The following is a 57,671-nucleotide window of genomic DNA, read 5'->3' as shown; positions in this document are numbered from 1 at the left end:
ACAGCACTATTTTTATTTAGAGCTGCAAACTCTTCATCTAGCGATTTTTCTTTCTTGTAGATTTCACCACTCGCCTCTGCTTCAGCTTCTAATTGAAGAGCTTTTTCTTCCATACGGCTTAAGCCTGCCTTTGCAGTATTGGCATCGAATCCAGACATTGCTTGATTAATACTCTTTTGTGCTTTCGCAACATTTACACGTGCTACAAGTGTTTCACGTTTATTTTTTAGTTCTGTTAATTGCTTACGCATTTCTTCTAACTTCGCACGTAAGTTATCAGCAGCTGCTTTATTTTGCTCATAGCTTACTTTATATTCATTCATCTTTTGCTCTGCATTTTGCTTTTCTTCTAAAGCACGGCGCGCAAGATCGATATTGTTTGCTTGAACAGCCATATGCGCTTGTTCTTCACGTTTCTTTACAAGTGCTTCTTGCTCTTCAAACAATAATTTAAACTTTTTCTCAAGTGCAATTTGAGCCGCTACGCTTTTCTCAGCTTCTTGTACATCCGCTTGCATATGGAGACGTGAAGGGTGAAGAAAAATCTGTAGGTGTACTGAAATTTGATAAGGACCCTAGCAAAGAATTACCTGAAAAAAATGGAGTAGAAGCATCACAACTTGTTAAAATTAAAAAGTAATTCAGAAAAAAGCTTTGCGAATTTCGCAAAGCTTTTTTCACTACTTATTAACGACATGCTCTCTATCAGGACTACAACTATTTGACTGACATGACTTATTTAGCGAACATGCTGCACATTTTCCTTTTTTACTTCTCTTCACAAAATTGAATAATGTATATCCTGCATAACCAAAAATGATAGCTCCAATTACAATATTGACCATCATTATGATACATCTCCTTCTAGAATCCAAGCATGGATCCGACTTGGTATATAACGAGCGTTAATACATAAGCAATAATAAGCGGGTAAACAACAGAGAAAATTGTCCATTTTACAGACCCTGTTTCACGGCGAATCACAGCTACTGTTGCTAAACATGGGACGTATAATAAAATAAAGAACATGAACGCATATGCTGATAATGCAGTATAGTGTGCTCCCATTACATTTCCTAATACATCTTCTTTCACCGCATAAATAATGGCTATTGTTGAAACAACAACTTCTTTCGCTAAAAATCCTGTTAATAATGACGCTGCTGCTTGCCATGTTCCAAAACCGAGCGGTGCTAAGATTGGTGCAATAAAGCCACCAATCATCGCTAAGAAACTTTCTCCCATATCAACGCCAAATCCAGATGGACCAGCATAGTTTAATAACCAAATCACCACCGAACCACCAAAGATAAATGTACCAGCTTTACGTACGAAACCTTTTCCTTTTTCCCACGTACTCAGCCACAATGTTTTTACTTGTGGTACACGATAAGGCGGAAGCTCAATCACAAAAATAGACTTTTCTTCTTTTAACACTGTAAGAGACATTACCTTTGTAACTAATAGTGCAAGTACAATACCGACAATGTATAAAGAGAACACAACAGTCGCCTGACTATGTGGGAAAAAGACTCCCGCAAATAATGCATATACAGGTAAACGTGCTGAACACGACATAAATGGAGTTACTAAAACAGTAAGTAATCTTTCTTTTTCCTGCTCAATCGTTCTCGCTGCCATAATACCTGGAACATTACAACCGAAACCGATAATCATTGGAATAAACGCCTTCCCGTTTAAGCCAAAGAACTCCATAATACGGTCCATAACAACCGCAATTCGTGCCATATATCCTGAGTCTTCTAATAACGAAATAAAGAAGAACAGCGCAAAAATTTGCGGAACGAATACTAATACAGCTCCGACACCAGCAATAATCCCTTCCGTAATAAGAGCCTGAATAAATTCAGATGCCCCGATATTTACAAGACCCGCTGTGACCCAATCCGTAAACTGTCCACCAAGAAATTCATCAAGCATATCTGATAAAGGCGTCCCAATCCACGTAAACGTAACCTGAAAAATAAAAAACATAACTGCTAAAAAGATTGGAAGTCCCAATATCTTATGTGTAATTAACTGATCGATTTTTTCTGAAAAAGGAATCTTTCCTTCCTTTTCATAATGAATGACATTTGTTTTTAACTTTTCAATATACGCTGCACGTGTCCTATAAATATGTTGTTCCAGCGTTACATCAAGTTCTGCCTCTAATGCTGATCGAATCGCTATAAGTTTTTCATAAACAGGCAATTTCTTTACTTCTTGCTCTACTACTTCATTGTTACTAAAAAATTGAAGTGCAAGCCATCTTGGATGTTCATAATTTTCACTAGTTAGAAGATCCATAAGATCTGTAATTCCTGCATCTACTTGTTTTCCATAAGAAAGAATGAAAGGTTTTTCCTTCTCCTTCTCCTTCTCACTCTCATGAAGAGTAGCAAGTAGTTCCTCACAACCTTTACCACTTCTCGCAACAACAGGAACGACTGTTACTCCTAATATTTCTGATAATCTTTCTACGTTGATAACGATTCCGCGCTGCTTCGCAACATCAATCATATTTAAACCGATAGAAACTGGCTTACCAAATTCTAATAACTGCAATGTTAAATGCATATTGCGCTCAAATTGAGAAGAATCCACAATATTTAACATATGCTGAAATTCTTCTGTTAATAGAAACTTTGTAACGACACCTTCATCACGAGAAACAGGATTTAAATCATATACACCTGGCAAATCAATTAGCGTTCCTTGCTTATCTTTTAATTTACCAACCTTCTTTTCTACCGTTACTCCGCTCCAGTTCCCTACATATTCATAGGAACCAGTTAGCGCATTAAACAATGATGTTTTCCCTGTATTTGGATTCCCTAGCAATGCAACCTTATTCACGCTAATTCCACCTTTATCATTTTCGCGTCACAATGACGAATACTAATTAACTGTCCACGGCACTCTAATGTACATGGGCCATTGAACATTGCCTTTTGTTTTATACGAAGCTCGCATCCTTCTGATAGGCCAAATGCAGATAGACGTCTTTTCAATAATTGATCCAGTGCCTGTAAATTTTTCACTCGTACTTTTTGACCTATACTTATCTCAACTAAACTCATAATCTTCCTCCTCAAAAGAGAATGATAATTATTTTCAAAAAAAATTATATCATATTCTTTTTATCTGGTACTATAGCTCTTTCCTCCCTATTTATTAACTTTTTGAGACAATTGTATGTAAATACACCCATCCATTTGTCATTCTCATCCATTTCGCTTACAATGAACTTAACAAATAAAGAATCTCGTTATCACAGGGGGAGCCTCGTTGCTGAGAGGGAACACTTCGTTCCGACCCTTAGAACCTGTTAGTTAATGCTAACATAGGAATTGTGTGAACGTCGAAATACATATACCTCATTATTTTCTACTTACGTATTTCATATCTCCCTTTGGTAATCATTCTTTTTTGTGCAACTTTGGATTTAGGGGGGAATGACAACATGCGTAACACCAATTTACAAGCGATGATTGAATCTGCAATCCTTGCAGCCTTCGCCTTGATCATCGACATTTTACCACTATCGATCAAACTTCCAACAGGCGGTTCTATCTCATTTGCTATGATTCCTATTTTTATTATCGCTTACCGCTGGGGATTTAAAACGGCTTTCTTCGGAGGCTTAATTTGGGGACTACTACAAATCGTAGTCGGCGATGCTTATATTTTAACGCCTGTGCAAGCGTTTATTGAGTACTTCGTTGCATTTGCTTTTGTCGGCTTTGCTGGTTTATTTTATCAACCTATTCAGCAATCAATGGCAAATAATCAAGGTAAGAGAACAATGGTCTATATTGTTGTTGCTACACTCATTGGTAGCTTTGCACGCTATTTCTGTCACTTTATTGCCGGTGTTATCTTTTTTGGAAAATACGCACCGCCGGGACAGTCAGCTGCTCTTTATTCATTAATCGTGAACGGTAGTACAATGCTTGCTTCTTTCGCGTTATGTACAGTGTTACTACTTCTTTTATTTACAACTTCACCACGCTTATTTAAAAGTATTGGTGCACATAATATGAATTCAAAAAATAAGAGCGCCTAAATGGCGCTCTTATTTTGTATAAATTAGGATTTAATCTTTATCAAAATGTCTATAAGAACGTAATCCATCTAGAAAGGACTGAAAATTTTCCGCCAAGACAGTAATGATAGGATCTTGATAATTCTCTATATTGACATGAATAACTCTCGGTTCTCCATTCTTTCCACACCTACTATAATCTAGCATAACCGCATCGTGGCCAGCTGTTGGAGATTCACCAATCAAAATCCCAATGGATGGATATTCAAACTCTTCCATCTTTATATGGCATTTGAGAAGAAGGTACTTGAGAATTCGCAGTTGTTTCAGTCAAACTCCCTTTTGATTCTATCTTCTTAAAATGCTTTATCTCTTCTATCGTTAAATCTTGCGCGGAACTTTCCCCTTATAATAATAAGCCCCCATAAGAATGCCAATTATCTTCAAGAAAGCAAAATTTCCTATACACACCTCTCTATTTACGGGATAAAAAAAACATTGTAGATTCCCTCTACAATGCTTTTTTTAATGTCTCAGTATCTACATGTTACTTTCTTGTGATTTCAGAGTAGGAGAGTCCGAAGCAATAACTATTTGTCTCGACTCAGTTTTCTTTAAGTGATTAGTGACGTTACACTTACGACGTTGAACAACCCATGACTTTATAGGGTTTGTAAAAATGACTCTTCGCTCTTCATTAGGGGTCTCTTCTTTAAACTTACAACTTTCGCTCCATTTACACCATTTCATTGTAAACTTAGAAGAAGAATGATCTTGTTCTCGATCAAACAAATACGAAAAACTCATATCTCCAGCTAACGTAACTGTGTTAGTAGCCGATAATAAAGCAATGGTTGCCCAACGTCTCTCCATTCCCTTCTACTCCTTTTTCACATATAGTGCCTAAAGCTTACTTTACCTAAAATGTGCTTGCCTTTTACCTTACATATATAAGTTTATCCAAAACACTAGCATTCAACTATCGATTTATCTTACAATTCACCTTACATTTTTGTAAGAAACGAAAAAACCTTCATTTTATAAATGAAGGTTTTAAGTCATTTCTTATCTATATATTCTTTCATATCTTCTAATCCCGTTTCATACAACTGCAACAACATTCCATGAGAGATAGCACCAAGGACTAACGTCATTCCAATAAGTGAAACTCGAATAATTGGAATATCAATTATATAAGACAACATACCAAGAACGATTGTTAATAGCAGCGCTTTTATAAATGTAATACTTGTGTACTGTTTCTTTTTCATGATTATCACCCGTCATGGAAGCGTTTTCTCGATATGACTATTATATCATATCATCAGATCTTTTAGTGGGTATTTTTGTAAAAAGACTTTCCTTTTTGAAAACAAAAACGGCCTCTGAAACAAATCAGACTCTTCTTTATTCACTCCCTTTTATATAACAAAACCTCTACTATCTAAATATGCTGGACGAAAAATAATACTCTATACTCGTTCTCTCCTTTTATTCTCACTTGGCATGGGGCAGGGAGAGGATCTGACCGCTTCTATGCATGGCCGGATGCTCTCTCCCACCTAAAAAGAAAGATTTTATTTCATTTTTTTAATTTGTATTTATATATTATGTTTATACCCGTTCACTACTTTCGACATACAAAATAAAAGAATCATATAAAAAACAACTGGAATCATAATAATTCTTGGCTCTAACATTAATTCTCCATAGTAATAACTAATTACATTTGCCCAGTCATTTAAGTATGGAAAATATCTACTAAATTGATCATGAGCTTGCCCGGAAACAATTTTCGTTCCCCCTAAAAATAATTTAAAAAGGGCAAGATGTAACATAATTAATAATACTTGGACCATCTGCTCTCCAATTTGAAATATAATTTGTGGTTTCAATACTTTCATAATATGAGTTCGAAACACGTGCCATCTGCTTCCTCCTAATAGAAAAGAACTCTTTACATATTCTTTGTTCCAAAGTTGCTGAACTTCTTTATGAAAAAATCGTGTCATGCCTGGCACTGCTACAAAAACGAATACAAGAAATTGTATACATAGTACTTCTATATTTGTGACAATAGGTTTCGTTCGTAGCTCATAAATGATAAATGGTGTAAGAAATAAAATACAAAATAAAGTTTGCGGAAAAAATTGCAAACTAACAGTAACACGTTGTAAGAAAGAAAATCCCCACTTATCATTACGAATGAACAAGCTCATCAATAAAGAAAGGGTTACTCTAGCAAGTGCCACACAAAATGCAATTAAAATTGTATACTTAGCTCCATCTATTATTTTATAAAATAAATCTTCTCCTTCTCGATCCGTCCCAAACCAGTGTGTACGGGAGTTTGAAAAAGGGGCCGCTTCAACGATTTCTCCCTTTTCATTGTATCGATATTCCACTGCCTTAGGCTCCTTCTGAAAATATGGGAGTGCAATACTCATTATTAATAATAAAATAATCGGGAATAAGAAGTACTTATAACGCTGGTTACGCATACAACTTCCTCCTTAACCAATTCAATCCTACTATTACTCCATACATAGGAACTATAAATAACAGTAACAAATAAACGATAACCGCTGGCTCTTGACCACTAATCAAAATTGAAAACAAACCTTTTATATGAAACATGTATTCAAAAACGAATAAGCTTGTTATTAATGCTAGTAATATGGATTCAATATGATTCACAACTGAAGCTACGATATTACTAACAATATGCTTACATAAAATATACAGACTACTAAAACCTTTCGCTTTCACAAACATAACATAATCTTTTTTCTGTTCCTCACCTATAAGTAGCATTTGGAATTGAAATAAAGAGATTGTAGGTATAATAGCTAAAATGAGAATTGGTAATACAACAGATGAATTGTGCATTGTAGAAAATGGATGTAATGGTAAAACCCCGGTATACCTATATATACTTACCATTAAAAGTTGAAGAAAAAAAATCAGGAAGATATCTGGAATTATTTTAAGAAAAAATACAACTTCTTCTATCACTCTCTGTACACGCCGCGGTAAAATCGCCGTAATGATACTACATAAAAAAGACGAACAAATAGAAACTATGAGCGCTCCAAATATAAGCACGAGTGAATATGCATATGGCTTAAATATAAGCGGAAACAAAGGAAATTCTCTTTCTTGCATCTTAAATATTTGCACATTGTTTGAAACAGTCGCTACTTGTGTAGCCATTTTCAGCTTTAATTCTTCTGGGTGTATCAACGCAGAGATAACATGTATACATTGTGTAAAAAAATGCTCTATATGTATCCCGATTTTCTTTCCATCTATAAATAACATCGGAAGACTTACAATCACTACAAATAGCATAATCATAATAAATAACTGAAGAATTATTGAGATTATATTTTTTAACATTCCATTCTCCTCTCAATTTCTCTAGCATAAACGGATCATGAAAACTTCAAATCGAACTTTCACTTTCACTTTATTTTATTCTTACTTTCCTAACATAGCCCTTCATTAAATATGTATTTCTTCTTTTTGACTTTTCCCTCTCAATCCTTTACAGTCGAAATGTTCATAAGTTTTACACCATAGGAGGATCATAATGAAAATTGAAATAAAAGATACTTTAATCTCTGAAGAAGTATTACAAGCAAAAGTAAAAGAACTTGCACTGCAAATCGAGCGTGATTTTGAAGGAGAAGAAATCATTGTTATCGCTGTATTAAAAGGTTCTTTCGTCTTTGCTGCCGATTTAATTCGTCACATTAAAAATGAAGTAACAATCGACTTTATCTCTGCATCTAGCTATGGTAACCAAACTGAAACAACTGGAAAAGTAAAATTACTAAAAGATATCGATGTAAACATCACTGGTAAAAATGTAATTGTCGTAGAAGATATTATCGATTCTGGCTTAACACTTCACTTCTTAAAAGACCACTTCTTTATGCATAAGCCAAAAGCTTTAAAATTCTGTACATTACTTGATAAACCAGAGCGTCGTAAAGTTGACTTGAAAGCAGAATACGTAGGCTTCCAAATTCCAGATGAGTTTATCGTTGGCTATGGTATTGATTGCGCAGAAAAATATCGTAACTTACCATACATCGCTTCGGTTGTAACAGAGAAATAAAACCACATATAACTTCCATCAAATTCTGATGGGAGTTTATTCATATCATCCACTACTAGTAAAAAGCAAAGGGAGAGATTAGAATGATACAGACCAAATTTGAAAAAGTTCTTCTCATCATAAATTCTAAAGCAGGACAAGGCGATTTACATACAAACTTATCCAAAATCGTTCCGCCGCTTGCTGCAGCTTTTTCTGATTTACGTATTCTTCATACAAAACAGCAGGGCGATGCGACAAAGTATTGTCAGCAATTTGCAAATGAAGTCGATTTAATCGTTGTCTTTGGCGGTGATGGAACTGTCTTTGAGTGCACAAATGGCTTAGCCCCTCTTGAAATTAGACCAACACTTGCAATCATTCCAGGCGGGACGTGCAATGACTTCTCTCGTACACTCGGTGTTCCGCAAAATATTGGTGAAGCAGCAAAACTAATTGTAAAAGGTCACACGAAGCCAATTGATATTGCTAAAGCAAACGGACAACATTTCTTAAACTTTTGGGGAATTGGACTCGTTTCAGAAGTATCAAATAATATTGATGCTGATGAAAAAGCAAAACTCGGGAAAATCGGTTACTACTTAAGTACAATCCGCACTGTCAAAAATGCTGAAACCTTCCCTGTGAAAATTACGTATGATCAGGAAGTATATGAAGATGAGGCTGTCCTTGTTATGGTTGGAAACGGTGAATATCTTGGTGGCATCCCTTCCTTCATTCCAAATGTAAAGTGTGATGATGGGGCGCTTGATATCTTTGTTGTGAAGTCAACAGGCATCCAAGCATTTAAAGATTACATTGGAAAGAAACTATTTGAAGATACAAATAACAACGATATATTCCACGTCAAAGCAAAATCAATTCATATTGAAACGCGAGGAAAAAAAGAAGTGGATACAGATGGAGAAAGTTCCCTTCATACACCGTGTCAGATTGAATTATTGCCAGGACATTTTACAATGATTTACAATCCAGAACTAGTATAATAGATTCCTTGTTATACTTTGGTAAATGATAAAGTTCGCATTTTTATAAAATAAAGATTATAATTAAAAGTATAAAAGGTTGTTAACAAAAAACGTTAACAACCTTTTTATTTTTTTAGAAAAATTTTTCACTTTAGAGGAGTGATTATATGTATTGGAAAAGAAATAATAAGCCTGTCGAAGACCCAGAAGAAATCGCTGTATGGGAATGCCAATCAGAAAGCTGCCATGGATGGATGCGTAAAAACTTTTCTTTAGAAGAAGAACCAAAATGTCCTTTATGTAAAGGTGATATGAAAAGCGGGACACGACTACTACAAAAACTATAGAAATCGTGCTCCATTTCCTCTATATTCCTCAATTATGAAATCAATTGAACTACCCCCACCTTCACTTCGTTTAGAGGAGGGGGTCTTCTCGGTTAAAACGATAAAGAGAAGTTCCTCTTTCTCCTTATCTCCGCTATAACTACCTTGCCTAAATGTGAATCGAAAATAGCTTTTTTTCATTACTTCAAGATTTAAAATCTATTCCCTATTGTTTTAATCTTACGTTTCTCTACCTATATTTACTCCCGAATCTTTCTTCCGCAGATGCAAATAAGAAATACTCAATATAACAACAACTACGCCACCAAAATATATACCATACTTCGTCGCAAGTTCTACAATCGTCTCGATATGTTTACCAAACATAGAACCAAGCATAAAATAAAGCAATGTCCACATAAATCCTGTCGTGTACGAATACAAAGCATACGTTTTAAAAGACATACAATTCATACCAACTAAATAAGGAACGATATGTCTAACGACAGGTATAAAATAGCTTGTTACTAATGCATAATGTCCGTATTTACCAATCATTTCTTTTGATTTTAAAAGGTACTTCGCCTTTTTCTTTTTCATCAATTTATCAAGTACTTTAGCGCCAAATATCTTTCCAAGTATATACCCTAAAGAGAGGCCTGACACAACGCCTAGATAAGTTAATAAAAAGGCTGGAATTACTCTTAGTATGCCCAACGATGATACAAACCCGCCGCTCATCACAATCATTTCGTCTGGAACTGGCATACCTACAATCCCGAGCCATAAACAAAAGAATAAAGCCCAATAACCATACTGCTCAATATAGGATAACAATTCATGTAATTCCATTACGTGCATGCCTTTCTACAACTAAGAACATGCGCTGGAGGAAGATTTAGCCAAACCTTTTTTAATGAAATTTCCTGAAAAAAGGTGTGGATAAATGCTTTCTTTGCAAGTGAATATTGAAATGTAATGAATTCACCATCCTCACTTAATGATTCCATGACGCTGGATAAAATGCGAGATGATACTTCCCGTGGCAAAGACGTAAAGGGTAACCCCGATAATACGTAATCAACCTTTTCTATTTGTAACTCCTTGATGTATTTCTTTATGTTTTCAGCTGATCCATGTATAACTAAAACGCTTGGATCGTCCTTAAACTGATTCTGTAACTTTTTGAAAAAAACTTCATTAATTTCAATCAAGATAAATATTGTATGTTCTTTTTTTCTCTTTATAATCTCTCTCGTGAATGATCCTGTTCCAGGTCCTAATTCTAAAATGTACTTTGCTTCTTCAAAATTAATCGCGCCTACCATCTTTTTGGCTAATCTATTAGAACTAGGTACAATTGCCCCAGTATTCTTTGGATGCTTCACAAATTCGGTTAAGAATGTAATAAGTTGCATTTCTAACCTCTCCCATTCATTCGGTATTGTTTAATATAGCCCTAAGTATAACTATCATTTTTTAAAAAATATCATGGAAATTTCTTAAGATTTTATGAAGAAATTAAAAAAGCAGCTATTGCTCATCACAATAGCTGCCTCTTTCATTACTTCGCGCTCACAATCTTATAATAAGAACGAACTGTTAAGAAGTAATATCCAATATAAATGACGCTATACACACCAATACTCATTAATAATGGGATTAAGATTTCATATGGCATTAACGTCGATAAACCTTTTAATGCAAATAAGCTGTGGCAAATTCCAACTACTAATGGAATCGCGAAGATAAAGCTTACTTGTTTTGCAATCGCCTTTTTCATTTCTTGTTTTGTAACTCCGACTTTGCGAAGTACTACGTAGCGATCACGGTCTGCATTTGCTTCTGTTAACTGTTTGAAGTAAATGATAGAACCTGTTGCTAGTAAGAAAACTAGACCTAAGAAGAGGCCGATGAACATCATTAGCCCTGTCGCTTCCAGCATACCGTGGAAACCAGTGTAGAAATCATTAAAAGGTAGCGCAACTTCTGATTCTCCAATTGGCATCACTTTCTTTAATTTCTCTGTCAGTACTTTACTATTCTTCTCGTCTTTCACATCAATATTTTTAACGATGCGTGTGTCAGAGACTGCCTTCGCATTGTTATATACTTCATCTGGTACAACAACGAATAATTCTCCTAAGTTCGTTACATTACGCCCTTCAGCACCTTGAATCGTTAATGTTTTCGTCTCATTTCCAATTGGGAATACGGCTTTGTTCCCTTTATATACTGTACTAAATTCATGCCCTTCAATATACATACCATCAAATACGAATGCCTCGTTGGCTGCCAAAGTTACAGCATCTATATCCATGTTCTTTGCCATTTTATTAAATGCTGATTGCGATACAAGCTGATATTTCTCAGTAACTAAATAATTTGTATTCATACCCATATCTGCTTTTTCGCCTTCAAACTTCCCTTTAACAGGAACCATTTCTATTTCAAATTGGTTCGTTACAGGATGATTTCCCTTCTCTTCATCCAAAATCGCATTTACTTTATTATCAAGTGCAGCATCTTTTTTCTCGTAAGAATAGCTGTACGGCGCATAATCTCTCGTTTGTTTAAATGTGTTATAATACATCGTTACAGATGTACCAACCGCTGTTAATGTAACAGCACTTAATACTGCAATTGTTGCGAGTGACTTTGCATTTCCTTTAATGCGATACAATAACTGTGATGTCGTTACCATATTCATTCCATTATAAAATGATGACTTCTTATTTCTTGCTCTTTTTAATACGAATACTGTAAAGAACATAAACAGTAAATATGTTCCAAGTACTGTTGCCAGTAGAATATAAAATGCAATCATCATAAAGTTAGCATATTGTATTGCTTTTATAAATGTCAGTGATAAAAAATACCCAGAACCGATTAAAAAGACTGAAATTAGTGCCATAATCATCGATCCTTTTGGCATCGTTTCTCCTTCACGTTCTGCACGGAAAAGTTCAATTAATTTAAAGCGATAGATTAAACGATATCCTTGAAGTGATGTATACAATATAATCACGAAGAATATTATTGCCGTATCAATAATTGCTCCCATTGGTACTTCAAAGTGAACATTTAAGTTTAGTCCCATCATGCTTACTAATAGCTCAAGGAATAACTTTGAAAGTACACTACCGATTGCAATCCCGATTACTAATGATATGAATCCCATTAGCATATTTTCATAAAATAACATTTTACCGATTTGCTTTTTACGAATTCCAAGTAGTGAATATAGTCCAACTTCTTTTTTACGTTTACGTGTAAAGAATCCATTAGAGTATATAATAAATACCGCTACGAAAATAATAAGCATCACACTTGATACTTGGAAGGCTCCACTAATTTTTTTAGAACCTTCCGCTGCTTTTTCCATCTGTGAGTTATACTCTAGCGCCTTAAATGTAAAATAAATGACGATGCTAAAGATCATAGATGCAAAATATAAAAAGTAATCCTTAAAGTTCCGCTGTATGTTGCGGAGGGCAATACTAGATAACGTCATCCATTGCACCTCCGGAAATTGCGGACATTACGTCTACTACTTGCTGGAAGAATTGTTTACGAGTTAATTTCCCGCGGTGCAATTCTTTATATAACTCTCCATCTTTAATGAAGATAACACGTTTACAATAGCTTGCCGCAAATGCATCATGCGTTACCATTAAAATTGTTGAATTATCATATTCATTTAATGATTTCATACTTTCTAATAAATCTGTTGCTGATTTTGAATCAAGAGCTCCTGTTGGCTCGTCCCCAAAAATCATACTTGGATTTGTAACGATTGCACGTGATGCAGCGCAGCGCTGCTTTTGTCCACCAGATACTTGGTATGGGAATTGACTTAAAATATGATCAATGCCGAACTTCTTCGCAATCTCAAGAACGCGACGATCAATTTCACTTGCTTTCACTTTTGATAACGCAAGTGGCAATGCAATGTTCTCTTTCACCGTTAGCGTATCTAATAAGTTATAATCTTGGAAAATGAAACCTAAATGATCACGGCGGAATAATGCCAATTTATCATCATTCATTTTCACAATGTCTTTCCCACCAATTAAAATCTCACCGCTCGTTGCATTATCAATCGTAGAAAGAACATTTAAAAGAGTCGTTTTACCAGATCCAGAAGGTCCCATAATTCCAACGAACTCACCTTCTTGAACTTGTAAGTTAATCCCTTTTAACGCTTCAAATTTATTTCCACCTGTATCGTATACTTTTTTAATATCTTTCGCTTCTAATACTGTTTTCATCGCTATATCCCCCTCTTCTTCTATTCTCTATTTTTCACTATATCTCACTTCTACTCTTGCCACTATCGATGTTTCTTACACAAACATGACAGTTATGTAAGGGCACCTGGCAGAAGAAAACTAAATTTAACTTTGTGAAATAACTACTTTGTTACTATAGCACCCGGATAACATACCATCCATTCATTCTCCTTACATGAACATTACAATTCTGTAAGGTTAAAAAACACCCATCTTATAGATGAGTGTTTCGTTTCACTTTATGCTTTTTTTCGTTTCATTGTTATACAGTATAACTGTAATAATAGAAAGTATTGCAACAACTATGAAAGTAAACACCCTATAGTTTGATATCGCACTAGTACCTACTAACAAGGCAGGGATGATAGCCATAATCATACCCCCAAACATACCAAGAACAGAGCCCATACTCTGTTTTACCACTTGTGTTTCTGACACCCAGTCGTAATAAGCAAATCGATTATTAATAAAAATCCCCCATACTGCTGAAAAGAATGAATATGTGATGGGAGTTATTATGATTAAAATAGAAGTCCAAATATCCGTCTTTAAACCTATCACCATAAGTATCGCGCTAATAATTGATGTAGGTATGCTCAGCGAAAGGTTCATGAGAATCTTACTGTCATAAATTATCTTAGGTGTAAGAGGCAATGATTTGATAATCCATACATTTTTCCCCTCTAATGACAATGACACGCATGTTGTACACGTCAACGAAATCATTGCTGAAATAACAAATGGCGCAACCTTTTGTAAAATTGTTTCGATTCCAGGATACCCGATTAATTTGCTTGGTCCTACTACAACCACTGCAAGTGAGAAGATGACTGCCATGACAACTCCCATACCAATATTTATCACATATACTGTAGAAGAAAAGAAGCGCTTTCGTTCTTTTTTATATAATGCAATCAATACTTTTTCTTTCTTCATACTATCAATCTTGTAATTTGAAAGCATATGGTACGTAGAAATACCTGTATTGATTTGCTTATATTTAAGAGCGAGTATTTTTACAAAAAGATAATACCAAATAACTGATATGCCAACAAAAAGGATAAAAGCTCCCATATTAGCATCAACAATTGCTTTTTGAAAAATGTTAGCTAATGGATACACTCTAGCTAATCCCTCTGAAACAGTTGCCCCAATCCCTTCTAAATCAGTAAAACTATATTTCGTATTTCCCTGTTTGAACATAAAAAAGCCGAATATAATAATTGCGATAAAACTTAAAATGGTAGTGATTTTATTCGTATGTCTAAATTTAGAGGCGATTGCCGTAATACATGCACCAAAAACTGCCGCAATTGTTGTTGGAATTAATGAGACTGTAAACAGAGTGATGAACCACATCAAGTAGAAAGAAGCTGATGGCTTTTCATATATACAATAAACAGTTCCCATTGGTAGCATAATTATCATCGAAAAGACCGTATTTAGTATATATAAATACAAAAATCTACTAGCAATAATCGTACTTACAGAAATCGGTAAAGACATGACAAAATCATAATCCTTAAAGGCAAAAATTTCACCATTCGCCTTAAACATAGTGAAAAATAAAACTAATACACTGCTAATAACGAATGCATAAACCGGAATGATCTGTCCTATTCCAAGTTTTATCAATCCATATGCCGAACTTCCACAATACAACATCAACATAACAGCCACTAATGCAATTGATACTGAAATTAAAATTTTATTCTGCTTCTTTTTCTTATCTTCTTCATACTTAAAAGTATTGAGACCAAGCTGCGTTATGAGACGGATTTTTAAAAGAGCTAACGTATTATTCTTCATCAGCAAGCACCTTCATAAAGAGCTCTTCTAATGAATGTTCCTTTATTAAAGACTTTACTTCCCCTGAGATCGCTAGTTTCCCTTTATTTATCATCGCTATCTTATTGCATAACTTTTCTGCCACATCTAATACATGGGTAGAAAAGAAAATCGCACTGCCTGATTCGCAAAGTTCCTTCATAATATTCTTAAGTACGACGGCTGCCTTTGGATCAAGCCCAACAAAAGGCTCATCTAAAACTAATAATTTCGGATGATGCACAACTGCTGATATAATCGCTACTTTTTGTTTCATACCATGTGAATAGGAAGATATTAAATCTCCCAAATATGGTGTAATCTCAAAAGCATCTCCATATTTTTGTATCCGTTCTTCTCTGTCTTTTGCAGACACCCCAAAAACATCAGCAACAAAATTCAAATATTGAATTCCTGTTAATTGCTCATATAAATCTGGATTATCAGGAATATATGCCATTACTTTCTTACACGTAATCGGGTTCTTTTTTACTGAATGTCCATCAACAAAAATTTCACCCTCCTCGAAATCAATAACACCTACTAGTGATTTAATCGTCGTACTTTTCCCAGCGCCGTTATGTCCAATAAATCCAAAAATATCTCCTGCTTGAACGGTAAGATTCAAATGATCTACTGCTTTTTTTCCACCTTTGTATGTCTTGCTAAAATTTATGATTTCTAACATACGCTCTCCCCCAAATGATTTAGACTCGTATAGCATTGGTTCAATATATTTGACCGTTTCTTGTGTCCTATTCCTACTAATAATCAAATACCAAGATTAAACTTCTTCAAAACCCCATTTTCTTCGAATATTCAGACTCCCGAAACAAAGCTTTACGCAGTAAGACTTCATTCCTACTGCGTATGATTGATTCCAACCTGCCCTAAAGAGCGACAACTTCTAGTTATAATTGCATTTCTTTTTTATATAAAACATAAGAATATAAATTCGTCAGCACTACAGCAATTAATATCATCGCAAGCATCATATATGATCTCAAGTTAGCTGGCACAACAATACTTACAATCATGAGCAGACCTAGAGCTACAAATACTTTTCCGCTAAAGCGATGTGTTTTGCGCCATACTTCTTCATTGCTTAACGTCCAAGGATTACGCATGCCAACAAAGAAGTTTGGTTTACACTGCGGCAAATAGTTACCGATGATTAAAAATAAAATACCGACCAGTAATTCTGGTACCCGATGAAGAAATACATTATATCCAAGTCCAGTTGTGATAACAGCCATGTTTCCTATAAATAAAAGCACTAATAATGCATTGTTTATCATCATAAGCCCTTTAGGAAACTTCTTATAATTCTCTTTCTTTGGATCAACCTTTGGTACGATATTCAGGAATATATATAATCCAATCATAATCCCAACTACAGACATCATTGCAGATAATTTAGACGAAAATCCATCTGCAGTACCACCACTCCAATGCGTTGCAATTGTATCCGGCAAATATGGCCAAGAAATCGCCCACGCTACACAAGTTATAAGAATTAATATGATTGCAAAAAGATGTTTTTTCATTCCCCTACACTTCCTATACTTTTAGTATTTTCCGCCTAACCCTATTTCTTTTTTATAAATCGAATATGATTTTATCGTTGAGATGATAATGCATAATAAAATCGTTCCAATTGCACTAAACATATTGATAGGATCAGGAAATACTGCAGCAACATACATGAATATTGCCCCAATTACAAATACCTTTGAAGCAAATCGGTGCGTTTTACGCCATACTTCTGGATTTTCTAATGTCCAGTACATTCGAATTCCTACAAAACCATTTGGCTTTGTCTGCTGCATATAGTTACCTACGACAAGAAATATCGTTCCTAATCCAAAATTAAATGCTATTGAGCCTGAAACAATATATCCAGATGAAGCTAATAATGCGAAAATATTACATCCAAAAACCACAAAAAGAATAGCATGATTTGTCATAGAAAGTACTTTAGCATGCTGTTTATGATTCCCCTTCGTTAAATCGATTTTCCCTATAAATATCCATATCACATAGAACAATATCATGCTGCCTATTGAAACAAAGGTCGCTTCTACTTTAGAAAAATATCCATCTACCTCACCAGATGCATTATAATGACGTGGGATTTGCTCTGGTAAATGCGGCCAAACAATATACCAACCAATTGCAACCGCAATAATGAAAATCCACGGTAACAAATGCTTCCTCATTTCCCCTCTCCCCCTTTATTTGCAAACGTAAACACCCATGTTAATAAATCTTGAAAAACAGTGGTGTTTAAGGAATACACAACGAATTGTCCCCTTTTTTCATCTTGAATAAGTTCAGCGTTTTTAAGCGCACTTAAATGATGCGAAATACTTGGCTTTGTCATATTAAAATGTTCGGCAATTTCACCAGCTGTTAAATCGCCTTCTTTTAATAAATCTAAAATTTTTCGCCTTGTTGGGTCTGCTAATGCTTTAAATGCTTGGTTCAATGTCTTTCTTCCTTTCACTAATTAGACATTTAGATATTTATCTAAATGTTAAAATAAAAACTACAAATTGTCAATTATATCCACAGCCCTTTTTACTTTTCCTACTTTTGACCTATACTGTTTACTAGCTCTTATTTCAAGGTAAAGTGAAACTTTAATCAGTGGGGATTTTTTCATCTCCACTAATTATTAGCCCTCACCAATCGGGCTTTAATTAACGGGCAGCTTATCTCCCTCCCAACTTCTTCGCTTTTGCTGAGCTTTGAGGCGGAAGTATTACTGCCCGTTAAAGCGGGGTAATGAAAAGACAGGAAACACATGGTACACTATAGCTACAATTGTTTTTAGGAGGAATATATATGTATAAAATTTTAATCGTTGAAGACGATCCAAATATCTCATCTTTACTACAATCTCATATTCAAAAATATGGTTATGATGCAGTTGTTGCGGAGAACTTTGATGATATTATGGAATCGTTTAACAATGTGAAACCACATCTTGTTCTACTCGATGTAAACTTACCGAAATTCGATGGTTTCTACTGGTGCCGTCAAATTCGTCATGAATCTACTTGTCCAATTATTTTCATTTCTGCACGCGCGGGTGAGATGGAACAAATTATGGCAATTGAGAGCGGTGCAGATGATTACATTACAAAACCATTCCACTACGATGTTGTCATGGCCAAAATTAAAGGACAATTACGCCGTATTTACGGTGACTATGCACCAAATATTTCAGAGCGAATTGTGGAAGTAGAAGGGTTAAAATTATTCCCTGAACGACCAGAAATCCATTTTGGAACTGAGCAAGTTCTTCTAACAAAGAAAGAAGCAATCTTGGCAGAAATGCTGTTATCAAAATTCCCACGTACAGCAAGCCGTGAAGATTTATTAGCAGCACTTTGGGACGATGAAAGCTTCGTTGAAGAAAACACATTAAACGTAAACATTACACGTCTTCGTAAGAAATTTAATGAGCTAGGTATTGAAAATGCAATTGAAACAGTACGCGGATTAGGTTATCGTTTGAATGCAACTTGGAGTGAATAAGAATGAAGTTATTTTTGCGTGATCATTTTGCATTTTTTCTATTATATGCACTAAACTTCGGTATCATTTTTATTCTTTATGATGCAGTAGATGGCTTCCAAAACAACAAGTTTTACTTCATTGTGTTAAGTCTATATTTATTTATTTGCTTCCTTGCTTATCGTTATGTTCGTAATCGCAGAATGTATCACAGATTAAGTGAGCCACCAGAAAAAATGGAAGATGCATTTATTGAAAGAGCAGCTGCACCAATGCCACACGGCGTAAATGAGCTTGTTCGTACGCAATATCGCCTATTCCAAAAAGAACTACAAACATATGAAGTAAAACAACAAGAGCATCAATTGTTTATTAATCACTGGGTGCACCAAATGAAAACCCCGGTTTCTGTTATGCAGCTAATGGTACTAGAAATGGAAGACGAGCATCTCATCCCTAAGTTTAAGAAAGAGCTAGAAAGATTAAACCAAGGACTGGATATGGCTTTATATATGGCAAGATTAAATAACTTCCATGAAGACTTCCATGTAGAAACACTTTCACTGAAAGATGCTGTAACGAAAAATATTAATGGCTTAAAGGAACTCTTTATTCGTAATGGAGTCTTCCCTGTTCTAGAAGTCCATTCCGATCTTAAGGTCGCTTCTGATGCGAAGTGGTTAAAATTTATTATTTATCAATTAATGACCAATGCTGTTCGTTATTCTGGCGAACGTGGTAAGAAAGTCTTCTTGTCTGCTTATCGAAACGGCAAAGACATTATTCTAGAAGTTCGTGATGAAGGTGTTGGTATCCCGCAGGAAGATGTGCGAAGAGTATTTGAACCATTTTACACTGGGAAAAATGGACGCACTTTTGGAGAATCAACTGGTATGGGGCTTTATATTGTAAGTAAAATTTGTACTTATTTAGGTCATTCTGTAAAGTTAGACTCTGAAGTTGGAAAAGGAACGAGTGTTAAAATCATCTTCCATAATGCTGCCAATAACCAAGCAGATGAATTAGGGAAGGTGACAAACGAATGAAAATTACATATTTCAGTAAAATGTATGAGAACTCACTCTCATACATTTTTTACAACACGGCAGAGCCTATATCTTCGATTTGGAGGTATACATCATGACATTTTGGCAATTTGCATTTAAAAATGTAACTCGAAACTCTCGGGCTTATTTCGCCTACTTTGTAAGCAGTGCGTTTTCCATTGCGATTTTCTTTTCGTTTGCGGTGTATTTATTTCATCCTCGATTACAAAATTCTAGTACAATTGATGCAATTTCAGGGTTAATGATCGCTTCGGAAGTAGTCATTGTGTTTTTCTCTTTTTTCTTCTTGCTTTATTCTATCGGCACCTTCTTAAAGGTTCGAAAAAAACAATTTGGAATTTTAACCGTTTTAGGAATATCAAGAAAGCAATTGAAGCGCCTTGTTTTCATGGAAAATATGTTAATTGGAGTATTATCCATTTTCTTTGGTATTCAGTTCGGCCTTGTATTTTCACAATTTTTCTTATTGATAACAGCGAAAATTACATTTGCTCCCGGACTATATTTATATTGGCCAAAAGGAGCTATCATTTTAACGGCGACAATCTTTTTGGGACTCTTTATCGTTGTATCAGCTTTCACTCCTATGCTTATTCGAACAAGAAAAGCAGTACGTCTTCTAAAAGAAGGGAATGTAAAACAAAAGGACCGAAAGCCGTCTATCCTGATTTCTCTATTCGGTGCTATATGTTTGCTATCTGGATATGTACTAGCTGGAAACCCAAAATATTTTATATCTCTCGGTACTGAAATAGGAGCTATATACTTATTTTCTAGTATTTTTGTTATTCCGTCACTAGTTGCGATTGGAACTTATCTTTTCTTTTCTCAAATTAGTTTCCTGCTCATTCGCATATTGAAAAGACGAAGAACATTTTATATGAAACGCATTAATATGCTGTGGATTTCAGATTTAGCAAGCCGCATTCGAACAAATGTTAATATGCTTTTTATTGTTGCAATGCTATCTACACTTGCATTTACGATGATTACATTCATCTATGGATTTGGGAAGTTTATGAAGTTTGATGTAGCAAATAATACCCCCTTTCCGTTTACCTATCTTTCATACGATGCCAATCCATTTGCTTCACAGCATATGGACTGGTTAGAAAAACGACTTAGCGAAGAGCAATTTACCTATAAAAAGGTCAAAACAGACTTATATGCAGTTTCATTACAAAAAAATGAAACTAACCCCTATGAAAGAGAAGCATTTGTATTAAAAGAAAGTGACTATAATAAACTTGCGACTGCTTTACATCTCAAGCACCTTTTTGTAAAAGAGAATGAAACATACATACTACCTGGATACGGATATCAAAACATATTGAGTCCAATGCAAGAAGAGCTCAAACAAAAAAACGTTACACTTTCTCAAACCTCCACTACATTCCAAGTAAAAGGTTATGAGAATTTTAGCGTAATACCAACTGGATTGGCGTCACAGTTACTAGTTTTATCTGATGATACTGTACATACCTTATCGAATAACATGAAACATATGACACTGTATAACTTTCAAGTAAAAGATTGGGAAAAAACACATGTAATCGCTACAGAATATCTTGATAAATTGAGAAAAGATCGAAAAAGCATCGTATCTGATGAACCTTTATATATTATGCGGGAAGCGAGTGATACGCTATACGAAATTAAATTAGGTGCCGCTTCATTCTTCTTAATTGGAACGTTCCTTGGCGTCATTTTCTTCATTGGAGCTGGAAGCGTTCTTTACTTCCGGATGTATACGGACTTAACAAATGAACAAGAAAAATATATTACCGTTACGAAAATTGGGTTAACGGAATCTGAGATGAAGCGCTCAGCAACCATCCAGCTTGCGATTTTATTCTTTGTTCCATATATTATGGCTTCCATCCATACAATGTTTGCTACAAAGATGTTACAAGAAATCATAGACCTGTCATTATTTGCTGAGATTACAGTGGTTCTTACGATTTTTGGAACAGTTGAGATTCTCTTTTTCCTGTTAATTCGTTCCCTATATATGCAAAAACTATCGCGGCATATTAAGCTTTAAGAAATAGAAAGGTGAGTTTTTATGGAAGAAGTATTACACATTAAAAATGTCTCCAAAGTGTATGAGGGCAAAGTCCCTCATACTGCTTTAAAAAATATTAATTTACATGTAGATAAAGGTGAGTTTGTCGCAATTATGGGTCCTTCAGGAAGCGGTAAATCAACTTTCTTAAATGTCATTTCAACGATTGATTCTCCTACTGCTGGAGAGGTTGTTATTAATGGAAAACAGCCTCACACATTCCGCAGGGAAAAACTAGCCATATTCCGCCGCCAAGAACTCGGATTTGTTTTTCAAAACTTTAATTTATTAGATACGTTAACAATCGGTGAGAATATTGTATTACCATTAACATTAGATAATGTTCCCTTGAAAGAAATGGATGAAAAACTCGACAACATCTCAAAGAAACTTGGAATTGATCATATTTTAAATAAGCGGATTTTTGAAGTTTCTGGTGGACAAGCGCAGCGTACCGCCGTAGCTCGTGCTGTTATTCATCATCCATCGCTCTTACTTGCTGATGAACCTACCGGAAACCTAGACTCAAAAGCTGCCATTGATGTAATGGAATTATTTACAAAATTAAATAAAGAAGAACAAGCAACGATTTTAATGGTTACTCATGATCCATTTGCTGCTAGCTATTGCAACCGTGTAATTTTTATTAAAGATGGTGAACTTTATAATGAATTGCACCGCGGATTATATCGAGAAAAGTTCTATCAAGAAATATTAGATGTATTAGCATTATTAGGTGGAAGACGCAGATGACGTTTTGGCAATTTGCATTTAAAAATGTCTCTCGTAATTCAAAAGCATACTTTGCCTATTTTGTAAGCAGTGTATTTTCAATTACGGTTTTCTTTTCATTTACTGTATATGCGTATCACCCGCGCTTGCAAGACTTACAGGACTTACAAAGCTTGCAAGATCGAGAACCTCTTATGAATTTAATTGGAATGGCTCAATTTGTCATTATCATGTTCTCTTTCTTTTTTCTCTTTTATTCGATTGGGACATTTTTAAAAGTACGTAAAAAACAATTTGGGATTTTAACTATACTTGGCATTTCAAAGAAACAATTAAAACGACTTGTGTTTCTGGAAAATATGATGATTGGACTATTAGCAATTTTTGCAGGTATTCAAATTGGCCTTATGTTTTCTAACTTTTTTCTACTAGTTACTTCTAAATTAACAGGAGTAAAAGGGCTTTATTTATATTGGCCAACAAAAGCAATTATCATAACGACCATAACATTTATCATTTTATTTTTGATTGTTTCTACTTTCACACCCATATTAATTCGCACGCGTAAAGCAATGCGCTTAATAAAAGACGACGGTCAACCCAAAAAAGAGAGACGTCCTTCTATTCTCATTTCTCTTTTTGGAGTGGCTTGTTTAGTAGGGTGCTATTATATCGCTGGTGTTCCAGAAAGTTATGTATCAGAGAAAACAATTCGAAGCAGATTTTCCATTGTTCCACCATTATCTATCATTCCACTTGTAACAATTGGAACCTATTTACTGTTTTCACAAACACTTTTTCTTTTCATTTGGTTATTAAAAAAGAGACGCCGTTTTTATATGAAAAAAATTAATATGCTTTGGATCTCAGATTTAGCAACACGTACACGTGGTAATATTAATATGCTTTTTATCGTTACTATGCTATCTGCGCTTACATTCACGATTATCACATTACTTTTTGCAATCAATAATTACACAAAAGCGGCGATTGTAGCAGATTATCCGTTCCCTTTCACATATATATCTGATGATAAAAATCCTTTTGAAAAAAAGCATACGGATACAATCGAAAGAGAGTTAACAAATCACGAATTTCAGTATAAAAAAAACAAATTCACCGTATTAAAAGATCGAGCTTTTAATACTGATATTGCCATTATGAAAGAAAGTGATTATAACCAACTTTCTACACTATTAAACAGACCTACCATTCAACTGAGTGAATCAGAAACCTATATTGTTTCGAGGTATTCAAAAGCTACAGGAAATTTAATCATGCACCCTTTTGCAAAACGAGAAACGATTACGATTGAATCTAACAAAAAAACATTTCATATAAAAGGCTTTTCTGAACAAGCAATTCAGCCAAAGTATGCTCTTCCTTATATTCTGGTTATGCAAGATCATGTAGTGGAAACGATGATTCCTCATATCGAAACGATGACAATTTATAATTATATAGTGGAAAACTGGGAACAGGCCCTTTTACCAACTACAAATGCTTTAAAAGTCATAAACAAAGATAGTGACAATATTTCTAAAGCTGAAGAACAAACTAAGAACACTCAAACGCACATCCCATTCTCTATTTTTACGGCTAGTGACGAACTGTATTATAGTAAACAAAATAATGCTTCTAGTCTTTTTATCGGTACATTTCTTGGGGTTATCATCTTTATGGGGGCAGCTAGTGTTCTATATTTTCGAATGTATAACGATTTAACAAGGGAAGAACAGAAATATATTACCATTACGAAAATTGGATTAACAGAAAACGAGATGTTTCATTCGGCAACAATTCAACTTGCAATCCTATTCTTCGTACCTTATATCGTTGCTACTATCCATACGATATTCGCTATTCAATTTTTACAATTTATATACTCATTTTCATTATTAAAAGAATTACTATTCGTATTAACTCTCTTTGGGATTGTAGAGATTATTTTCTTTTTCCTAATCCGTTCCTTTTACATAAATAAATTATCACAATGCCTTAAATTTTGAATAAAATAGCCTTGTGCGCATGCACAAGGCTATTTCAATAGTTTGTAACTGTTAGCAACAATAACCGCCAAAACCGCCGCCAAAACCACAGTGACCTCCACCGAAACCGCCGAAGCAGCTAGCACCGATGATGATTAACAAAATAAACAACACAATTAGAAGCGCGAAGCCGCCGCCAAAGCCATGACAACGGTCACGGTCATGGTCATGACCTTTATGTCTATGGTCGAAACTTTCACTCATTGCTCTATTCCTCCTTTAGTGTCATTCGTAACAAGAAATTCTATCTTGTTCTAAATGAGGGGATTCCATTTATATTATGTCTATAGGGCAAATCGGAAGCTTGTATTTCCAAAAAACGGGCTCAGTTCATTTAGATGAAAAAAAGAGGACACTCATTGAACGTGAATCCCTTTAACAGCATAAATATAAGGGATACCCTTTCCCTAAATAAACATATCAAGTAATAGAGCAAATCTAAATGCGATAAATGAAAGTAATGTCTCTAATACCATCCACGTCTTAAACGTCTCTTCCACTGTTAACTCTATATATTCAAACTATCATCGTTTACAAAATGTTAAGTTTGTTTTTAGTTGAAAAAGATGGAGCGTAAAAAAATAGAGCAGGTACCTATTTTCTAAATAAATACCTGCTTACATCATTCTACGCTTCTTTTGGAGTTGCTCTTTTACTAATCCAAACACCTAAGCCTACCATTCCCAGCCAACAACAGAATGCTAAAATAGACATTAATAACGATACTGGTAATCCGGGAATCTGCAACTTATTCTTTCCGGCAATTGTTTGGAAAAGTTGAGACCACGGGACGTCGTAGTAGATTCCAACTGTCACAATCACAATAAATACAAAGAATTGTAAACACATATTTCCAATCGATCTCTAAGTTGTATGAATGAGTAGTGAAAACTCTCTATGTGAAGGATTATGGGTATATACATTCATATTATTTTGAGAAGAAATTATGTTAAATGTATAGCTCCCAATTGTTACACTAAGAATAATAAATATTGGCGAATAGAATCCGAATAACATCAAAAATGTACTCAATAGAAAAATATATACCGGATTCATTTTCTTAACGGTTTTATTGTTTGACAGTGTAGACATTAAAATTCCGAATAAATAAGGACCAACCACAATAAAAATACTCATGAAAATATTATAAAATGTAAAACTATAATATAGTCCGATCAGAAATAAATAACCATTTCCAAAGCCTAACAAAAACGATTTAGCCTTTAGTTTAGTTGGTAATGATGAAGAAAGTTTATGAAAAAATTGTCCTCTTAATAATGTGAAAAGCATGGTACCAATAAGTAGTACAGCTACAATAAGAAAAAAGAAGATAATTTGTTCATTGGCTATATCTCGACTCCCACGTATCAAAATAACGAGTAGAGAAAACAACAGAAACCTTACGACTGCCCCTGTAATTGAAAAAGAGGGCATTTCTTTGACTTTTTCAATTGGTGGTATTTTTCTTATAGCAAAGAGTACACTAATTAAGCAGCCTCCATACACTAAAGTTACTAATGGCAGGTTTACTGAGCTAATTGCCAAAAGAATTAAAATTAACAAGAAAAAAACGATAAACATAATCATGGCTTGTTGATTTTTGTTAAAAACTTTCCCCCTCTTTCTACGTGACGAAATAATAAAGTGCTTGTCATTGAAGAAATAGTACTAACTGAAAAACCAGAAACTAATGCGCTTCCTTCGAGCCACAGGGAAGAATCTTTAAAAAAGGCAACACTAAATATCGATACAATCGTAATGAAAACTGACCAGTATAAAGATCGATGAATACCAATCTTACTAACTATAGGTATCCAAATGAACACCCCAGTCATATAGGTAGTATAAAATAAGATAGATGGCCAGTATCCTTCAAATCCTGTTGCTAATTGCAATCCATATACAATGTAAAGAAGCATTGGTGTAAAGACTGTACTTAGTAGTAAGCTAAATATAAATATACTCTGAACCCTGCCCCATCTTTCTCTATTGATATGTATCATACAATACCTCCACTAAGATTGAGAATTCAACTGTTTCTAATTCATATTCTATCCTGAATCATAATATTGTGTATCACGAAAACAATTCGTAATCATCAGATAACAATCAGGTTATTTCCCTTTAATATGTTCCCAACCGGAAGACAAAAATGGTAACGAACAAATACTTTTTATTGTTTTTACCACTCTTTTTCTTTTTTCTCAATTAACATGAATGATTCCTAAAATACCTGAACTATTATTAGACACTTAACCATTGTTTTTTCCTCTAACATCCTCATATAAAAATTTTTATTATCATCATTACTAAACCAGCTAATAATGCCGATATTGGCAGTGTAATAACCCAAGTCGTCACGATTCTTATAGCGACTCCCCAATTTACACCTCGAACACGTTTAGCGGAACCAACGCCTAAAATGGCAGATGAAGATACGTGTGTGGTTGATACTGGTAGGCCTAACATAGTAGCACCTTGCAGTACTACAAACGATGTTAAATCTGCAGCAAATCCATTGATAGGTTGAACTTTAAATATTTTTTTAGCAACAGTTTTAATAATTCGCATTCCACCAATCATTGTTCCTAGACCAATTGTCGCTGCACAAGTAACTTGTACCCAAAGTGGTACATCTAATGTGCCTTGGTAACCACCTGCTACTAAAGCAAAAACAATAATTCCCATTGTTTTTTGTCCATCATTTCCTCCATGAGAAAATGCAGCTAAACCAGAAGCTATGACTTGAAACCCTCGAAAACCACGAGTCGCACGGCGAGGATTTACGTTTTTAAAAACAATTGCTAATATTTTCATTAGAATAAATCCTACTATAAAAGCTAAAAAAGGAGAAATGATTAGGGCTTTTATAATATCTGTGAAACCTTCCCAATTTATAGAATGTATTCCTGATCCAAAAATAACAGCTCCAGCAACAGATCCGATTAAAGTGTGTGACGATGAAGAAGGAATCCCATAGTACCATGTAAACAAATTCCAAAATATAGCTGCAATAAGAGCGGCAATGACGATTAACAAGCCATTTTCAATCTGAAAAGGATCAGCAATTTTACCGCCAATCGATTTTGCTACGGCTTCTGATATTAAAGCACCTATAAAGTTTAATACACCTGCATAAATAACCGCGAATCGTGGTGATAAAGCCTTTGTAGAAACTGACATTGCAATTGCATTAGCTGTATCATGAAATCCATTAATGAATTCGAACATTAAACCAAGAATAACGATAATAATTATTGTTATCATTAGAGCCTCCACATATTTTTTGACTATATTAATTTTCACTCCAGAACTATATTAATACTGCTTGAATACGGTTAAGCATTCTTCATGATAATGCTTTCTAATGTGTTGGCTACATTCTGACAAAAATCCGCAATGTTTTCGAGCTCTTCATAGATTTCTTTATATTGAATAATACGAATAGGGTCTTTTTCATTAGCAAACAGACTTTTAATGGATTCACGCAAAATCCCATCACATTTTGATTCCAACTCTTTAATTTTGATGGCATGATCCCTCATATTTAGTAATTTCTTTGTTGCCAACATTTCAACCGCTGCCACAATTTCAGCAGTGCAATTACGGATAGCATCAACAAACTTAAGCATATAATTATCAGCATTTACTATAGAATACATTTCAAATAGAGCAGCAGTATGTTCTAACCCATCTAAAACATCATCCATGCTCAAGGTAAGAGATAAAATATCTTCTCGTTCAATGGAAGTGATGAAAGCATTGTGTAAATCTTTGATAACTTCATGAACCAAAGAATCCCCCTCCGATTCATATTCCTTCATTTTTTCAGAAAAAATTTTAAGGTCATTAACATTTTTTAGTTTATAGTCAGCGAAATAATTAGCACTTTCTTTTAAATTTAAAGAAATATTACTTAAATGATTTGTAAACTTGTCTTTTTTTCTTACAGCCATGCTATTACCTCCACTTTGTCCAATGAGTTTAAATATCAAGCGTGAATCATACAACCTTAATATTTCCTTATAGCACAATTCAATCCATGAATGTTAATTAACAAAACAATTGACCTTATATTAAGCTAACGGGTTGCGCTAGTTGAAGAAAACATATAAAAAAGTCATACCGTTTATAAAGTGAAACTTTAATCAGTGGGGGTTTTCCCCATCCCCCACTGATTATTAGTTGAACCAATCGGGCTTTTACGGACAGTTCATCTCCCACCTAACTTCTTTGCTTTCGCTGAATTTTGAGGTGGGAGTGTTACTGTCCGTTAATGCGGGATAAAAATGATGAACCGAATCTTACTAATTGAAAGGATTTCAGATTCCCTTATTTCACTAACAGGGAGGTTTACTGAAATAAGAAATGTTTGGCATAAAAAAGAGCACTATTACGAGTAAATAGTGCTCTTTTTTATGTCAACTGTTGAATAAAAGTCGTGTTTTTTCTTATTTCCAGGCGGACAAATATTTTTTTCGATATTTGTCAATCAATTCCATTGCTATTTCCTTAATGCGTTCATCCTTGCCTTCATCGTATCACCTTAAAATTATTAGTTATTTTGATTATACTCTTTACGTGTTCTTGTGATTTCTTCTAATCTTTCCCGGTTTACGTTATATCCAAGCCCAGCCTTTTTTGGAACAATCACTTTTCCGCCTTGCAGCGTGACTTCTGGTGAAATAATATCTTGCTCCCAGTGCCTACTAGAAGCAGAAATATCACCTGGAATCGTGAAGTTTGGGAGTGATGCTAACGCAATGTTTTGCGCGCGTGAAATTCCCATTTCAACCATACCACCGCACCAAACAGGAATACCATGCTGCTGACAATAATCATGAATTTTAATCGACTCTGCTAATCCACCCACTCGCCCAGGTTTAATGTTCACAATGCGGCAACTACCGAGCGTAATTGCCACTCTTGCGTCTTCTAAGCTATGAATACTTTCATCTAAACAAATCGGTGTTTCCATTTGTTTTTGGAGCTTGGCATGATCGAGAAAATCGTTATCTGCTAGAGGCTGTTCAATCATCATTAATTGGAATTCATCCAGCCGCTTTAATTGCTCAGTATCCGATAATGTATACGCTGAATTCGCATCAGCCATTAATGGGATTTGTGGAAAAGCCCTTCGTATCTCCTTCAGCAACTCATAATCAAGTTCCGGCTTTATTTTCACTTTAAAACGTCTATAACCTTCTTCCGCATACATTTCAATTCTTTTTAACATATTTGGAATCGTATCTAGCCCAATCACAACACCGACTTCAATTTCTGACTGCGTCCCGCCAAGTAAAATCGCTACTGATTGATTTTGACGTTTCGCATACAAATCCCATACGGCACCTTCTATTCCCGCTTTTGCCATACGGTTACGCTTTATATGTTGAAATACATGGGGAATTTCTGTTGGATGCGTAATTTCAGTTTTAAATAAACTTGGTAATAAAAAATCCTGGAGCATATGTAGTGCTGTTGTTACTGTTTCTTCTGTATACCACGGCTCCGAAAAAGCAACGACTTCCCCAAAACCGATATATCCGTCCGTATCCTCAAGTTCAATGACAATACTTTCCCGCGTTTCATATGTTCCATAACTTGCTGCAAAAGGAGTAACAAGCGGCATTTCTGTTACATAAAGCGTCGCCTTTTTAATTCTCATTTACATTTCCTCCAGCAGGTGCCTTAATTCCCGTCTTAACAATTTTTTCGAAGCATTACGTGGTAGCTCATGTAAGAAATGGACTTCTTTTGGCACTTTATACTTTGCTAATTTTTCTTCACAAAATCTAATCAGTTCTTCTTCTGTTACCTGGTCTGCTCTTACAATAAAAGCAGCTGGTACTTGTCCCCACCGTTCATCTGCTTTCCCAACAACACCAGCTTCTGCTACCATAGGATGTGCAAGCAGGACTTCTTCAATTTGCGCTGGATAAATATTTTCTCCGCCTGAAATAATTAAATCACTGCGGCGGTCTAATACATATAAGAATCCTTCTTCATCTAAATACCCAAGGTCACCAGTATGAAGCCAGCCATTTGTTATTGTTTCACGCGTTGCGTCCTCACGCTTAAAATAGCCATATGTTACATTGGGCCCTTTTACAACAATTTCGCCTTCTACATTTGGCGGCATAACCTTACCATCATTCTCAATTCGAAGCTGGCATGGGAAAAGAGGTTTTCCTGCTGATCCCACCTTCGTTAACATATAATCAGCTGATAGTGTGCAAATTTGTGAGGAAGTTTCCGTCATACCATATGTTTGATACACAGGAATTCCTTTTGTCACACATGTTTCTAATAATGGCTTCGGCGCTGGCCCTCCGCCTAGTAACATGCAGCGTAAAGAGTTAGGGTATGTTTCCTCCCCAAGTCTTTCTAATAGGTCCGTTACCATCTTAGAAACGACCGATATAATTGTAACGCCTCGCTTTTTTATTGCCTCATGAATAAAATCAGGATCATATTTCGGAACGAGTACTATGCGCATACCATACATAATATTTTTCATTAAAAGAGATAGCCCGCCTACATGGAACATCGGCATACATGCTAACCAACAATCATCATCGCGAAGCCCTAAGTTCAGTGATGATCCGACAGCACTCGCCCAGTGATTACCGTAAGTTAGGATAACGCCTTTCGGTCTCCCAGTTGTCCCTGACGTATAAATAATGGTCATCGCTTCTTCTAAAGAGAACTCCTCTTGAACAACTGCATATGTCTTTTGTCCATTCACTACCTCTCCAAATGCGTAGACAGGTACCTGCTCCGTTTCAAATTCTTGGTCCGTTACTAAGCAAACAACTTCAGCATCTTCCATTTGCCAAAGTAGCTCTTCTCTTGAAAGACGTGTATTTAGAAGTACAGCTACTCCCCCTATATAAGACAAGGCATGAATTACCGTAATCATCTCGATACTATTTTTCATCAGAACAGCCACTTTTTGACCTTTTTCTACTTGTAAGTGTGAAAGATGTTCACAAACAGATAATACTTTTTCATGCAGTTCTAAAAATGTGATTGTTTCTTCTCTCGTTTCAATCGCAGTGCGCTCTGGCGTTAAAAAGGCACGTTGCATTAACCAATTGGGCATCGTCTCCATTACACATTCTCCTTCCATGAAAGAAAGAGACTTGATGTAGAATCAAGTCTCTTGTTTTTTGCTTCCGCTTTTGATCTGTCTAGCTACGCCTCCTAGCCCTTCGCGTCTAAGAACCTCCCGCACGAGAAAGTAAAAATCACTTTCTGTGCGAAAGAACCTTAGCCGTCAGGGCTGAACAGTCGGCTCCGCTTTTGATCAAGGGAAACGAGGGAATTGTCCGAAGTCTGGACGGCGTTTTTCTTTGAACGCGTCGCGGCCTTCTTTTGCTTCGTCAGTTGTGTAGTACAATAACGTTGCGTCTCCCGCTAGTTGCTGGATACCAGCTAAACCATCTGTATCTGCATTGAATGCAGCTTTTAAGAAACGAAGTGCCATTGGGCTGTTTGCTAAGATTTCTTCTGCCCATTGTACTGTTTCTGCTTCTAATTGGTCTAATGGTACAACTGTGTTTACTAAGCCCATATCAAGCGCTTCTTGTGCACTGTATTGACGGCATAGGTACCAAATTTCACGAGCTTTCTTATGGCCTACCATACGAGCTAAATAACCTGCACCGTATCCGCCATCAAAGCTACCTACTTTAGGACCAGTTTGTCCGAATACAGCGTTGTCTGCTGCGATTGTTAAGTCACATACGATATGAAGTACGTGTCCTCCGCCAATTGCATAACCTGCTACCATTGCGATAACTGGTTTAGGGATTGCGCGAATTAAACGTTGTAAGTCTAATACGTTTAAGCGTGGGATTTGGTCTTCACCTACATATCCACCATGACCGCGAACTTTTTGGTCGCCGCCAGAACAGAATGCACGTCCACCTTCACCAGTTAAAATGATAACGCCAACATTTGCATCATCGCGTGCGTGTGCAAATGCATCGATTAACTCCATTACCGTTTTAGGACGGAATGCGTTATGTACTTCAGGACGGTTAATCGAAATCTTTGCGATACCATTGTATGTGGAATAAATAATATCTTCGTAATTGCCTTCTTTTACCCATTCAATAGCCATTATATTACCTCCTTTTTATCGTGCTAATGGTTATCCACTAGCCTCTCTATAAGCTCCACTCTCTTCAAAAGAAAAAAGTGTCACCGTATGGTTTTAAGAAATCCCTCTACTATTGTACCAAACTTTTGCGGTTGTTCCACATGAATTGCATGACCAGCCCCATCAATTTTGACAAATTTCGCGTGAGGGATGCGTTTTTGCATATTTTTTAAGATGTGAAAGAACTTTTGATCACTCTCTCCATTCATTAAAAAGACAGGCATTTTGAGCTCTTCAAGCTTCTCCCACCACGAAGGCTGGGCTCCAGTTCCCATGCCCCTGAGACTATTTGCTAGTCCTTTCGTGTTATTGGCAAGCCGCTCTTTTCTTACTTGTTCTTGCACATCTTTTGATAATTTTTTTTGCGTTACAAACAGCGGGATATTTTCCCATCGGTTTACGAAGGCTTTTATTCCTTCTGATTCAATTCGATCTGCAAGCTGTTCATCTTTCATGCGACGATCTTTCCGATCCGATTCCATCTCAAGTCCAGCTGTGCAATTCTCTAATAAAAGAGATTTCACGCGCTTTGGATATAAGCATGCCATCGTAATCGCCAGTCTTCCGCCCATCGAATAGCCAAGTATATGTGCTTTTTTGATAAGTAGATGATCTAGTAAAGCCATTATTTGTGAAGCTACATTTTGAATATCATAATGCGTAAGTTCCTCGGGGCTTTCTGTTTTCCCATGTCCAACAAGATCAGCTGTGATGACTTGGAACTGCTTACTCCACGCAGGAATAAACGTACGCCACGTTTCCATGCTACCCGTAAAACCATGAAGAAGCAGAAGCGGCTCTCCACTTCCCACTACTTCATATTCATACATTACACCTTCTAGCGTTACTTTCACTCTGCTTCACCTTGCAATAATGCTGTAACAGTCTTTGATGTATTGGCCCACAATTCACGGTGTAACTGCAAGTTCTCTTCTCGATTTGTACAAATTTCCACAACATGTAAGCCTTTTTCCGTTGTTCCTTTTTGTACTTCTTCACGAAATGCTTCCCAACCATTTACACGTGCAAATGAACCTCCGTACATTTTGACAACATGTTCATAATCAAGTCCAATCGGTGTTCCAAATAATGATTCAAAATGTTCTTTTGACTCGTATTGCGGTAGGAACGAGAAGATGCCACCACCATCATTATTTACAACAACAATTGTTACGTTTAAATCATGTAATTTTGCTGCTAGTAGTCCATTCAAGTCATGATAAAATGATAAATCACCAATGACTAATACGAGCGGCTCACAAACAGTACTCGCTCCTAGGGCGGTTGAAATAATCCCATCAATTCCATTCACACCACGGTTTGCCATGACATGAATTTTTTTATCTGTGTTAAAGAAAAATGTATCTGTGTCACGAATTGGCATACTGTTGCTGGCAAATAACGTCGCTTCCTCTGGTAACACATGCACAATATCTGTAATCACTTTACCTTCAAACGCTGTTTCATATGTTTCGATTTCACGAAGTTTTTTCTTCGTTTTGTCGTTTATATGTTTCCACATCCCGCACCAATCATTCTGTTCTCGCTTTTGCATATTATCTATAATTGCTTTACAAAACGAGACGTCGCTTGCACATACAACTTCCGTCGCTACAAGAGCTGGATCTCTCCATTTTCCTGAGTCATCTACAACGATATGGACAGCAGTCTCTTGTTTCTTTATATATTGCGTTAATGCTTTCGATACAGGCATACCCCCAAAACGAATAATGACATCTGGCTTCCATGCATCCTTTAACAATTCATTTCTTAAAAATGTATCATAGCAATCGATTACCATTGATTTATCATGATCACCGCTTCGAAGGCCTGAAAGCGGATCTGCTAAAATTGGATACCCGGTTTGTTCAGCAAACTGCGTGATACCTTCAGCAATCTCTGGATGACTATCGTCTCCACAAACAATAAGCCCCTTTTCCATAATCGAAAGGCGCTCTGTAAGAGAACTTACATATTCACTCGTCATCGTCATGCTTCCTTGATGAACTGCCCCTGTATATTCACCTCGTCCTTTTTCCCATAATTCCTCTAAAGAAAAGTCAGGGATCAATGGCTCCCGAAGTGGAAAATTAATATGGACAGGTCCCTTTGGTACAAGCAATGCACTTGCAACAGCACGCCCAGCTGTCATACGAGCATAATGATACATAGGCTCTCTAGCTTCTGGCAGTGCCATCTCCATAAACTGTTTCACAAAGGAGCCATATAAGTTCAGCTGATTCATTGCCTGCGGTGCACCAACATCTCTTAGTTCATGTGGTCTATCTGCTGTTAAGACAAGCAGTGGTACACGTGAATGAAAAGCTTCACAAATTGCTGGATAATAGTTCGCTGCAGCTGTCCCTGATGTACATAAAATCGCTACAGGGCGCTTCTTCGCTTTCGCAATCCCGAGCGCAAAAAAGGCAGCTGATCGTTCATCTACATGCAAATATGTTTTTATCTGTTCATGTTGCTGCATTAGTAAGGCTAGCGGTGTTGACCGTGAACCTGGACTAATGACAACATCACATACATTTAGACGCGCTAGTTCGTCCACAAACGCGCCTAAATAATATGATAATGCTTCTATATGATTATTCATTTCATTAATTCCTCCAAAGCACTAAGCATCGGTCTAAACTTCAAACTTGTTTCTTCATATTCAAGCTGTGGTACTGAATCAATCACAATACCGCAGCCGGCAAATAAGGATGCCTTGTCACCATTCAATAGCCCGCAGCGCAGTGCTACCGCAAATTCACCGTTCCCTTTGTCATCTATCCAGCCGATTGGTGCTCCGTACAATCCACGGTCTAATAACTCTACATCACGAATGAGTTTCATTGCTTCAAGGCGAGGCGTACCACCAAGTGCTGGCGTTGGATGCAGTTCTTCCACCATCGAAAGAAGCGATGCGTCACCTTTCGCTTCAACTGGTGTATATAAATGTAATAAATTTTTTGTTGTTAATAAACCTGGGCGCTGTGGAATATTGACTGATTTACAATGCTCTGTTAATACACCGCGAATCATATTTACTACATAACCATGCTCTGCTAAATTCTTTTCATCATGAAGAAGTGCATCACCATTTTGCTTACTTTCTTCTATAGAATTACCATGACCAATCGAACCAGCAAGGCACATCGACGTAAATTTCTCGCCTTCTTTTCGAATTAATCTCTCAGGCGTTGCTCCTAAGAAGCATGCCCCTTTATAATCGAAGGAAAATACGTAACAATCCGGTTGTCCAATGCGGAGTGCTTCTAAAACACGAGCAGAATCAATATTTTGATCCATCACTAGTTTGAACTCTCTCGCTAATACAACCTTCTGTACGCTTCCTTTTTTCATTTCATCCTGCACTTTTACAATTGCGTTCATCCAGCCTTTTGGATCAACTTCTACTTTAGAAGTTACCGTTAATTTTGCTTCTGCAAGCGGACGCTTATTCTCTTGCAAAATTCTTTCTTCTAGAGAGACAATTTCTTCATAAATTTTCTCTGCACAATCTTCCGCTGAAACAAATGTATTAATCGTCAACCATGCCTTTTCATTTTTTACTGTTAAAAGAAAAGCCGGTAACGCTAATGTTGTATCTTTAAATTCTTTCCAAAGATCCGTTTGTTCTTTTTCTGGATCAAATGAAAAACCACCAAATAAAAGTGGACCCGTTCCAAATTCATATTCTTCCCTGTGAACAATTGCTTTCTCCTGTACTTTACTCCACTCTTCACGGGCAGTTTGAAAGCGTTTATCAGAAGAATTTGCTATAGTGAAAACAGAGCCAATTCCAGCAAAGATAACATGCTGCGCTGGGTCTGCAAAATAACATCTATTTTCGGATGCAATCCGTTTTCCTGCTGCATAAAAAAGAAGCGGATCCATCCAATCTATTTGTTTTACAAAACTAACCAATGTTTTTTCATTCGTCGCACGTTCAATAGCTGTAACAAGTACTTCTTGTAAATCTTTTTGTTTCGTCTGAATCACAGAATCTCCCCCCTATGGGCGAAAAATAGTCATAAATACGCTTGATTTTAAGATACACCTCAAACGAAAGCCCTGTCAACGTTTAGCATTTCTGAGAAATTCACCTTCCGTTCCTAGAAAATAAACGTTGACACTAAATGATGCTTTTCCTACACTTAATTGTGTACTTTATGTGACAGGAGGAATCAACATGGAAATGAAAATAGAAACGAATTCCTCACCTATGCCGCCAAAGCCAAGTAAGCAAACTGGTTGGCGCATTTGGTGGAGTTTATTGCGTCCTCATACATTAACAGCAGCTTTTGTTCCTGTTTTTATCGGAACAGCTTATGCAATGCAAGTAGGAGGTATTAATCAAATACATCTCCCTCTTTTCTTTATCATGCTTCTTGCTTGTCTTCTCATTCAAGCAGCAACAAACATGTTTAACGAATACTTTGATTATAAAAGAGGGTTAGATCATGAAGGTTCAGTCGGAATCGGCGGTGCAATTGTCCGCGACGGCATTCAACCAAAAACAGTACTGAACTTAGCATTTGGATTTTTCGGTATCGCGATGCTATTAGGCGTTTATATTTGTATGAACTCTAGCTGGTGGCTTGCTGCAATCGGTCTTGTTTGTATGGCTGTTGCTTACCTTTATACAGGTGGTCCACTTCCGATTGCCTATACACCTTTTGGAGAATTAACAGCAGGATTATTTATGGGTGTTATTATTATTGGTATTTCATTTTTCATCCAGACAGGAACTGTAACATCAGAAATTATTTTAGTATCCATTCCAAATTCAATTTTAATTGGAGCGATTTTACTTTCCAACAACATTCGTGATTTAGATGGAGACAAAGAAAACGGTCGTAACACATTAGCAATTATTGTTGGACGTGAGAACGCAATAGGTGTCCTTGCTTCTATGTTTATCGTTTCCTACATTTGGACGATTGCCCTAATCATTGTCGGAATCGTATCTCCATGGATGCTGATCGTGTTCCTAAGTGCACCGAAAGCATTTAAAGCGACAAAAGGATTTATCGGCAAAAGCATTCCAATGGAAATGGCACCCGCAATGGTTGCGACTGCAAAAACAAATACAATCTTTGGTTTCTTAATGGGAATCGGATTGTTACTTGGGTATTTCCTATAAAGTGAAACTTTAATCAGTGGGGGTTTTCTCCATCCCCCATTGATTATTAGCCCTCACCAATCGGGCTTTTACGGGCAGTTTATCTCCCACCTAACTCCTTTAGAAAAGCGGAAGCGGCTCGCTCAGAATCGCAGGACGTTGGAGCCCCCGACAGAGAGGCGCTTTTTGCCTCGTCCGAGGGGGCGAAACGACCGGAGATTCTAGCCGCTAGAGCTGGTCGAATTTTGAGGTGGGAGTATTACCGCCCACAAATAGCGGGATAAAAAAGGAGCTGCTAGAGCAGCTTCTTTTTTCATTTTCAAAATATATCGGCGGTTCGACACAACATATTGATCGTTCGACATTTCACGACGCTGCTATCTCTCTAAATTCCTCCTCATAATTCCCACAATCCAGCTCATACTACATAAAGAAACCGAATTGTAGGAAGGTGGATACAATGTTAACTCCACAACAAACCAATCATTTTAAGTCTATTTTAGAAAAGCAAAAACAAGAGCTAGAACAAACGCTGCAAAATCATGAGGGTGAAGACCGTGCTTCTGAACGGGAATCTGTGGGAGAATTATCAGCTTATGATAATCACCCTGGCGATATGGGTACCGAATTATATGAACGCGAAAAAGATTTTGGACTGATTGAATTTTGGCATAAACAACTGCAAGATACAAAACACGCCTTGCAAAAAATTGAGGCTGGCACATACGGTGTTTGCGAAGTTTCTGGTGAAGAAATTCCGCTAGAAAGATTAGATGCAATGCCGACTGCTACAACTTGTATTGAACATACAACGAATAAATTGAACCTAGATGCACGTCCTATTGAAGAAGAATTAGTAGAGCCACCGTTTGGCAAATATGATATGGATAGTGCCGTAGGATACGATGCAGAGGATGCTTGGCAGGACGTCGCTTTATATGGAACATCAGAAACACCAGCGGATTTAGAACGCCGCGATTCTAAAAACTTTAATGAAATGTATGTAGACGCTGAAGAACCTCGCGGTTACGTAGAAGATTTTGAAAACTTCATCGGAACAGATATGTATGGAAAGAATCCGCAAGTTTATGCGACAGAAGCACATGAGGAATATGAACAAATGCTAGATGATTTTGAAGAACGCACTTATAAAGGGGAATTATCTTCGGATGAGTCTGGTTCGAAGGCATAAAAAAAGCATTCCGAAATTCGGAATGCTTTTTTCTCGCTAGCTAATTAGTTTTTTGTAACGTTAGCAGCTTGTGGTCCACGGTTACCTTCAACGATTTCGAAAGAAACTTCTTGACCTTCTTCTAAAGTTTTGAAGCCGTCACCTTGGATAGCTGAGAAATGTACGAATACATCGTCTCCACCTTCAACTTCGATGAAACCGAAACCTTTTTCGCTGTTAAACCATTTAACTTTACCTGTTTGCATGTCATGTACCTCCTAAATAAAAATGAAACTATGAATCCACATGAAAAGGTGGATATAAAGGACATGATGTATCTCAGACCTAACGCCTTGAATTAAACACGCTTTATTTCCGTACCACATTATGTAGCTCAATAGTGATTTCACTATATCACGCTATATCAAAAACGTCAAATGAGAACACTTTCATTTCAGCATTTTTCTCATGTTTTTTTAAAAAGTTCACAAAATATGTAAACTATATAAATCCAAATTGAAAAACCAACATACAACTTAATCTTTTATTTAAGTGTAAGGGAACATCCGACCTTGCATAGAAACGGTCATATCTTTTTCCAGCACATGCCATATGAAAACAAAAAGAGAAAACGAGTGGAGATCCCTTCTTATTTTTACAGCAGTGACTTATATGCCTAAAAATCAAAATGGGTTTTTATTTGAAAATTAACAAAACTACAGTTTTCTAATCTCATTAATTTCTGTACAATATTAGTATCCACTACATATGAGGTGAAAATAATGAAAGCACATGAAATTGATTATAAATTATACGGCGATGATATGCAGTTCGTTGAAATTGAATTAGATCCAGAGGAAAGTGTTATTGCAGAAGCTGGTGCAATGATGATGATGGAAGACCATATTGAAATGGAGACAGTCTTCGGTGACGGTGCTGGAAAATCTAGCGGTCTTTTCGGTAAACTAATGGGTGCTGGAAAGCGTCTCGTTACAGGTGAGAGTATGTTTATGACTGTATTCACAAATACAGGTCATGGCAAACGTCACGTATCATTTGCTGCACCGTACCCTGGGAAAATCGTCCCAGTTGATTTAAGAGAGTATCAAGGAAAAGTCGTTTGTCAAAAGGACGCTTTCCTTTGTGCAGCCAAAGGGGTTTCAATCGGAATTGAATTCACGAAAAAAATCGGTAGCGGCTTTTTCGGCGGTGAAGGCTTCATTATGCAAAAGCTTGAAGGTGACGGACTTGCTTTCATGCATGCAGGTGGAACAATCTATAAACGAGAACTAAAACCTGGCGAGAGATTACGTATCGATACGGGTTGTCTCGTTGCGATGACAAAAGATGTTGACTACGATATTCAATTTGTAGGAAATGTGAAAACTGCTCTATTCGGCGGAGAAGGTTTATTCTTCGCAACGTTAGAAGGTCCAGGAACTGTTTGGCTTCAATCCTTAACATTAAGCCGTTTAGCAGCACGTCTTACAAATCCTGCAGCTCAAAGTAGCGGAGAAGGTAGCGTATTAGGTGGACTTGGTCGCCTATTAGATGGTAAAGAATAAAAAACAAATCGCTACGTCATAAGACGTAGCGATTTTTCACTTATCCTCTTCTCCTGTAGGACTATACATACCGTTTTGAATCATATAATACTCCATTGCTCGTTTTAACCATTCTTCCTCTTCCTTTGTATACGGAGACGGAATCATATTCTCATACTGATCTTCCATATTTTCTAATTCATTCAAAGAATATACCGCCTCTTCTCCCACATATGTAAGAGTTGCCTTCATATGTTGATCGACAAGCTTCTGTACCTCTGGATCATGGACTGGCTTCCCAAATAATCTCTTTACTTCCTTCGACAACTGAATAAATTCTTTATCCAATGCCACCATCTCTTCTTCAGATTTATCGTATAACCGATCGACGACTTCCTTATCCATGTATTCCTCAAGCCATAGGCGTTGTTCCCTTTCTTTTTGTATATTACGAATTAAACTCATTAAAATGGCGCTATCTACTTGCCCTTCATCTTCTAATAAAGTAATTGTTCGATTAATTGCTTTCAAAGAAGTTTCGATATGTTCCTTTTTTTCTTCAAAAGCTTGTTTCTGACTTTGTAATGTTTCTTTTAAGCTTACGTTAAAGCTAGCCATATTTATCATTACACGTATTTCATCTAAACTATATCCTAAAAATTTAAGACTCACTATCTTTTGCAACGTTAAGATATCTTTATTTTTATATATTCGATGTCTGGAACTAAAATGTTTTTCTGGTGTTAGTAATCCAATTTCATCATAATAATGTAGCGTCCGTATTGATGTGCCTGTTCTTTTAGAAAACTCTCCAATTGAATAATTTTCACTTTTACTCATCTTAATTTCCCCCTACATTCTTTTTACCGATGTGGTTACCCAAATCATACTGCCTCACGTAACTGGAGGTTCAAGTGTTAATTAGTAAAAAACATTCACTTTTTTATCTCGCTTTGTTTTAAAGCTACTCAAAGAATGATTCCCCTCTTTGAATCATATATTGAACTATACTTTTCTTCTTGAGGAGGGCTTTCTTGATGCGTGCTCCTTTATCCTTTGACAAAGATACCGCCATATTGTTAGCTTCTTGCTGCGAGTTAACATATGAACAATATAAACAAAATGGAGTTTTCCAAATACCTGATGGATTTCAATATGTACAAGGTTTTCAAGCTAAAGCGCTTCAAACAACAGAATGGTTTGGTTTCATCTTAGAATCTGAAGATACCATCATCGTTGCCTTTCGGGGAACACAAACGGAGCCAGATTGGGTTATTGATTCTCTTGTTAATCAAAAGCCTTATCCATATGCACTAAATAGCGGCAACGTTCATAACGGCTTTCTCTCTACTTACGAGTCTTGCCGCGATACGATTATGGATATGCTCGTCTCTTTACCAGCAAATAAAACACTTCTTGCTACAGGACATAGCCTAGGCGGAGCACTTGCTACACTACATATATTAGATGCACGCGTTAATACTGCATTTGCACAATACGGTCTCTATAACTTCGCTTCTCCAAAGGTTGGGGATATCACCTTTCGAAACTACTATAAGCTGCAAGTAGCCAGCAGCTTTCGCTTCGTTAATTTATTCGATGTCGTCCCACTGCTTCCCCCGCGCAAAGTACATTTTAATGACCAAGACTGGGAATATGCACATGTTCATCACAATATGACATTTACAAAAAACACAAAATCTATCACCAACAACCATTCCATGACAACATACAAAGCATGTCTGACTTCTCATTTTTGATACGGAAACATTTGGAAACACAATGATAGTATATTATAATAATATATGTAACTAACTTCGGATGAGGGGACCATACATGCTAAAATATTTCTTTGCAATTTTTCTTGTTCTATTATTTGCAGTTACGGGTTTCTTTACATTCTCATACTTCGCTACAGAGGAATATGGTGGGACTGGTATGCTGTATTCGGTGACGCCTTATATCTCTATAGTGGAATAATCAAAAACAGCTTGGAAGTTTCCAAGCTGTTTGACTTTACCGGGAACTATCATATTCTTGTTTCAAAAGAGAATATACCTTAGAATCACAATATCTCTCATTAATTTTTACACTTTGTCTCAATGTTCCTTCATAGGTCATCTTTAACTTTTGCATCACTCGTTCAGACGCTATATTTTTCACATTACATCTTCCTTCAATACGATTCAAACTTAACTCCTGAAAACCAAACTTTATGAGCTCTTCCAAAGCTTCAACAATGAGGCCCTTTCCCCAATACAACGGACTGATAACCGCTCCTAAAGAAGCACTACTGTGCGGTAATATCCAAATACCACAGGTTCCTATCGCTTTTTGATTCTCCTGAAAAATAACGGACCAAACAAAAGACTTACCTTCCTTTGTTGTTTCCATCATCTTTTCTAATAAACTATGAGTCTCTTCTTTATTTTCATGTATATTTCGAGGTACATATGTAGTCGTTTGAGGATTCGAATAGACTTCAAATAAATCGTCTAAATGAGACATATCTAATTTTGTTAGTAGCAGACGCTTTGTTTCTAATTTCGGAAGTTCATAGCTATTTTGCATACTTTCACCTCGGTTCATAATTACTTTATCCACTTTTTTCATAATAAAAAGAATCCAATACTAAAATATAACGTACTTATTTTTATATTCTCCAATCCATAAATAAAAGCCCCTCTAAATCTTCACAAGGGACTCTATATTATTCCTATATATTCATTTTGATTTTTAGGCATATAAGTTGCTGCTATGAAGGAACACAGTACCCTCCACTCTTTTTCTCCTTTTGTCTTCACTTGGCATGGGGCTAAAAAAGGATCTGACCGCTTCTATCCATGGCTGGATCCTCTCTCCCACCTAAAAAGCAAGCTCTTTAATTTATATCTTTACCTCACGAAAGCTTAACCCTATCACCAATACCCCAAATCTCATTACTATACTCCAAAATTGTACGATCACTCGCAAAGTGCCCTGATTGTGCAATATTGATGATCGACATTTCTAGCCATTTTCTTCTGTTTTCATATGCTCTTCCTACATCTTCTTGGCGCTCTGCATATGGGCTAAAATCACGGAGGACAAAGTACTCATCGTTTTGAATGACAAGCGAATCGTAAATCGCTTCAAATTCAGCTCCGGCATTTTGGAAAAAGCCATTTGTTAACTGATCCACTATTTTTTTAATGTGCATATTGTGGTGATAGTAATCATTTGCACGATAGCCACCATTTTGATAATAATGAAGCACTTCTTCCGCTGTTAAGCCGAAGATAAAACAGGCTTCATCTCCCACTTTTTCTCTAATTTCAATATTGGCTCCATCCAGCGTTCCAAGCGTAATGGCACCATTCATCATAAACTTCATATTCCCTGTTCCTGATGCTTCTTTACTCGCTGTAGAAATTTGTTCACTTACATCTGCTGCTGGGAAAATATCTTCCGCTAAGGAAACACGATAGTTTTCTAGAAAGATAACTTTTATATATTGACTTACATACGGATCCTCATTTACCTTTCTAGCAAGCTCATTTATTAATTTAATAATTTTTTTTGCATAATAATATCCTGGCGATGCTTTCGCTCCAAAAATGAACGTGCGCGGATAAAACGAAAAGCTTGAATCCTCTTTTAAACGATTGTACAAATATAAAATATGTAACACATTTAATAATTGTCTTTTGTAAGCGTGCAATCGCTTCACTTGTACATCAAAAATGGAACTTGGATTAATGATAATCCCCATTTTATTATGAATCCGCTCTGCTAAAATATGTTTACGCTCTTGCTTTACATCTTGCAACTTATCTTGAAAAACAGTGTCATACCGATAATCTTGCAGTAATTGTAACCTCTCGGGCTGCTTCTTCCACTCCGTTCCAATCGCTTCTGAAATGAGGTTTGTGAGCTGCGGATTTGCTTTCATAAGCCAGCGCCGATGCGCGATTCCATTTGTCTTATTATTAAATTTATCTGGGTAAAATTCATAAAACAATCGCATTTCACGTTGTTTTAAAATTTCCGTATGAATTTTTGCGACGCCATTTACACTATAACTTCCGACAATTGCTAAATGCGCCATTTTGACAAGGTCATGCGCAATGATCGCCATGTCTTCAATTCGCTTCCAATCATACGGATACCGCTCCCACAGTTCATGACAAAAACGTTCGTTGATTTCTTCAATAATCATATAAATCCGTGGTAATAACGGTTTAAAGATATGAATCGGCCACTTCTCCAGTGCTTCTGATAATGTCGTATGATTCGTATAAGAAATCGTCTGAGTCGTAATATCCCATGCTTCTTCCCAAGAGAGCTTTTCTTCATCAAGTAAAATACGCATGAGTTCTGGAATTGCCAGAACTGGGTGTGTATCATTAATATGAATCGCAATTTTTTCATGCAAATTTCGAAGCGTCCCGTTACGCTCACGATGCAAACGAACGATATTTTGTAAGCTTGCCGATACAAGAAAATACTGCTGTTTTAAACGTAATATTTTCCCTTCATCATGTGTATCATCAGGATATAAAAATTCTGATACTACTTCTGTATCACGTTTATATTTTAAAATATCTTTGCAATTTTGTGGAAAAGGAACTGGTTCTGCGTTCCAAAGTCGAAGTGTATTCACAGTGCTTGTTTCATACCCAACAACCGGAACATCATACGGAACCGCCATAACAACTTCTGCGTCAGTATGGCGAAATTCTAAGCGGCCATTGATTTGCACAGCTTCCACTTGTCCAAAGTAACTCACTTCCACTGCTTGATCATGCCTTCTTACTTCCCATACATTTTCATGACGAAGCCACTGTTCAGGCAACTCCACCTGATACCCATCGACAATTTTCTGATCAAATAAACCATGCTTATAACGAATACCACATCCGTGTCCTGGAAGGTTTAACGATGCAAGTGAATCAAGAAAACAGGCTGCAAGGCGGCCAAGTCCTCCGTTGCCAAGCCCTGCATCCGCTTCACTTTCTTCTAATTCTTTCAATGAAATTCCAAGCTCTGAAAGGCCCTGTTTACATACATCACGGATACCTAGATTTAGTAAGTTACTACCGAGCAAACGACCAAGTAAAAACTCAATAGATAAGTAATACATTTGCTTTTGATTCCCTGCCCGGTACCTTTCATTTGTTGCAATCCAGTGCTGATTCATATACTCACGTACCATATGACCAAGTGTATTATACTGATCACGACTTGTAGAATCTTTGAAACTTTTTCCATACATCGTTTCTAGTTTTTCTAAAAAAGCTGCTTTAAAGCTTTCAACATGAGTAAACATTTTTTTCACCACCTAAGAGTGTTTCAGCAAACTTTTATACAGTTCCTTGTATGCAAGAGCCGACTTTTTCCAGCTATAATCCTCTGTCATTGCCTGTTTTACAAGTTGATTCCATACCGGTTTATTATGGTAATACGCAAGCGCACGACGAACCGTATGTAGCATGTCATGAGCGTTAAAATTTCTAAAACTGAAGCCATTTCCAGTCTCTGTTTTCTCATTATAAGACTGAACTGTATCGTTCAATCCTCCCGTTTCTCTTACAATTGGGATTACACCATATGCTAGTGCAATGAGTTGTCCGAGTCCGCATGGTTCAAACAATGATGGCATTAAAAATAAATCGCTGCCTGCGTATACTTGATGTGCTAACTCTTCATTAAAGCCGATATACACTTTCACTTTTTCTGGATACTCATATGCCATCCATTCAAAAAATTGCTCATACTCAGAATCCCCTGATCCTAAAATGATACATTGTACATCGTCTTCCATCATTTCATGAAAGACAGTACGTACTAAGTCGAGACCTTTTTGCTTTGTTAATCGCGTTACCATTGAAATAATTGGCGTATCTTCTTTTTCTGGCAAACCGAAGTAACGCTGTAATGCACGTTTATTATCTTGCTTATCACATAACGACTCAGCATCATACTGCGTAGTAATATACGCATCTGTTTTCGGATTATATACGCTCGTATCAATACCATTTACAATCCCGATCAGCTTATCATTATATTTGCGCAACAAACCATCTAGTTTTTCTCCAAAAAATTCATATTGAATCTCTTCTTTATATGTTGGGCTAACCGCTGTAATGCGATTTGAAGCGATGATGCCGCCTTTCATAAAGTTAACGTTCCCATAAAATTCAAGCTGTTCACTATCAAAATATTCATCACCAAGCTCCAGTAAATCATGCATAACCTCACGAGGAAACACACCTTGGAACTGCAAATTATGAATCGTATAAACAGTTTTAATATGTTGATATAATGGGTTGTCCCCATACTTTTCACGCAGTAAAAAATTTGCCATCGCAGTATGCCAATCATGACTATGAAGGATATCCACTTCAAAATCTAAGTGCGGCATACACTCTAACACTGCTTTAGAAAAGAAAGAAAAACGTTCTCCATCATCATAATGGCCGTAAAGAGAATCCCTTTTAAAATAATATTCATTGTCGATTAAATAATACGTAATCCCGTCTTGCTCCCCTTTTAAAATCCCGCAATATTGGTTTCGCCAGCCGAGCTGAACATTGACTACCTTATGAAGCGTACATGCTTCTCGTAAATGCTTAGGAATAAGACTGTAGTTTGGAAGTATAATGCGGACGTTTACCCCTAATTTTTTCAATTCTTTTGGAAGTGCACCCGCAACATCTGCTAAGCCTCCTGATTTAATAAACGGTACGCATTCTGATACTGCAAATAAAATATTCACGTGTTGTGCCACTGCCTGAAAAGCGTGTACTTCTGAGCCGCCCTTCTTACAGCTTCCTCCCTTCGGATTTTAAATTCATATCATGATGAGCCAGTGAATCTCTATTTAGATAGGATTTCACTGGCTACATAAATCCATTTTGATTTTTCGACATATAAGTCGCTGCTACGAAGATCAAAAGATGATCTAATCGCCTCTATACACGGGCGGACGCTCTCTTCCACCTGAAAAAGAATGTTTTTTATCAGTTTTTACTTACATAGAACTTTTAAGAATATAACTAGTAATATTTTGACTTTGGACACTACCTTTTTCCACAACATGCGGATTATCAGGTGTTCCTGTTAAAACCACGCCATCTTCAATCTTAACATCTTTATCAATAATAACACCGTCTAATATACAATTATCTCCAATTTGGCTCTTTTGCATAATAATGCTATTTCGAATGACAGAGCCTTTTCCAACCTTAACAGAACGAAATATAACACTGTTATCTACTTGTCCTGTAATAATACTACCGTTTGCAATCATTGTGTTTTTCACCTCAGCGCCTTTCATATAGCGCGTTGGTGGTTCATCCTTTACTTTTGTAAAAATCGGAGCTTCCTTCGTAAATAACTGCTTCCAAATAGCAGGCTGCAAAATTTCTAAACTATGTTTATAATAGCTTTCAATCGAATCGATTACCGCTACATATCCCATATGTTCATATGTAGTAATATACAGCGACTCTCCTCGTTTCTCTTTGACTACATCAAATAAACTATAATGTTCCATGTCTTTATACGTTTCAAATAAGTCTATTAGTAATTGCTTCTTCAGTACATAAGTTTGCAACGACACCCCATCATGACACACTTCCGTAATATCTGCTTCCGTATGTATATGTCTCTCTAACACTGCTTGAAAATTTATCGCTGTAACAAGGTGACTATTTGTAATGACAACATACTCTTGTCTGCTACGCATAAAATAGTCAATATGTCTTCTAAAATGAGCGAAGGAACCAAACTCATCTTGATCACATTGGCAATTCGGAGGAAATAAAAATAAGCCGTCGCGTTTTCTATCTAAATCCCATTGTTTTCCTGATCCGAGATGATCCATCAAGGAACGATTTTTATGACTCGTAAAAATCGCTACACTATGAATATGAGAATTAACCATATTAGAAAGCATGAAATCAATGAGACGATAACGTCCTCCAAATGGTAGTGCAGCTAGTGAACGGTGCCCTGTTACTTTCTTTAAGGAAGGAAAGCTCCCTGTTGCATTAATAATTCCTAACATTGATTCTCCCATTCATCTCATCCCCTTTGTCTATTTTCCTTCTGCAATTAATACGATATCATCTACATTTTTTTCTGATCGAATAACCGTGTTATCCTCAATTACCATGTCTGAGCCAACAATCGCTTTTTCAATTACAACATTTTTTCCAATTCGAGCCCCTGGCATAACAACAGAATCAATTACCTGACTTCCTTCTCCTACTGTTACACCTTGGAATAAAACGGAATGCTTAACCTCTCCCTCAATAACACATCCCTCATTTATCAATGATTCTTCTACTTTTGCCTCTTCAGAAATAAACTGAGGTGGCTCATTTGGATTGACAGAATAAACGCGCCAGTCATGATCATTTAACTGCAATAAAGACTCATCACGAAGTAAATCCATATTTGCTTCCCATAAACTTTTGACTGTTCCAACATCTTTCCAATATCCTTGGAATGGATAAGCAATTAATTTCTTTCCTTCATCCAATAAAAGTGGAAGTACATCTTTTCCAAAATCATTACTAGAGTCTGGATTTCGTGCGTCCATCTCTAAATATTCCTTTAAAATAGCCCAATTAAAAATATAAATTCCCATTGAAGCTAAATTACTTTTCGGAAACTGCGGTTTTTCTTCAAATTCAACAACTTCCATCTCTTCATTCGTGTTCATAATGCCAAAGCGATTCGCTTCATCCCACGGTACTTCAATAACAGAAATCGAAACATCTGCTTCTTTTTCAATATGGTAGTCTAGCATCTTACTATAGTCCATTTTATAAATATGATCTCCTGATAAAATCAGAACATATTCTGGATCATACTGCTGTAAGAAGTTTAAATTTTGATAAATCGCACTCGCCGTTCCTGTATACCATTTCACTCCGGAAGATTCCGCATAAGGAGGTAAAACTGTCACCCCTCCGTTGACACGATCTAAATCCCATGCATTCCCAATACCAATGTAATTATGAAGCTCTAATGGTTGATACTGCGTTAAAATCCCCACTGTTTCAATACCAGAATTCGAGCAATTACTTAATGTGAAATCAATGATTCGGTACTTACCGCCAAAGGGAACAGCTGGCTTTGCTAAATTTTTTGTTAGTGCACTTAAACGACTACCTTTTCCTCCTGCTAGTAACATTGCTACGCAATTCTGTTTTTTTACCATCTTGTTTTTTGCTCCCCTTTCTCGTTTTCACTGGCCGTAAAATAGATACACCAAATGGTGGAATTGTTATTTCTACATGAGCAGACTGGTTATGATACGGCTCTATTATTGCCTTCAGCCGTTTTTTATTTACCTGTCCCGATCCGCCGTATATTGCATCATCACTATTTAAAATCTCGTTATAATACGTGAACTCTGGTACACCTACTTTATAATTTTCATACACAATATTAGTAAAATTACATACCACGACAAGGATATCTTCTTCCTTATCCCCTTTACGGATAAACGAGAAAATACTTTGTTCCTTATTATCGGCATCAATCCACTGAAATCCTTCCTGCGAATGATCCAGCTGCCAAAGTGGTTTAGAACGCTTATACAATGCTATGAGCTCTTTAAAGTAATCATGCATATAACGATGCATTTCAAAATCATGTAAATTCCAATCTAGATCCTCAAGATCTTTCCATTCATCAAACTGACCAAATTCCCCGCCCATAAAGAGTAATTTCTTCCCTGGATGCGTAAGGAAGTACCCGTATAATAAACGGAGTTGCGCAAACTTTTCCCAGTAGTCTCCCGGCATTTTATTTAACAATGATTTTTTCCCGTGAACGACTTCATCGTGAGAAAGTGGCAATATAAAATTTTCAGAGTAAGCATATAACAAAGAAAATGTCATTTTCTCATGAATATATTTTCGGTATTCCGGTGCACACTCCATATATTTCAGCACATCATTCATCCAGCCCATATTCCACTTATAATTAAATCCTAGTCCACCTTCATAAGTTGGAGCGGTCACAAGTGGCCAAGCTGTCGAATCTTCTGCAGTCATCAGGAATTCTTCATCCTCTGCAAATACTGCCTCATTTAACTCTCGTAAAAAGGAAACCGCATATTCATTACTTTGCTCTTTCCCTTCCTTTTCCCAATACAACATATTTGCAACCGCATCGACGCGAAAGCCGTCAATATGGTAATATTTCATCCAAAACAATGCATTTGAAATTAAAAAATTTCGTACTTCCTGTTTTCCTAAATCAAAATTTACTGTTCCCCAAACACGATTTTCTTGCACATCCAAATCTTTATATTCATAGGTGGGTGCCCCATCAAATAAGTACAAACCATGAGCATCCTTACAAAAATGCCCTGGCACCCAATCTAAAATGACACCGATTCCATATTTATGACATTCATCGACAAAATACATAAAATCATGAGGTGTACCAAACCGACTTGTCACCGCATAATATCCAGTACCTTGATATCCCCAAGATCGATCATACGGATGTTCAACAAGCGGCATAATTTCAATATGAGTAAATTGATGTTCCGCCACATAAGGAATAAGCTCCTCTGCCATTTCTCGATACGAGTACAGAGAACCATCTTCTTTCTTTTTCCATGAACCGAAATGCAACTCATAAACTGCCATTGCTTCCTTATAAATTGATTTTCGCTTTTTCTTACGGAACCAATTTTTATCGCTCCATTCGTATCCCCTTATATCAAAAATAACAGATGCCGTATTTGGTCTTACTTCTGCATAATTTGCATAAGGATCTGCTTTTAAAATTGTTTCGCCACCTTTGGTTTCAATCGCATATTTGTATATTTCATTTTCCTCCAAATGTGGTATAAACAATGACCAAATACCCTTTTCTGTCATTTGTATCATCCGATGCCCTTCAACATCCCAATCGTTAAAATCTCCAACTACACTCAGCACTTTCGCATGAGGAGCCCATACTGTAAATCGTACGCCTTGTATTTCATCCTCTACTACAAGATGCGCGCCAAATATGTTATAGCTCTCATAACACTTCTTTGTATGAAACTCATACACACTCTCTTCTATACAATTTGTTACACTCAATATGTTCACCTCACCAAGATGACAGAATTTTTATTACTTTTTAAACATTCGTTAAAAAACTGAAATATCCTTGTGTATTTTTAAATAAATATACGTTTTTTCGTGGAAATTAAAGGAAATATTTTAATTTCTGATAAAATATATCGAATTTTGACGAATATTCATTGAAAGCGTTTTATTCTTATATAATTATTTTACTTGTAATAATATAATAAAAAAGCACTCTATTTTAAATAGAGTGCTTTTTTCTATAAACAACCCTTTCCCAGAAAAAGAGGTATACTTGGGGGATATATGGAAACTGGAAAAGGAATTTATATAAAATTATATATAAAGATTCAGAAGTGGGAAGCAGTTTCCCGCTTCTGAATCATTTATCTTATAGTACTGGTGCCATTGTTTCTTTTAATACTTTTACAGAGTGAGCGAATTTCGCTTTTTCTTCTTCATTTAATTCAAGTTCAACGATTTCACGTACACCCTCGCGGTTAATAACAGCTGGAACACCTACATAAGCATCTTTCTCGCCATATTGACCTTCAAGGTATGCAGATACAGTTAATACACTGTTCTCGTTGTTTAAGATCGCTTTAGTTACACGTAGTAGTGACATACCGATACCGTAGTAAGTTGCACCTTTACGCTCGATGATATGGTAAGCAGCGTCACGTACATTTTCAAAGATTTTATCTAAATCATCTTGGTTATACTGTTCATTGTTCGCTAAAATTGTTTCTAGCTTTTGTACACCTACAGTAGCGTGGCTCCATACCGGAAGTTCAGTATCACCATGTTCACCAACGATGTATGCATGAACGTTGCGTGGATCTACATCTAAGTAGTCACCTAACATATAGCGGAAACGAGCAGAGTCTAAAGTTGTACCTGAACCGATTACACGTTCTTTCGGTAATCCAGATTCTTTCCAAGTTACATAAGTTAAAATATCAACTGGGTTAGTTGCGATTAGGAAAATACCATCAAATCCGTTATCCATAATACCGCGAACGATTTGCTTAAAGATTTTTGTATTTTTCTCAACTAAATCTAAACGAGTTTCACCTGGCTTTTGTGGTAATCCAGCAGTAATAACAACTAAATCTGCATCTTTACAATCTGCATAACTACCGCTCCATACTTTTGTTGGTGATGGAGAAAATGGTACCGCATGGCTTAAGTCCATTGCTTCTCCTTCTGCTTTTGCTTCGTTTACATCTACAAGTACAAATTCTTCTGCTACACCTTGGTTGATCATTGAGTAAGCATAACTACAACCTACAGCTCCTGTTCCTACTAATACTACGCGATTGATACCTTTTTTCATGGTAATTTCCCCTCTCTATTGTTCACATATATTTTTTATTATTATTTAAGTAATTAATTAAAGTACTAATTTAATGTTGTTTAACTTCCTTACACACATATTGTAGCATGAATCATTGTGAATACATTCACAAATTATGACCTATTTGTGAACTTTTTCACAGATAGGAGAAAGCTATAGTGACAGGTGTGGAATCAATCACAATGGAAGCCTTTTCTTTAGATTGTGAAAAGCTTGTTTCATTATATTTTATCGTTTACCTATTAAAGATTAAATCCTATATAATCTGCAATAGCTCTATATCCTTCCAATTACAATTTCTTTATGCTCAAAAACGAAAAAGCTATCCTTTCAGCAGTATTTCCAGAAAGAATAACTTATTTTTCGTTTTTGGAACCATCCTTTTTCTTAGCTTGTTGATGGTGTAAGGGTACCTCTACAAAATATTAGCCACATCTCCATCTTATCTTTTTTCCGGCATTAAACGAGTAGATACCCCAATTCGATTCCATGCATTAATAGCAACAATCTGCATAATGATTTCAGCAATTTGTTCTTCTTTAAAGAATTTCCTTACTTCTTCATATACCTCATCAGGAACGTGCGTTTCCGCTACTAGTGTAATTGCCTCTGTCAAAGCAAGCACAGCACGTTCTTCCTGCGTAAAGAATGGTGTCTCACGCCAAGCATTAAGAGCATAAATACGTTGCTCTGTTTCCCCTAGTTTTCGTGCATCTTTCGTATGAAGATCAATGCAATACGCACATCCATTGATTTGAGAAGCACGGATTTTAATTAGCTCTTTCAATATTTCATCAATACTTGTAGTCATCAAGTATTTTTCTAAACCTACCATTGCCTTATAACCTTCCGGATTTACCTTTCCCATTAAAAATCTTGTTTCCATCGTATACTCCCTCCACAAAATAAAATTAGTTTGTACTTTGGCACCAGGATATTTAATAAGGGCCTTCATGATCACTATCTGCTGTAAAATATTTTAATTCATAACAGAAGTTCTAATCAAAAACATACATAGCATCCCTTTTATACCCTGTCACTTATAAGACAAATTAGCTTTTCAATTTGTGACAAAATAAAAAAGAGATCTTAAAATAAAGATCTCTTTTTCAATTAAATGCTATAGAACTGGAATATGCTTTAATTTATCAGGATTGACTATAATGTAGATTCTTCTAATGGATTCCCCGCTTTCATCCCACTCAAAACATATGGCTTTCTCTGCATGGCCTTTATTCCTTGCTAAGATGCCAAATTGACCATTTATAATAGTTGGAAGAAGCTCTAATTGAAAGAACCCTCGTGAAGCAATAGCCTCCAGAAATATCTGGATACGCTGTTTGCCCAGAATCGGAAATATAGCAGCACGCACTTTACCGCCTCCATCAGTGACAAGTCTTGCATCTACTGTCAGTAAATTAATAAATTCCTCAAAATTTCCTGTTTCTGAGCCTTTGATAAAGGTATGTATCATCTTTTCTGTCTGATTTGACTGTTGCGGATGTACGGGTACTTCATGCCTTATCTTCTCTTTACAACGACTATAAATCTTTCGGCAATTTGCCTCTGATTTGTTTAAAATTTCCGCTATTTCACGATAATCGTAACTTAGCGCTTCCCTTAAAACAAATACGGCTCTTTCAACAGCTGTTAAATTCTCTAACAGTACAAGAAATGCATAGGATACTCTTTCGTTTTGAAGGATAGTTTCCATAGGATTTAGTTTCATCGTATCTATTTCCGGCTCAGGAAGCCATTCTCCTGTATACACTTCTCTCTTTTTCCGAGCCGATTGTAGTATATTCAAACAATGATTTGTCGTCATTTTAATTAAATACGCTTTCATATTTCTAACGGATTCCTGGTCCATATGTTGACCTTTGATAAATATATCTTGAGTAACATCCTCCGCATCACTAACAGAGCCAAGTAGGCGGTATGCAACAGAGTAAACTAAAGGCTGATACGTTCGATACAAAGTTTCAAAATCCATACGATCACTCCATTCTATAGCGTGTTTCAATATAAAAATATATAATTTGTTATAATTCTTTCTGTTACGAGAGGAACGATTCTTAATCTTATGCAAGCTCTTAAATATCACTGATATAATACTATTTGATAGTTTTTATCCATAGAAAGCAAGGACTACAACTTGTATAAATTCTTACAAAAAAGCAGACCTATCAAAGTCTGCTTTAGTTTAAAGAAAATCCTTATAATAAATAAAAAAGAGATAGCAGATTATGCTATCTCTTTTAGTATGACCCGTACGGGATTCGAACCCGTGTTACCGCCGTGAAAGGGCGGTGTCTTAACCACTTGACCAACGGGCCAATTTCTGGCAGAGAAGAAGGGATTCGAACCCTCGCACCGCGTTAGCGATCTACTCCCTTAGCAGGGGAGCCCCTTGAGCCACTTGGGTACTTCTCTATATAATATGGCTCCGCAGGTAGGACTCGAACCTACGACCGATCGGTTAACAGCCGATAGCTCTACCACTGAGCTACTGCGGAATAATGGTGGGCCTAAATGGACTCGAACCATCGACCTCACGCTTATCAGGCGTGCGCTCTAACCAGCTGAGCTATAGGCCCCCAATGGAAAAAGCGGGTGAAGAGAATCGAACTCTCGACCAGAGCTTGGAAGGCTCTTGTTTTACCACTAAACTACACCCGCATAAAATTAAAATGGTGAGCCATGAAGGACTCGAACCTTCGACCCTCTGATTAAAAGTCAGATGCTCTACCAACTGAGCTAATGGCTCATTTTGAAAGTGGTGCCGGCTAGAGGACTTGAACCCCCAACCTACTGATTACAAGTCAGTTGCTCTACCAATTGAGCTAAGCCGGCTTGCTATTTCAAAATGGTGGCTCGGGACGGAATCGAACCGCCGACACGAGGATTTTCAGTCCTCTGCTCTACCGACTGAGCTACCGAGCCAGAAATAAATGGCGGTCCCGACCGGGGTCGAACCGGCGATCTCCTGCGTGACAGGCAGGCATGTTAACCACTACACCACGGGACCATTTGGTTGCGGGGACAGGATTTGAACCTGCGACCTTCGGGTTATGAGCCCGACGAGCTACCAGACTGCTCCACCCCGCGACGGTATAATATTCTTTTTAAAAAATGGAGGAGGTAGAGGGATTCGAACCCCCGCGCGACTCTCGCCGCCTGTCGGTTTTCAAGACCGATCCCTTCAGCCAGACTTGGGTATACCTCCGAGATATTTACTTTAAATGGTGGACCTTGTAGGACTCGAACCTACGACCGGACGGTTATGAGCCGTCTGCTCTAACCAGCTGAGCTAAAGGTCCTTTATGGTAGCGGCGGAGGGGATCGAACCCCCGACCTCACGGGTATGAACCGTACGCTCTAGCCAGCTGAGCTACACCGCCATAATAAAGTTATAAGTGGAGCCTAGCGGGATCGAACCGCTGACCTCCTGCGTGCAAGGCAGGCGCTCTCCCAGCTGAGCTAAGGCCCCATGTTTAAAGATATCGGGAAGACAGGATTTGAACCTGCGACCCCCTGGTCCCAAACCAGGTGCTCTACCAAGCTGAGCCACTTCCCGTTAATAAAAGCGCGCCCGAGAGGACTCGAACCCCTAACCTTTTGATCCGTAGTCAAACGCTCTATCCAATTGAGCTACGGGCGCATATGGTGCCGAGGGCGGGGGTCGAACCCGCACGGTGGTCACCCACCGCAGGATTTTAAGTCCTGTGCGTCTGCCTGTTCCGCCACCCCGGCATGTCATATTGAAAATTGGAGCGGAAGACGGGATTCGAACCCGCGACCCCAACCTTGGCAAGGTTGTATTCTACCACTGAACTACTTCCGCATGACATGTATGAGATATTTTATTAAAAGTGCGGGTGAAGGGAGTCGAACCCCCACGCCAAAGGCGCCAGATCCTAAGTCTGGTGCGTCTGCCAATTCCGCCACACCCGCATATTATTTTAAAAATGGGGCGACTGATGGGAATCGAACCCACGAATGCCGGAGCCACAATCCGGTGCGTTAACCACTTCGCCACAATCGCCATAGTTACTGGTGCCGGCTAGAGGACTTGAACCCCCAACCTACTGATTACAAGTCAGTTGCTCTACCAATTGAGCTAAGCCGGCATAAATGGTGGAGGATGACGGGATCGAACCGCCGACCCCCTGCTTGTAAGGCAGGTGCTCTCCCAGCTGAGCTAATCCTCC

General features: G+C 36.8%; 51 protein-coding genes, 22 tRNA genes, 5 pseudogenes and 1 riboswitch (1 of these 79 cut by a window edge). Of the genes and pseudogenes, 15 read left to right on the top strand and 63 right to left on the bottom strand.

Translation table 11 applies throughout. The features are described from left to right. A pseudogene (locus Y7E_RS30290) lies at nt 1–518 on the bottom strand (PspA/IM30 family protein); its annotated part reaches 43 nt to the left of the window's first position; the annotation flags it as partial. Here Y7E_RS30290 and Y7E_RS33320 point away from each other — a divergent pair. After that, nucleotides 518–640, top strand: a pseudogene (locus Y7E_RS33320) (lipoprotein BA_5634 family protein); the annotation flags it as partial. The pseudogenes Y7E_RS30290 and Y7E_RS33320 overlap by 1 nt on opposite strands. A 40-nt stretch (nt 641–680) precedes the next feature. Here Y7E_RS33320 and Y7E_RS0123760 read toward each other — a convergent pair. The 3 genes from Y7E_RS0123760 to Y7E_RS0123750 are packed head-to-tail and all read right to left on the bottom strand — an operon-like array spanning nt 681 to nt 3,083. Further along, complete coding sequence (locus Y7E_RS0123760; RefSeq protein ID WP_017153712.1) at nt 681–848, bottom strand: FeoB-associated Cys-rich membrane protein; 168 nt, start codon at nt 846–848, stop codon at nt 681–683. A 16-nt stretch (nt 849–864) separates the two neighbouring features. Further along, complete coding sequence (gene feoB / locus Y7E_RS0123755) at nt 865–2,859, bottom strand: ferrous iron transport protein B (protein ID WP_017153711.1); 1,995 nt, start codon at nt 2,857–2,859, stop codon at nt 865–867. After that, entirely contained in the window at nt 2,856–3,083 is a 228-nt protein-coding gene (locus Y7E_RS0123750; RefSeq protein ID WP_017153710.1) for a FeoA family protein, read from the bottom strand. The genes feoB and Y7E_RS0123750 overlap by 4 nt, the downstream gene beginning before the upstream one ends. A gap of 186 nt (nt 3,084–3,269) precedes the next feature. Then, a riboswitch (TPP riboswitch) is annotated at nt 3,270–3,371 on the top strand. A gap of 95 nt (nt 3,372–3,466) precedes the next feature. Here Y7E_RS0123750 and thiT point away from each other — a divergent pair. Continuing rightward, entirely contained in the window at nt 3,467–4,069 is a 603-nt protein-coding gene (gene thiT, locus Y7E_RS0123745) for an energy-coupled thiamine transporter ThiT (protein ID WP_017153709.1), read from the top strand. Between the two features lie 30 nt (nt 4,070–4,099). On the opposite strand, the gene Y7E_RS30285 is transcribed toward thiT, so the two are convergent. The 6 genes and pseudogenes from Y7E_RS30285 to Y7E_RS0123720 form a co-directional block, all read right to left on the bottom strand. Continuing rightward, a complete protein-coding gene (locus Y7E_RS30285; protein ID WP_017153708.1) occupies nt 4,100–4,327 on the bottom strand; it encodes a hypothetical protein in 228 nt (75 codons plus the stop codon). Further along, nucleotides 4,323–4,474: pseudogene (locus tag Y7E_RS34580) on the bottom strand (class D sortase); the annotation flags it as partial. The pseudogene Y7E_RS34580 and the gene Y7E_RS30285, both read right to left, overlap by 5 nt. 114 nt (nt 4,475–4,588) lie before the next feature. Next, the gene (locus tag Y7E_RS0123735) at nt 4,589–4,921 is read right to left on the bottom strand and encodes a hypothetical protein (protein WP_017153707.1); all 333 of its coding nucleotides are present in this window, start codon (nt 4,919–4,921) and stop codon (nt 4,589–4,591) included. A 185-nt stretch (nt 4,922–5,106) separates the two neighbouring features. Further along, on the bottom strand, nt 5,107–5,319 hold the full coding sequence (locus tag Y7E_RS0123730) for a hypothetical protein (protein ID WP_017153706.1): 213 nt from the start codon (nt 5,317–5,319) through the stop codon (nt 5,107–5,109). A gap of 330 nt (nt 5,320–5,649) precedes the next feature. Next, nucleotides 5,650–6,549, bottom strand: coding sequence for an ABC transporter permease subunit (locus Y7E_RS0123725; RefSeq protein WP_017153705.1), 900 nt, complete (start codon nt 6,547–6,549; stop codon nt 5,650–5,652). Next, the gene (locus tag Y7E_RS0123720) at nt 6,542–7,447 is read right to left on the bottom strand and encodes an ABC transporter permease subunit (protein ID WP_017153704.1); all 906 of its coding nucleotides are present in this window, start codon (nt 7,445–7,447) and stop codon (nt 6,542–6,544) included. Before Y7E_RS0123720 ends, Y7E_RS0123725 begins: the two co-directional genes overlap by 8 nt. Nucleotides 7,448–7,640: 193 nt before the next feature. Between Y7E_RS0123720 and hpt the strand changes: the two genes are divergently transcribed. From hpt to Y7E_RS0123705, 3 genes are all read left to right on the top strand, one after another. Next, nucleotides 7,641–8,171, top strand: a complete 531-nt coding sequence (gene hpt, locus Y7E_RS0123715) for a hypoxanthine phosphoribosyltransferase (RefSeq protein ID WP_017153703.1) — start codon at nt 7,641–7,643, stop codon at nt 8,169–8,171. 83 nt (nt 8,172–8,254) lie between these two features. Beyond that, nucleotides 8,255–9,157: a diacylglycerol/lipid kinase family protein gene (locus Y7E_RS0123710; protein WP_017153702.1), complete on the top strand. Its 903-nt coding sequence runs from the start codon at nt 8,255–8,257 to the stop codon at nt 9,155–9,157. A 149-nt stretch (nt 9,158–9,306) separates the two neighbouring features. Next, the gene (locus tag Y7E_RS0123705) at nt 9,307–9,486 is read left to right on the top strand and encodes a cold-shock protein (protein ID WP_017153701.1); all 180 of its coding nucleotides are present in this window, start codon (nt 9,307–9,309) and stop codon (nt 9,484–9,486) included. A gap of 219 nt (nt 9,487–9,705) precedes the next feature. On the opposite strand, the gene Y7E_RS0123695 is transcribed toward Y7E_RS0123705, so the two are convergent. From Y7E_RS0123695 to Y7E_RS0123655, 9 genes are all read right to left on the bottom strand, one after another. Beyond that, nucleotides 9,706–10,317 (bottom strand): DedA family protein, encoded by a 612-nt coding sequence (locus Y7E_RS0123695; RefSeq protein ID WP_017153699.1) that lies wholly within the window; start codon nt 10,315–10,317, stop codon nt 9,706–9,708. Further along, entirely contained in the window at nt 10,317–10,883 is a 567-nt protein-coding gene (locus Y7E_RS0123690) for a class I SAM-dependent methyltransferase (protein ID WP_017153698.1), read from the bottom strand. The genes Y7E_RS0123695 and Y7E_RS0123690 overlap by 1 nt, the downstream gene beginning before the upstream one ends. Before the next feature lie 146 nt (nt 10,884–11,029). After that, a complete protein-coding gene (locus Y7E_RS0123685) occupies nt 11,030–12,979 on the bottom strand; it encodes an ABC transporter permease (protein WP_017153697.1) in 1,950 nt (649 codons plus the stop codon). Further along, complete coding sequence (locus Y7E_RS0123680; protein ID WP_017153696.1) at nt 12,966–13,736, bottom strand: ABC transporter ATP-binding protein; 771 nt, start codon at nt 13,734–13,736, stop codon at nt 12,966–12,968. The genes Y7E_RS0123685 and Y7E_RS0123680 overlap by 14 nt, the downstream gene beginning before the upstream one ends. 255 nt (nt 13,737–13,991) lie before the next feature. After that, nucleotides 13,992–15,566, bottom strand: a complete 1,575-nt coding sequence (locus Y7E_RS0123675) for a putative ABC transporter permease subunit (protein WP_017153695.1) — start codon at nt 15,564–15,566, stop codon at nt 13,992–13,994. Further along, on the bottom strand, nt 15,556–16,272 hold the full coding sequence (locus Y7E_RS0123670) for an ABC transporter ATP-binding protein (RefSeq protein WP_017153694.1): 717 nt from the start codon (nt 16,270–16,272) through the stop codon (nt 15,556–15,558). Before Y7E_RS0123670 ends, Y7E_RS0123675 begins: the two co-directional genes overlap by 11 nt. Nucleotides 16,273–16,495: 223 nt before the next feature. Then, entirely contained in the window at nt 16,496–17,131 is a 636-nt protein-coding gene (locus Y7E_RS0123665; protein WP_017153693.1) for an SdpI family protein, read from the bottom strand. Between the two features lie 21 nt (nt 17,132–17,152). Further along, nucleotides 17,153–17,803 (bottom strand): SdpI family protein, encoded by a 651-nt coding sequence (locus tag Y7E_RS0123660; RefSeq protein ID WP_017153692.1) that lies wholly within the window; start codon nt 17,801–17,803, stop codon nt 17,153–17,155. After that, nucleotides 17,800–18,072: an autorepressor SdpR family transcription factor gene (locus Y7E_RS0123655; RefSeq protein WP_017153691.1), complete on the bottom strand. Its 273-nt coding sequence runs from the start codon at nt 18,070–18,072 to the stop codon at nt 17,800–17,802. The genes Y7E_RS0123660 and Y7E_RS0123655 overlap by 4 nt, the downstream gene beginning before the upstream one ends. Before the next feature lie 359 nt (nt 18,073–18,431). On the opposite strand from Y7E_RS0123655, the gene Y7E_RS0123650 reads away from it, so the two are divergent. From Y7E_RS0123650 to Y7E_RS0123630, 5 genes are all read left to right on the top strand, one after another. Beyond that, nucleotides 18,432–19,127: a response regulator transcription factor gene (locus Y7E_RS0123650; RefSeq protein WP_017153690.1), complete on the top strand. Its 696-nt coding sequence runs from the start codon at nt 18,432–18,434 to the stop codon at nt 19,125–19,127. A gap of 2 nt (nt 19,128–19,129) precedes the next feature. Then, nucleotides 19,130–20,152, top strand: coding sequence for a sensor histidine kinase (locus tag Y7E_RS0123645; protein ID WP_017153689.1), 1,023 nt, complete (start codon nt 19,130–19,132; stop codon nt 20,150–20,152). Between the two features lie 94 nt (nt 20,153–20,246). Beyond that, the gene (locus Y7E_RS0123640) at nt 20,247–22,217 is read left to right on the top strand and encodes an ABC transporter permease (protein WP_017153688.1); all 1,971 of its coding nucleotides are present in this window, start codon (nt 20,247–20,249) and stop codon (nt 22,215–22,217) included. A 21-nt stretch (nt 22,218–22,238) separates the two neighbouring features. Next, nucleotides 22,239–22,991 carry an ABC transporter ATP-binding protein gene (locus Y7E_RS0123635; protein WP_017153687.1) on the top strand — a complete coding sequence of 251 codons (753 nt, stop codon included), beginning with the start codon at nt 22,239–22,241 and terminating at the stop codon, nt 22,989–22,991. Beyond that, nucleotides 22,988–24,979, top strand: coding sequence for an FtsX-like permease family protein (locus Y7E_RS0123630; protein WP_017153686.1), 1,992 nt, complete (start codon nt 22,988–22,990; stop codon nt 24,977–24,979). The genes Y7E_RS0123635 and Y7E_RS0123630 overlap by 4 nt, the downstream gene beginning before the upstream one ends. 51 nt (nt 24,980–25,030) lie before the next feature. Here Y7E_RS0123630 and Y7E_RS0123625 read toward each other — a convergent pair whose 3' ends face one another. The 11 genes and pseudogenes from Y7E_RS0123625 to Y7E_RS0123580 form a co-directional block, all read right to left on the bottom strand. Next, a complete protein-coding gene (locus tag Y7E_RS0123625; protein WP_017153685.1) occupies nt 25,031–25,222 on the bottom strand; it encodes a YjcZ family sporulation protein in 192 nt (63 codons plus the stop codon). A 203-nt stretch (nt 25,223–25,425) separates the two neighbouring features. Further along, nucleotides 25,426–25,536, bottom strand: a pseudogene (locus tag Y7E_RS32150) (GntT/GntP/DsdX family permease); the annotation flags it as partial. Between the two features lie 109 nt (nt 25,537–25,645). Next, nucleotides 25,646–26,937: pseudogene (locus Y7E_RS30280) on the bottom strand (hypothetical protein). 361 nt (nt 26,938–27,298) lie between these two features. Beyond that, nucleotides 27,299–28,285: an inorganic phosphate transporter gene (locus Y7E_RS0123615; protein WP_017153681.1), complete on the bottom strand. Its 987-nt coding sequence runs from the start codon at nt 28,283–28,285 to the stop codon at nt 27,299–27,301. 71 nt (nt 28,286–28,356) lie between these two features. Further along, entirely contained in the window at nt 28,357–28,974 is a 618-nt protein-coding gene (locus Y7E_RS0123610; protein WP_017153680.1) for a DUF47 domain-containing protein, read from the bottom strand. 599 nt (nt 28,975–29,573) lie between these two features. Further along, the gene (gene menC, locus Y7E_RS0123605) at nt 29,574–30,686 is read right to left on the bottom strand and encodes an o-succinylbenzoate synthase (protein WP_017153679.1); all 1,113 of its coding nucleotides are present in this window, start codon (nt 30,684–30,686) and stop codon (nt 29,574–29,576) included. After that, nucleotides 30,687–32,132 (bottom strand): o-succinylbenzoate--CoA ligase, encoded by a 1,446-nt coding sequence (locus Y7E_RS0123600; RefSeq protein ID WP_017153678.1) that lies wholly within the window; start codon nt 32,130–32,132, stop codon nt 30,687–30,689. A 195-nt stretch (nt 32,133–32,327) separates the two neighbouring features. Continuing rightward, nucleotides 32,328–33,146, bottom strand: a complete 819-nt coding sequence (gene menB, locus Y7E_RS0123595) for a 1,4-dihydroxy-2-naphthoyl-CoA synthase (RefSeq protein ID WP_017153677.1) — start codon at nt 33,144–33,146, stop codon at nt 32,328–32,330. Nucleotides 33,147–33,226: 80 nt separating this feature from the next. Next, the gene (menH, locus tag Y7E_RS0123590; RefSeq protein WP_017153676.1) at nt 33,227–34,039 is read right to left on the bottom strand and encodes a 2-succinyl-6-hydroxy-2,4-cyclohexadiene-1-carboxylate synthase; all 813 of its coding nucleotides are present in this window, start codon (nt 34,037–34,039) and stop codon (nt 33,227–33,229) included. Further along, nucleotides 34,036–35,790: a 2-succinyl-5-enolpyruvyl-6-hydroxy-3-cyclohexene-1-carboxylic-acid synthase gene (gene menD / locus Y7E_RS0123585; protein WP_017153675.1), complete on the bottom strand. Its 1,755-nt coding sequence runs from the start codon at nt 35,788–35,790 to the stop codon at nt 34,036–34,038. The genes menH and menD overlap by 4 nt, the downstream gene beginning before the upstream one ends. After that, nucleotides 35,787–37,181, bottom strand: a complete 1,395-nt coding sequence (locus Y7E_RS0123580; RefSeq protein ID WP_017153674.1) for an isochorismate synthase — start codon at nt 37,179–37,181, stop codon at nt 35,787–35,789. The genes menD and Y7E_RS0123580 overlap by 4 nt, the downstream gene beginning before the upstream one ends. Nucleotides 37,182–37,371: 190 nt before the next feature. Here Y7E_RS0123580 and Y7E_RS0123575 point away from each other — a divergent pair, with 190 nt between their 5' ends. Continuing rightward, entirely contained in the window at nt 37,372–38,325 is a 954-nt protein-coding gene (locus tag Y7E_RS0123575; RefSeq protein ID WP_017153673.1) for a 1,4-dihydroxy-2-naphthoate polyprenyltransferase, read from the top strand. A gap of 439 nt (nt 38,326–38,764) precedes the next feature. After that, nucleotides 38,765–39,496: a yteA family sporulation protein gene (locus Y7E_RS0123570; protein WP_017153672.1), complete on the top strand. Its 732-nt coding sequence runs from the start codon at nt 38,765–38,767 to the stop codon at nt 39,494–39,496. A gap of 44 nt (nt 39,497–39,540) precedes the next feature. On the opposite strand, the gene cspD is transcribed toward Y7E_RS0123570, so the two are convergent. After that, nucleotides 39,541–39,741 carry a cold-shock protein CspD gene (cspD, locus tag Y7E_RS0123565; protein WP_001193054.1) on the bottom strand — a complete coding sequence of 67 codons (201 nt, stop codon included), beginning with the start codon at nt 39,739–39,741 and terminating at the stop codon, nt 39,541–39,543. 516 nt (nt 39,742–40,257) lie between these two features. Between cspD and Y7E_RS0123560 the strand changes: the two genes are divergently transcribed. Further along, nucleotides 40,258–41,040, top strand: a complete 783-nt coding sequence (locus Y7E_RS0123560) for a TIGR00266 family protein (RefSeq protein ID WP_017153671.1) — start codon at nt 40,258–40,260, stop codon at nt 41,038–41,040. A gap of 36 nt (nt 41,041–41,076) precedes the next feature. On the opposite strand, the gene Y7E_RS0123555 is transcribed toward Y7E_RS0123560, so the two are convergent. After that, a complete protein-coding gene (locus Y7E_RS0123555) occupies nt 41,077–41,859 on the bottom strand; it encodes a MerR family transcriptional regulator (RefSeq protein WP_017153670.1) in 783 nt (260 codons plus the stop codon). A 197-nt stretch (nt 41,860–42,056) separates the two neighbouring features. On the opposite strand from Y7E_RS0123555, the gene Y7E_RS0123550 reads away from it, so the two are divergent. Then, the gene (locus Y7E_RS0123550; RefSeq protein WP_017153669.1) at nt 42,057–42,779 is read left to right on the top strand and encodes a lipase family protein; all 723 of its coding nucleotides are present in this window, start codon (nt 42,057–42,059) and stop codon (nt 42,777–42,779) included. A 76-nt stretch (nt 42,780–42,855) separates the two neighbouring features. Further along, on the top strand, nt 42,856–42,999 hold the full coding sequence (locus tag Y7E_RS33750) for a hypothetical protein (RefSeq protein WP_017153668.1): 144 nt from the start codon (nt 42,856–42,858) through the stop codon (nt 42,997–42,999). 36 nt (nt 43,000–43,035) lie between these two features. Here the strand turns inward: Y7E_RS33750 and Y7E_RS0123540 are convergent, their stop codons facing one another. From Y7E_RS0123540 to Y7E_RS0123390, 31 genes are all read right to left on the bottom strand, one after another. Continuing rightward, the gene (locus tag Y7E_RS0123540) at nt 43,036–43,590 is read right to left on the bottom strand and encodes a GNAT family N-acetyltransferase (RefSeq protein WP_026049329.1); all 555 of its coding nucleotides are present in this window, start codon (nt 43,588–43,590) and stop codon (nt 43,036–43,038) included. 328 nt (nt 43,591–43,918) lie between these two features. Next, nucleotides 43,919–46,327 (bottom strand): glycogen/starch/alpha-glucan phosphorylase, encoded by a 2,409-nt coding sequence (locus Y7E_RS0123535; protein ID WP_017153666.1) that lies wholly within the window; start codon nt 46,325–46,327, stop codon nt 43,919–43,921. Nucleotides 46,328–46,339: 12 nt separating this feature from the next. Beyond that, nucleotides 46,340–47,776: a glycogen synthase GlgA gene (gene glgA / locus Y7E_RS0123530; protein ID WP_026049328.1), complete on the bottom strand. Its 1,437-nt coding sequence runs from the start codon at nt 47,774–47,776 to the stop codon at nt 46,340–46,342. Between the two features lie 255 nt (nt 47,777–48,031). Further along, on the bottom strand, nt 48,032–49,081 hold the full coding sequence (locus Y7E_RS0123525) for a GlgC family sugar phosphate nucleotidyltransferase (protein ID WP_017153664.1): 1,050 nt from the start codon (nt 49,079–49,081) through the stop codon (nt 48,032–48,034). 18 nt (nt 49,082–49,099) lie between these two features. Then, nucleotides 49,100–50,230 carry a glucose-1-phosphate adenylyltransferase gene (locus tag Y7E_RS0123520; RefSeq protein ID WP_017153663.1) on the bottom strand — a complete coding sequence of 377 codons (1,131 nt, stop codon included), beginning with the start codon at nt 50,228–50,230 and terminating at the stop codon, nt 49,100–49,102. After that, nucleotides 50,178–52,115, bottom strand: coding sequence for a 1,4-alpha-glucan branching protein GlgB (glgB, locus tag Y7E_RS0123515; RefSeq protein WP_017153662.1), 1,938 nt, complete (start codon nt 52,113–52,115; stop codon nt 50,178–50,180). Before glgB ends, Y7E_RS0123520 begins: the two co-directional genes overlap by 53 nt. 379 nt (nt 52,116–52,494) lie before the next feature. Continuing rightward, nucleotides 52,495–53,439: an L-lactate dehydrogenase gene (locus Y7E_RS0123510; RefSeq protein WP_017153661.1), complete on the bottom strand. Its 945-nt coding sequence runs from the start codon at nt 53,437–53,439 to the stop codon at nt 52,495–52,497. Nucleotides 53,440–53,902: 463 nt separating this feature from the next. Further along, nucleotides 53,903–54,346 carry a carboxymuconolactone decarboxylase family protein gene (locus Y7E_RS0123505; RefSeq protein WP_017153660.1) on the bottom strand — a complete coding sequence of 148 codons (444 nt, stop codon included), beginning with the start codon at nt 54,344–54,346 and terminating at the stop codon, nt 53,903–53,905. A 234-nt stretch (nt 54,347–54,580) separates the two neighbouring features. After that, entirely contained in the window at nt 54,581–55,453 is an 873-nt protein-coding gene (locus Y7E_RS0123500) for an RNA polymerase sigma-70 factor (protein WP_017153659.1), read from the bottom strand. 271 nt (nt 55,454–55,724) lie between these two features. Beyond that, nucleotides 55,725–55,796, bottom strand: a tRNA-Glu gene (locus Y7E_RS0123495). Nucleotides 55,797–55,802: 6 nt separating this feature from the next. Next, a tRNA-Ser gene (locus Y7E_RS0123490) sits at nt 55,803–55,893 on the bottom strand. An 8-nt stretch (nt 55,894–55,901) separates the two neighbouring features. Then, nucleotides 55,902–55,976 (bottom strand) — tRNA-Asn (locus Y7E_RS0123485). A gap of 4 nt (nt 55,977–55,980) precedes the next feature. Next, nucleotides 55,981–56,057: transfer RNA gene (locus Y7E_RS0123480), tRNA-Ile, on the bottom strand. A gap of 11 nt (nt 56,058–56,068) precedes the next feature. Continuing rightward, a tRNA-Gly gene (locus Y7E_RS0123475) sits at nt 56,069–56,139 on the bottom strand. 12 nt (nt 56,140–56,151) lie between these two features. Further along, a tRNA-Lys gene (locus Y7E_RS0123470) sits at nt 56,152–56,227 on the bottom strand. A gap of 10 nt (nt 56,228–56,237) precedes the next feature. Next, nucleotides 56,238–56,313 (bottom strand) — tRNA-Thr (locus Y7E_RS0123465). 14 nt (nt 56,314–56,327) lie between these two features. Then, nucleotides 56,328–56,403: transfer RNA gene (locus tag Y7E_RS0123460), tRNA-Phe, on the bottom strand. 9 nt (nt 56,404–56,412) lie between these two features. After that, nucleotides 56,413–56,488: transfer RNA gene (locus Y7E_RS0123455), tRNA-Asp, on the bottom strand. Between the two features lie 3 nt (nt 56,489–56,491). After that, nucleotides 56,492–56,568, bottom strand: a tRNA-Met gene (locus Y7E_RS0123450). 25 nt (nt 56,569–56,593) lie between these two features. Further along, nucleotides 56,594–56,686, bottom strand: a tRNA-Ser gene (locus tag Y7E_RS0123445). A gap of 17 nt (nt 56,687–56,703) precedes the next feature. Continuing rightward, nucleotides 56,704–56,780 (bottom strand) — tRNA-Ile (locus tag Y7E_RS0123440). Between the two features lie 4 nt (nt 56,781–56,784). Continuing rightward, a tRNA-Met gene (locus Y7E_RS0123435) sits at nt 56,785–56,861 on the bottom strand. 16 nt (nt 56,862–56,877) lie between these two features. After that, nucleotides 56,878–56,950: transfer RNA gene (locus tag Y7E_RS0123430), tRNA-Ala, on the bottom strand. Between the two features lie 13 nt (nt 56,951–56,963). Next, nucleotides 56,964–57,037, bottom strand: a tRNA-Pro gene (locus Y7E_RS0123425). A 10-nt stretch (nt 57,038–57,047) separates the two neighbouring features. Next, nucleotides 57,048–57,121, bottom strand: a tRNA-Arg gene (locus Y7E_RS0123420). A gap of 3 nt (nt 57,122–57,124) precedes the next feature. Continuing rightward, a tRNA-Leu gene (locus Y7E_RS0123415) sits at nt 57,125–57,213 on the bottom strand. A 16-nt stretch (nt 57,214–57,229) separates the two neighbouring features. Next, nucleotides 57,230–57,304: transfer RNA gene (locus Y7E_RS0123410), tRNA-Gly, on the bottom strand. 29 nt (nt 57,305–57,333) lie between these two features. Then, nucleotides 57,334–57,414: transfer RNA gene (locus tag Y7E_RS0123405), tRNA-Leu, on the bottom strand. Nucleotides 57,415–57,429: 15 nt separating this feature from the next. Next, nucleotides 57,430–57,505: transfer RNA gene (locus Y7E_RS0123400), tRNA-His, on the bottom strand. A gap of 9 nt (nt 57,506–57,514) precedes the next feature. Next, nucleotides 57,515–57,590: transfer RNA gene (locus tag Y7E_RS0123395), tRNA-Thr, on the bottom strand. A 5-nt stretch (nt 57,591–57,595) separates the two neighbouring features. Continuing rightward, nucleotides 57,596–57,671: transfer RNA gene (locus Y7E_RS0123390), tRNA-Val, on the bottom strand.

It is taken from the genome of Bacillus bingmayongensis (assembly GCF_000299035.1).
GTDB classification, from domain to species: domain Bacteria; phylum Bacillota; class Bacilli; order Bacillales; family Bacillaceae_G; genus Bacillus_A; species Bacillus_A bingmayongensis.
The sequence above is the reverse complement of the archived record's forward strand: the minus strand, read 5'-3'. Positions and strand labels throughout refer to the sequence as shown.

Bases quoted from the DNA above. Each gene is read 5' to 3' on its own strand.
- Y7E_RS0123575 (WP_017153673.1), top strand. From the start codon at position 37,372: ATGGAAATGAAAATAGAAACGAATTCCTCACCTATGCCGCCAAAGCCA.
- Y7E_RS0123550 (WP_017153669.1), top strand. From the start codon at position 42,057: ATGCGTGCTCCTTTATCCTTTGACAAAGATACCGCCATATTGTTAGCT.
- Y7E_RS0123555 (WP_017153670.1), bottom strand. From the start codon at position 41,859: ATGAGTAAAAGTGAAAATTATTCAATTGGAGAGTTTTCTAAAAGAACA.
- Y7E_RS0123670 (WP_017153694.1), bottom strand. From the start codon at position 16,272: ATGTTAGAAATCATAAATTTTAGCAAGACATACAAAGGTGGAAAAAAA.
- Y7E_RS0123710 (WP_017153702.1), top strand. From the start codon at position 8,255: ATGATACAGACCAAATTTGAAAAAGTTCTTCTCATCATAAATTCTAAA.
- Y7E_RS0123690 (WP_017153698.1), bottom strand. From the start codon at position 10,883: ATGCAACTTATTACATTCTTAACCGAATTTGTGAAGCATCCAAAGAAT.
- Y7E_RS0123660 (WP_017153692.1), bottom strand. From the start codon at position 17,803: ATGAGGAAGCATTTGTTACCGTGGATTTTCATTATTGCGGTTGCAATT.
- menD (WP_017153675.1), bottom strand. From the start codon at position 35,790: ATGAATAATCATATAGAAGCATTATCATATTATTTAGGCGCGTTTGTG.
- Y7E_RS0123665 (WP_017153693.1), bottom strand. From the start codon at position 17,131: ATGAAAAAACATCTTTTTGCAATCATATTAATTCTTATAACTTGTGTA.
- Y7E_RS0123540 (WP_026049329.1), bottom strand. From the start codon at position 43,590: ATGCAAAATAGCTATGAACTTCCGAAATTAGAAACAAAGCGTCTGCTA.
- menB (WP_017153677.1), bottom strand. From the start codon at position 33,146: ATGGCTATTGAATGGGTAAAAGAAGGCAATTACGAAGATATTATTTAT.
- Y7E_RS0123750 (WP_017153710.1), bottom strand. From the start codon at position 3,083: ATGAGTTTAGTTGAGATAAGTATAGGTCAAAAAGTACGAGTGAAAAAT.
- Y7E_RS0123735 (WP_017153707.1), bottom strand. From the start codon at position 4,921: ATGGAGAGACGTTGGGCAACCATTGCTTTATTATCGGCTACTAACACA.
- Y7E_RS33750 (WP_017153668.1), top strand. From the start codon at position 42,856: ATGCTAAAATATTTCTTTGCAATTTTTCTTGTTCTATTATTTGCAGTT.
- Y7E_RS0123760 (WP_017153712.1), bottom strand. From the start codon at position 848: ATGATGGTCAATATTGTAATTGGAGCTATCATTTTTGGTTATGCAGGA.
- Y7E_RS0123725 (WP_017153705.1), bottom strand. From the start codon at position 6,549: ATGCGTAACCAGCGTTATAAGTACTTCTTATTCCCGATTATTTTATTA.
- Y7E_RS0123525 (WP_017153664.1), bottom strand. From the start codon at position 49,081: ATGGGAGAATCAATGTTAGGAATTATTAATGCAACAGGGAGCTTTCCT.
- Y7E_RS0123720 (WP_017153704.1), bottom strand. From the start codon at position 7,447: ATGTTAAAAAATATAATCTCAATAATTCTTCAGTTATTTATTATGATT.
- hpt (WP_017153703.1), top strand. From the start codon at position 7,641: ATGAAAATTGAAATAAAAGATACTTTAATCTCTGAAGAAGTATTACAA.
- Y7E_RS0123510 (WP_017153661.1), bottom strand. From the start codon at position 53,439: ATGAAAAAAGGTATCAATCGCGTAGTATTAGTAGGAACAGGAGCTGTA.
- Y7E_RS0123705 (WP_017153701.1), top strand. From the start codon at position 9,307: ATGTATTGGAAAAGAAATAATAAGCCTGTCGAAGACCCAGAAGAAATC.
- Y7E_RS0123625 (WP_017153685.1), bottom strand. From the start codon at position 25,222: ATGAGTGAAAGTTTCGACCATAGACATAAAGGTCATGACCATGACCGT.
- Y7E_RS0123570 (WP_017153672.1), top strand. From the start codon at position 38,765: ATGTTAACTCCACAACAAACCAATCATTTTAAGTCTATTTTAGAAAAG.
- Y7E_RS0123500 (WP_017153659.1), bottom strand. From the start codon at position 55,453: ATGGATTTTGAAACTTTGTATCGAACGTATCAGCCTTTAGTTTACTCT.
- Y7E_RS0123685 (WP_017153697.1), bottom strand. From the start codon at position 12,979: ATGACGTTATCTAGTATTGCCCTCCGCAACATACAGCGGAACTTTAAG.
- thiT (WP_017153709.1), top strand. From the start codon at position 3,467: ATGCGTAACACCAATTTACAAGCGATGATTGAATCTGCAATCCTTGCA.
- Y7E_RS0123730 (WP_017153706.1), bottom strand. From the start codon at position 5,319: ATGAAAAAGAAACAGTACACAAGTATTACATTTATAAAAGCGCTGCTA.
- cspD (WP_001193054.1), bottom strand. From the start codon at position 39,741: ATGCAAACAGGTAAAGTTAAATGGTTTAACAGCGAAAAAGGTTTCGGT.
- Y7E_RS0123535 (WP_017153666.1), bottom strand. From the start codon at position 46,327: ATGTTTACTCATGTTGAAAGCTTTAAAGCAGCTTTTTTAGAAAAACTA.
- Y7E_RS0123650 (WP_017153690.1), top strand. From the start codon at position 18,432: ATGTATAAAATTTTAATCGTTGAAGACGATCCAAATATCTCATCTTTA.
- Y7E_RS0123505 (WP_017153660.1), bottom strand. From the start codon at position 54,346: ATGGAAACAAGATTTTTAATGGGAAAGGTAAATCCGGAAGGTTATAAG.
- Y7E_RS0123695 (WP_017153699.1), bottom strand. From the start codon at position 10,317: ATGGAATTACATGAATTGTTATCCTATATTGAGCAGTATGGTTATTGG.
- Y7E_RS0123630 (WP_017153686.1), top strand. From the start codon at position 22,988: ATGACGTTTTGGCAATTTGCATTTAAAAATGTCTCTCGTAATTCAAAA.
- Y7E_RS0123680 (WP_017153696.1), bottom strand. From the start codon at position 13,736: ATGAAAACAGTATTAGAAGCGAAAGATATTAAAAAAGTATACGATACA.
- Y7E_RS0123615 (WP_017153681.1), bottom strand. From the start codon at position 28,285: ATGATAACAATAATTATTATCGTTATTCTTGGTTTAATGTTCGAATTC.
- Y7E_RS0123520 (WP_017153663.1), bottom strand. From the start codon at position 50,230: ATGGTAAAAAAACAGAATTGCGTAGCAATGTTACTAGCAGGAGGAAAA.
- menC (WP_017153679.1), bottom strand. From the start codon at position 30,686: ATGAGAATTAAAAAGGCGACGCTTTATGTAACAGAAATGCCGCTTGTT.
- Y7E_RS0123610 (WP_017153680.1), bottom strand. From the start codon at position 28,974: ATGGCTGTAAGAAAAAAAGACAAGTTTACAAATCATTTAAGTAATATT.
- Y7E_RS0123645 (WP_017153689.1), top strand. From the start codon at position 19,130: ATGAAGTTATTTTTGCGTGATCATTTTGCATTTTTTCTATTATATGCA.
- Y7E_RS0123600 (WP_017153678.1), bottom strand. From the start codon at position 32,132: ATGGAGACGATGCCCAATTGGTTAATGCAACGTGCCTTTTTAACGCCA.
- Y7E_RS0123640 (WP_017153688.1), top strand. From the start codon at position 20,247: ATGACATTTTGGCAATTTGCATTTAAAAATGTAACTCGAAACTCTCGG.
- Y7E_RS0123635 (WP_017153687.1), top strand. From the start codon at position 22,239: ATGGAAGAAGTATTACACATTAAAAATGTCTCCAAAGTGTATGAGGGC.
- Y7E_RS30285 (WP_017153708.1), bottom strand. From the start codon at position 4,327: ATGGAAGAGTTTGAATATCCATCCATTGGGATTTTGATTGGTGAATCT.
- Y7E_RS0123675 (WP_017153695.1), bottom strand. From the start codon at position 15,566: ATGAAGAATAATACGTTAGCTCTTTTAAAAATCCGTCTCATAACGCAG.
- Y7E_RS0123560 (WP_017153671.1), top strand. From the start codon at position 40,258: ATGAAAGCACATGAAATTGATTATAAATTATACGGCGATGATATGCAG.